Annotated in this window: 54 protein-coding genes (1 of these 54 running past the window's edge); 36 read left to right on the top strand and 18 right to left on the bottom strand. The window is 42.0% G+C overall.

What is annotated here, in order from left to right:
• The 4 genes from ACXAFV_RS20940 to ACXAFV_RS20925 form a co-directional block, all read left to right on the top strand.
• Positions 1-428, top strand: the final stretch of a protein-coding gene (locus ACXAFV_RS20940; RefSeq protein WP_475129321.1) for a metallophosphoesterase family protein. Its footprint begins 793 nt before the window's first position; 428 of the gene's 1,221 nt are visible here — the last part of the coding sequence; the start codon falls outside the window, past its left edge; its stop codon occupies positions 426-428.
• A 13-nt stretch (positions 429-441) separates the two neighbouring features.
• Entirely contained in the window at positions 442-3,411 is a 2,970-nt protein-coding gene (locus ACXAFV_RS20935) for an ATP-binding protein (protein ID WP_475129319.1), read from the top strand.
• Between the two features lie 152 nt (positions 3,412-3,563).
• Positions 3,564-4,508: a 3'-5' exoribonuclease YhaM gene (gene yhaM / locus ACXAFV_RS20930; protein WP_475129317.1), complete on the top strand. Its 945-nt coding sequence runs from the start codon at positions 3,564-3,566 to the stop codon at positions 4,506-4,508.
• 492 nt (positions 4,509-5,000) lie between these two features.
• The gene (locus tag ACXAFV_RS20925) at positions 5,001-5,177 is read left to right on the top strand and encodes a sporulation YhaL family protein (RefSeq protein WP_475129316.1); all 177 of its coding nucleotides are present in this window, start codon (positions 5,001-5,003) and stop codon (positions 5,175-5,177) included.
• 72 nt (positions 5,178-5,249) lie between these two features.
• Here ACXAFV_RS20925 and ACXAFV_RS20920 read toward each other — a convergent pair whose 3' ends face one another.
• A complete protein-coding gene (locus ACXAFV_RS20920; RefSeq protein WP_475129315.1) occupies positions 5,250-6,197 on the bottom strand; it encodes a peptidylprolyl isomerase in 948 nt (315 codons plus the stop codon).
• A 189-nt stretch (positions 6,198-6,386) separates the two neighbouring features.
• Here ACXAFV_RS20920 and ACXAFV_RS20915 point away from each other — a divergent pair, with 189 nt between their 5' ends.
• The 3 genes from ACXAFV_RS20915 (at position 6,387) to ACXAFV_RS20905 (ending at position 6,859) form a co-directional block, all read left to right on the top strand.
• Complete coding sequence (locus ACXAFV_RS20915; protein WP_446247001.1) at positions 6,387-6,473, top strand: YjcZ family sporulation protein; 87 nt, start codon at positions 6,387-6,389, stop codon at positions 6,471-6,473.
• Between the two features lie 86 nt (positions 6,474-6,559).
• Positions 6,560-6,643, top strand: a complete 84-nt coding sequence (locus tag ACXAFV_RS20910) for a YjcZ family sporulation protein (RefSeq protein WP_060670486.1) — start codon at positions 6,560-6,562, stop codon at positions 6,641-6,643.
• 129 nt (positions 6,644-6,772) lie between these two features.
• Positions 6,773-6,859, top strand: coding sequence for a YjcZ family sporulation protein (locus ACXAFV_RS20905; RefSeq protein ID WP_082051156.1), 87 nt, complete (start codon positions 6,773-6,775; stop codon positions 6,857-6,859).
• An 835-nt stretch (positions 6,860-7,694) separates the two neighbouring features.
• On the opposite strand, the gene ACXAFV_RS20900 is transcribed toward ACXAFV_RS20905, so the two are convergent.
• From ACXAFV_RS20900 to ACXAFV_RS20885, 4 genes are all read right to left on the bottom strand, one after another.
• Positions 7,695-7,874 (bottom strand): hypothetical protein, encoded by a 180-nt coding sequence (locus ACXAFV_RS20900; RefSeq protein ID WP_034763303.1) that lies wholly within the window; start codon positions 7,872-7,874, stop codon positions 7,695-7,697.
• 233 nt (positions 7,875-8,107) lie between these two features.
• A complete protein-coding gene (locus ACXAFV_RS20895; protein ID WP_475129313.1) occupies positions 8,108-8,644 on the bottom strand; it encodes a DUF3267 domain-containing protein in 537 nt (178 codons plus the stop codon).
• A gap of 331 nt (positions 8,645-8,975) precedes the next feature.
• Positions 8,976-9,551, bottom strand: a complete 576-nt coding sequence (locus ACXAFV_RS20890) for an HTH-type transcriptional regulator Hpr (RefSeq protein WP_475129312.1) — start codon at positions 9,549-9,551, stop codon at positions 8,976-8,978.
• Between the two features lie 612 nt (positions 9,552-10,163).
• A complete protein-coding gene (locus ACXAFV_RS20885; RefSeq protein WP_475129311.1) occupies positions 10,164-10,532 on the bottom strand; it encodes a YtxH domain-containing protein in 369 nt (122 codons plus the stop codon).
• A 154-nt stretch (positions 10,533-10,686) separates the two neighbouring features.
• Between ACXAFV_RS20885 and yhzF the strand changes: the two genes are divergently transcribed.
• The gene (gene yhzF, locus ACXAFV_RS20880; protein WP_475129310.1) at positions 10,687-10,878 is read left to right on the top strand and encodes a membrane protein YhzF; all 192 of its coding nucleotides are present in this window, start codon (positions 10,687-10,689) and stop codon (positions 10,876-10,878) included.
• Between the two features lie 56 nt (positions 10,879-10,934).
• On the opposite strand, the gene ACXAFV_RS20875 is transcribed toward yhzF, so the two are convergent.
• Together ACXAFV_RS20875 and ACXAFV_RS20870 are read right to left on the bottom strand one after the other, a co-directional pair.
• Positions 10,935-11,471: a tryptophan transporter gene (locus tag ACXAFV_RS20875; protein WP_475129308.1), complete on the bottom strand. Its 537-nt coding sequence runs from the start codon at positions 11,469-11,471 to the stop codon at positions 10,935-10,937.
• Between the two features lie 167 nt (positions 11,472-11,638).
• Complete coding sequence (locus ACXAFV_RS20870; RefSeq protein WP_475129307.1) at positions 11,639-12,061, bottom strand: HIT family protein; 423 nt, start codon at positions 12,059-12,061, stop codon at positions 11,639-11,641.
• A 710-nt stretch (positions 12,062-12,771) separates the two neighbouring features.
• Between ACXAFV_RS20870 and ACXAFV_RS20865 the strand changes: the two genes are divergently transcribed.
• From ACXAFV_RS20865 to ACXAFV_RS20855, 3 genes are read left to right on the top strand one after another with little or no spacing between them, the layout of a single operon-like run.
• Positions 12,772-13,515 carry an ABC transporter ATP-binding protein gene (locus tag ACXAFV_RS20865; RefSeq protein WP_475129305.1) on the top strand — a complete coding sequence of 248 codons (744 nt, stop codon included), beginning with the start codon at positions 12,772-12,774 and terminating at the stop codon, positions 13,513-13,515.
• Positions 13,505-14,737 (top strand): ABC transporter permease, encoded by a 1,233-nt coding sequence (locus tag ACXAFV_RS20860; protein WP_475129304.1) that lies wholly within the window; start codon positions 13,505-13,507, stop codon positions 14,735-14,737. Before ACXAFV_RS20865 ends, ACXAFV_RS20860 begins: the two co-directional genes overlap by 11 nt.
• Positions 14,738-14,794: 57 nt before the next feature.
• A complete protein-coding gene (locus ACXAFV_RS20855; protein ID WP_475129303.1) occupies positions 14,795-15,493 on the top strand; it encodes an EcsC family protein in 699 nt (232 codons plus the stop codon).
• 45 nt (positions 15,494-15,538) lie between these two features.
• On the opposite strand, the gene ACXAFV_RS20850 is transcribed toward ACXAFV_RS20855, so the two are convergent.
• Entirely contained in the window at positions 15,539-16,744 is a 1,206-nt protein-coding gene (locus tag ACXAFV_RS20850) for a M20 metallopeptidase family protein (RefSeq protein WP_475129301.1), read from the bottom strand.
• 103 nt (positions 16,745-16,847) lie between these two features.
• On the opposite strand from ACXAFV_RS20850, the gene ACXAFV_RS20845 reads away from it, so the two are divergent.
• Positions 16,848-17,438: a phosphatase PAP2 family protein gene (locus ACXAFV_RS20845; protein ID WP_475129300.1), complete on the top strand. Its 591-nt coding sequence runs from the start codon at positions 16,848-16,850 to the stop codon at positions 17,436-17,438.
• Between the two features lie 50 nt (positions 17,439-17,488).
• Here the strand turns inward: ACXAFV_RS20845 and ACXAFV_RS20840 are convergent, their stop codons facing one another.
• Positions 17,489-18,883: a hypothetical protein gene (locus ACXAFV_RS20840; RefSeq protein WP_475129299.1), complete on the bottom strand. Its 1,395-nt coding sequence runs from the start codon at positions 18,881-18,883 to the stop codon at positions 17,489-17,491.
• Between the two features lie 131 nt (positions 18,884-19,014).
• Here ACXAFV_RS20840 and liaF point away from each other — a divergent pair, with 131 nt between their 5' ends.
• The 3 genes from liaF to ACXAFV_RS20825 are packed head-to-tail and all read left to right on the top strand — an operon-like array spanning position 19,015 to position 21,663.
• The gene (gene liaF, locus ACXAFV_RS20835) at positions 19,015-19,923 is read left to right on the top strand and encodes a cell wall-active antibiotics response protein LiaF (protein ID WP_475129297.1); all 909 of its coding nucleotides are present in this window, start codon (positions 19,015-19,017) and stop codon (positions 19,921-19,923) included.
• 49 nt (positions 19,924-19,972) lie between these two features.
• Entirely contained in the window at positions 19,973-21,001 is a 1,029-nt protein-coding gene (locus ACXAFV_RS20830) for a sensor histidine kinase (RefSeq protein WP_475129295.1), read from the top strand.
• A 35-nt stretch (positions 21,002-21,036) separates the two neighbouring features.
• Entirely contained in the window at positions 21,037-21,663 is a 627-nt protein-coding gene (locus ACXAFV_RS20825; protein ID WP_475129486.1) for a response regulator transcription factor, read from the top strand.
• 81 nt (positions 21,664-21,744) lie between these two features.
• On the opposite strand, the gene ACXAFV_RS20820 is transcribed toward ACXAFV_RS20825, so the two are convergent.
• On the bottom strand, positions 21,745-22,248 hold the full coding sequence (locus tag ACXAFV_RS20820; RefSeq protein WP_475129485.1) for an antibiotic biosynthesis monooxygenase family protein: 504 nt from the start codon (positions 22,246-22,248) through the stop codon (positions 21,745-21,747).
• Between the two features lie 268 nt (positions 22,249-22,516).
• Between ACXAFV_RS20820 and hemE the strand changes: the two genes are divergently transcribed.
• The 3 genes from hemE to hemY all read left to right on the top strand — a co-directional run bounded on the left by hemE (position 22,517) and on the right by hemY (position 26,124).
• Positions 22,517-23,548 (top strand): uroporphyrinogen decarboxylase, encoded by a 1,032-nt coding sequence (gene hemE, locus ACXAFV_RS20815; protein ID WP_475129294.1) that lies wholly within the window; start codon positions 22,517-22,519, stop codon positions 23,546-23,548.
• A 52-nt stretch (positions 23,549-23,600) separates the two neighbouring features.
• Positions 23,601-24,533 carry a ferrochelatase gene (gene hemH, locus ACXAFV_RS20810; RefSeq protein ID WP_475129293.1) on the top strand — a complete coding sequence of 311 codons (933 nt, stop codon included), beginning with the start codon at positions 23,601-23,603 and terminating at the stop codon, positions 24,531-24,533.
• 187 nt (positions 24,534-24,720) lie between these two features.
• The gene (gene hemY / locus ACXAFV_RS20805; protein ID WP_475129291.1) at positions 24,721-26,124 is read left to right on the top strand and encodes a protoporphyrinogen oxidase; all 1,404 of its coding nucleotides are present in this window, start codon (positions 24,721-24,723) and stop codon (positions 26,122-26,124) included.
• 458 nt (positions 26,125-26,582) lie between these two features.
• Here the strand turns inward: hemY and ACXAFV_RS20800 are convergent, their stop codons facing one another.
• On the bottom strand, positions 26,583-27,989 hold the full coding sequence (locus ACXAFV_RS20800; RefSeq protein ID WP_475129290.1) for a LysM peptidoglycan-binding domain-containing protein: 1,407 nt from the start codon (positions 27,987-27,989) through the stop codon (positions 26,583-26,585).
• Between the two features lie 243 nt (positions 27,990-28,232).
• Here ACXAFV_RS20800 and ACXAFV_RS20795 point away from each other — a divergent pair, with 243 nt between their 5' ends.
• From ACXAFV_RS20795 to ACXAFV_RS20785, 3 genes are all read left to right on the top strand, one after another.
• Entirely contained in the window at positions 28,233-28,808 is a 576-nt protein-coding gene (locus ACXAFV_RS20795) for a TetR/AcrR family transcriptional regulator (RefSeq protein ID WP_475129288.1), read from the top strand.
• A gap of 112 nt (positions 28,809-28,920) precedes the next feature.
• Positions 28,921-31,119 (top strand): YhgE/Pip family protein, encoded by a 2,199-nt coding sequence (locus ACXAFV_RS20790; RefSeq protein WP_475129287.1) that lies wholly within the window; start codon positions 28,921-28,923, stop codon positions 31,117-31,119.
• A 142-nt stretch (positions 31,120-31,261) separates the two neighbouring features.
• On the top strand, positions 31,262-32,014 hold the full coding sequence (locus ACXAFV_RS20785; protein ID WP_475129286.1) for a FixH family protein: 753 nt from the start codon (positions 31,262-31,264) through the stop codon (positions 32,012-32,014).
• Between the two features lie 146 nt (positions 32,015-32,160).
• Here the strand turns inward: ACXAFV_RS20785 and yhfH are convergent, their stop codons facing one another.
• Positions 32,161-32,295 carry a protein YhfH gene (gene yhfH, locus ACXAFV_RS20780; protein ID WP_175988265.1) on the bottom strand — a complete coding sequence of 45 codons (135 nt, stop codon included), beginning with the start codon at positions 32,293-32,295 and terminating at the stop codon, positions 32,161-32,163.
• Positions 32,296-32,491: 196 nt separating this feature from the next.
• On the opposite strand from yhfH, the gene ACXAFV_RS20775 reads away from it, so the two are divergent.
• From ACXAFV_RS20775 to ACXAFV_RS20760, 4 genes are all read left to right on the top strand, one after another.
• The gene (locus ACXAFV_RS20775) at positions 32,492-33,226 is read left to right on the top strand and encodes an MBL fold metallo-hydrolase (RefSeq protein ID WP_475129284.1); all 735 of its coding nucleotides are present in this window, start codon (positions 32,492-32,494) and stop codon (positions 33,224-33,226) included.
• Positions 33,227-33,237: 11 nt separating this feature from the next.
• Entirely contained in the window at positions 33,238-34,224 is a 987-nt protein-coding gene (locus ACXAFV_RS20770; protein ID WP_475129283.1) for a lipoate--protein ligase, read from the top strand.
• Positions 34,225-34,476: 252 nt separating this feature from the next.
• Positions 34,477-36,876, top strand: coding sequence for a M14 family zinc carboxypeptidase (locus ACXAFV_RS20765; RefSeq protein ID WP_475129282.1), 2,400 nt, complete (start codon positions 34,477-34,479; stop codon positions 36,874-36,876).
• 176 nt (positions 36,877-37,052) lie between these two features.
• Positions 37,053-38,609 carry a fatty acid--CoA ligase family protein gene (locus tag ACXAFV_RS20760; protein ID WP_475129281.1) on the top strand — a complete coding sequence of 519 codons (1,557 nt, stop codon included), beginning with the start codon at positions 37,053-37,055 and terminating at the stop codon, positions 38,607-38,609.
• 43 nt (positions 38,610-38,652) lie between these two features.
• Here the strand turns inward: ACXAFV_RS20760 and ACXAFV_RS20755 are convergent, their stop codons facing one another.
• Positions 38,653-38,979 carry a hypothetical protein gene (locus ACXAFV_RS20755; protein ID WP_475129279.1) on the bottom strand — a complete coding sequence of 109 codons (327 nt, stop codon included), beginning with the start codon at positions 38,977-38,979 and terminating at the stop codon, positions 38,653-38,655.
• Positions 38,980-39,178: 199 nt separating this feature from the next.
• Between ACXAFV_RS20755 and ACXAFV_RS20750 the strand changes: the two genes are divergently transcribed.
• The 3 genes from ACXAFV_RS20750 to ACXAFV_RS20740 all read left to right on the top strand — a co-directional run bounded on the left by ACXAFV_RS20750 (position 39,179) and on the right by ACXAFV_RS20740 (position 42,837).
• Positions 39,179-39,955 (top strand): enoyl-CoA hydratase-related protein, encoded by a 777-nt coding sequence (locus ACXAFV_RS20750; RefSeq protein WP_475129278.1) that lies wholly within the window; start codon positions 39,179-39,181, stop codon positions 39,953-39,955.
• A gap of 521 nt (positions 39,956-40,476) precedes the next feature.
• On the top strand, positions 40,477-41,445 hold the full coding sequence (locus ACXAFV_RS20745; RefSeq protein WP_475129277.1) for a nuclease-related domain-containing protein: 969 nt from the start codon (positions 40,477-40,479) through the stop codon (positions 41,443-41,445).
• Between the two features lie 141 nt (positions 41,446-41,586).
• Positions 41,587-42,837, top strand: coding sequence for a YeeE/YedE family protein (locus tag ACXAFV_RS20740; protein ID WP_475129276.1), 1,251 nt, complete (start codon positions 41,587-41,589; stop codon positions 42,835-42,837).
• A gap of 44 nt (positions 42,838-42,881) precedes the next feature.
• Here ACXAFV_RS20740 and ACXAFV_RS20735 read toward each other — a convergent pair whose 3' ends face one another.
• Positions 42,882-43,439 (bottom strand): helix-turn-helix domain-containing protein, encoded by a 558-nt coding sequence (locus ACXAFV_RS20735; RefSeq protein WP_475129274.1) that lies wholly within the window; start codon positions 43,437-43,439, stop codon positions 42,882-42,884.
• A 104-nt stretch (positions 43,440-43,543) separates the two neighbouring features.
• On the opposite strand from ACXAFV_RS20735, the gene ACXAFV_RS20730 reads away from it, so the two are divergent.
• The 3 genes from ACXAFV_RS20730 to ACXAFV_RS20720 all read left to right on the top strand — a co-directional run bounded on the left by ACXAFV_RS20730 (position 43,544) and on the right by ACXAFV_RS20720 (position 46,233).
• Positions 43,544-44,269 carry an AzlC family ABC transporter permease gene (locus ACXAFV_RS20730; RefSeq protein WP_475129273.1) on the top strand — a complete coding sequence of 242 codons (726 nt, stop codon included), beginning with the start codon at positions 43,544-43,546 and terminating at the stop codon, positions 44,267-44,269.
• Positions 44,262-44,573 (top strand): AzlD domain-containing protein, encoded by a 312-nt coding sequence (locus ACXAFV_RS20725; RefSeq protein ID WP_475129272.1) that lies wholly within the window; start codon positions 44,262-44,264, stop codon positions 44,571-44,573. The genes ACXAFV_RS20730 and ACXAFV_RS20725 overlap by 8 nt, the downstream gene beginning before the upstream one ends.
• 391 nt (positions 44,574-44,964) lie before the next feature.
• Complete coding sequence (locus ACXAFV_RS20720; protein WP_475129270.1) at positions 44,965-46,233, top strand: M48 family metallopeptidase; 1,269 nt, start codon at positions 44,965-44,967, stop codon at positions 46,231-46,233.
• Between the two features lie 21 nt (positions 46,234-46,254).
• On the opposite strand, the gene ACXAFV_RS20715 is transcribed toward ACXAFV_RS20720, so the two are convergent.
• Positions 46,255-46,917, bottom strand: a complete 663-nt coding sequence (locus ACXAFV_RS20715) for a DUF421 domain-containing protein (protein WP_475129269.1) — start codon at positions 46,915-46,917, stop codon at positions 46,255-46,257.
• Positions 46,918-47,029: 112 nt separating this feature from the next.
• Positions 47,030-47,269, bottom strand: coding sequence for an IDEAL domain-containing protein (locus ACXAFV_RS20710; RefSeq protein ID WP_475129268.1), 240 nt, complete (start codon positions 47,267-47,269; stop codon positions 47,030-47,032).
• Between the two features lie 197 nt (positions 47,270-47,466).
• Here ACXAFV_RS20710 and ACXAFV_RS20705 point away from each other — a divergent pair, with 197 nt between their 5' ends.
• Positions 47,467-48,000 carry a competence protein ComK gene (locus ACXAFV_RS20705; RefSeq protein ID WP_475129267.1) on the top strand — a complete coding sequence of 178 codons (534 nt, stop codon included), beginning with the start codon at positions 47,467-47,469 and terminating at the stop codon, positions 47,998-48,000.
• A gap of 40 nt (positions 48,001-48,040) precedes the next feature.
• On the opposite strand, the gene ACXAFV_RS20700 is transcribed toward ACXAFV_RS20705, so the two are convergent.
• Positions 48,041-48,445, bottom strand: a complete 405-nt coding sequence (locus ACXAFV_RS20700) for a YhjD family protein (RefSeq protein WP_475129265.1) — start codon at positions 48,443-48,445, stop codon at positions 48,041-48,043.
• A gap of 511 nt (positions 48,446-48,956) precedes the next feature.
• Between ACXAFV_RS20700 and ACXAFV_RS20695 the strand changes: the two genes are divergently transcribed.
• The 4 genes from ACXAFV_RS20695 (at position 48,957) to ACXAFV_RS20680 (ending at position 55,744) form a co-directional block, all read left to right on the top strand.
• The gene (locus tag ACXAFV_RS20695; protein ID WP_475129264.1) at positions 48,957-50,927 is read left to right on the top strand and encodes a S9 family peptidase; all 1,971 of its coding nucleotides are present in this window, start codon (positions 48,957-48,959) and stop codon (positions 50,925-50,927) included.
• A gap of 268 nt (positions 50,928-51,195) precedes the next feature.
• Complete coding sequence (locus ACXAFV_RS20690) at positions 51,196-51,837, top strand: TVP38/TMEM64 family protein (protein ID WP_475129263.1); 642 nt, start codon at positions 51,196-51,198, stop codon at positions 51,835-51,837.
• Complete coding sequence (gene lepB, locus ACXAFV_RS20685; RefSeq protein WP_475129261.1) at positions 51,834-52,394, top strand: signal peptidase I; 561 nt, start codon at positions 51,834-51,836, stop codon at positions 52,392-52,394. The genes ACXAFV_RS20690 and lepB overlap by 4 nt, the downstream gene beginning before the upstream one ends.
• Before the next feature lie 140 nt (positions 52,395-52,534).
• The gene (locus ACXAFV_RS20680) at positions 52,535-55,744 is read left to right on the top strand and encodes a BTAD domain-containing putative transcriptional regulator (RefSeq protein ID WP_475129260.1); all 3,210 of its coding nucleotides are present in this window, start codon (positions 52,535-52,537) and stop codon (positions 55,742-55,744) included.
• Between the two features lie 48 nt (positions 55,745-55,792).
• On the opposite strand, the gene ACXAFV_RS20675 is transcribed toward ACXAFV_RS20680, so the two are convergent.
• Positions 55,793-57,307: an HD-GYP domain-containing protein gene (locus ACXAFV_RS20675; protein ID WP_475129259.1), complete on the bottom strand. Its 1,515-nt coding sequence runs from the start codon at positions 57,305-57,307 to the stop codon at positions 55,793-55,795.
• Positions 57,308-57,671 lie beyond the last annotated feature (364 nt).

Raw genomic sequence — 57,671 nt, 5'->3', positions numbered from 1 at the left:
GGTTTGGCGAAATTTTTCAATTGATCAGAAGAGCGGCTGAGGAATATGAAGTGACAGGTGATTGTCTGCTGCAGGTGAATCTGACAGATTTTAAGGGATTGACCCCCGAGATGGTTCAAGCGATAGAAAACGGTGATCTCCTTCAAGCACTTCAAGCCGATTTACTGACAGGGGAGACGATTAATTGGATTCATTCCATTAAACTGAGCCGGTCTGAAAATGTTGATGTAAATGTAAAAGATCCTTTTATCACTGATGTCATCGATACTATGAGAAACATGAGTCTCGAAGAAGGGGGAAGGGCATTAGCGGAGCTATATGAACACCCCTCGTTCTATCGATATATTAATTCCTTAAAAGAAGAAGAACTTTCACATTTGGTAGAGGAAACGGTAGAGTTAATCCTCCATCCGTCACGGAGGCAGTAAGAAAGAGGTGGACATGATGAGAATCATCCAATTGCATATTTACGGATATGGAAAATTGATAAACAAGGTCTACAGCCTTGATGATCTTCAACTATTCTATGGTGAAAATGAGGCTGGCAAATCCACCATAATGTCTTTTGTACACAGCATATTATTTGGATTTCCCACAAGGCAGCAAACCGAGCTTCGCTATGAACCGAAAAGCTCTTTTGAATATGGGGGTAAAATCCTATGTGAAACAGAGAAAAATGGGAAAGTCAGCATCGAACGAGTAAAAGGCAAGGCAGCAGGTGATGTTTCGGTTCAATTCGAGGATGGAAGAACAGGAGGGGAAGAATCCTTGCTTGAATTGATGGGGAATATGGATAAAATCACGTACCAAAACATCTTTTCGTTTAATTTGGATGGCCTGCAAGACATACATAAATTGAAAAAAAATGAATTGAATCGTTACTTATTCAGCGCAGGCTCTACTGGAACCGATCTTCTTCTGCAAATGGAACAACAGTGGCAAAAGGAAAGGGAACAGTTATTTAAGAAGTCAGGAAGAAAACCGGTCATAAACACCAAGCTGAACGAACTGAAGGCTTTGGAAAAGCAGGTGGGCGAAGCGAAAGAAAAGAATAAACAATATGGCCCCCTGCTTAAAGAAAAGCAATTATTAGAGTCCGCCATCAGTTCCCTGGAAGAAGAAAAAGAATCAATGGCACAAGAAAAAGAAGGACTGTACGTCATCGAAGAACATTGGGATAGTCTTACAGAGTATGTTTCAACTTTGAATAAATTGTCAAAACTCGAAGAAATCTCTATTCCTCCCAAGGGAACAGAGAGACTGAATGGGTTGAAAATGGAATGGAGACAGGCCTCCTCCTATTTGGAAACGCTGGATTCAAAACAAAAAAAACTTGAAGAAAAGCTTGAAGCTGTCCAGCACCCCACTCAATTTTCATCGGAAATTCATCAAGTTGAGTCGTTGATTTCACAACAATCTCTCTATATGAAGTGGATCGATGATCTGAGTGAGATCGGCCGGGAAATGAAGGCTGTAAAAAAACGAGTAAGCGAAACGATGAGAGAACTTGATTTGAGCATTGCAGAAAAGGACATACCATCCATCAATACAAGCTTGTTGATGAGTGAGCGAATCGAACAGGTACTTCAGGAAAAGAACAAACTTCAAAATGAACATGAAAGCCTTAGAAAACAAGTTGAAACCGAGTTATATGCCATGCAAAAAATTGAAAGAAAATGTGATGAGCTTGAAGAACTTCTTATGAAAGAGGAAGATTATCAAGCATTACAAAGAAAGGTGAAGCAGCAATCTTCAAAACAGGCGTCACTCCAGCAGAAAATATGGGTTGAAAACCAACTGGATGAAGGAGAAAAAGAAGTCCAGGGAAGACGTAAATCCTTTTCAAATCAAATTCTTTACAGCGGGATAACAGCTTTATTTCTGACGGGATTCGGTATTTGGGCATTCATGAATAATTACACGATGGGGACTTTCCTGGGCATCCTCATCATCGCCCTCCTTGCAGTCAATGGATGGAAATCAAGACAACATTTAAATGAAAAAATAAACCACCTTCACAGCCTGAGATTAAAAGCTCGTGAATTTTCTGAAGAAATCGACCTTAAAGATGAACCCGCGTCCCTGGATACCTCTGAACGGCTCTTGAGGGAGCAAATGGAGTATCGAAGTGAATGGAAACAGCGTATCCTTCAGCTGGAGGAACAAGAGGAGAAACTAGAAAAGTTGGGAAGACAGCAGGAAGAAACCGAGTCCAAACTAAGTGTGGAGAATCATTCGCTTGAAGGAATCAAAGAGGAGTTATATCTCCCATCCGAATTCCCTTGGAAATGGCTGAGAGACGCCTTTGGAAAAATGAAGGAGCTTGTGGAGTCATACGAAAGATTACAGCAGTTAAGGGAAGATGAAAAATTTCTTCAAGAAAAAATCGATGAATTATCAAACGAGTGTAAAGAGTGGTTTAACCGGCATTCATTCGTGTTTACAACCATGCAGGAAGCATTCATGAAAATGAAGAGCATCTTACAGGAAGTTGAGAAAAAGAAGCTCATCTTCGAACAACTTCAAGCAGACTTAGAACCTCTGCTCCTCGAAAGAGAACAATCCGTCCTTCGCATGAAAAAAATTAAAGATGAGATTCATTCTTTGATTGAAGAGGCAGGATGTAACGACGAAGGGGAATTCCGAGAGCTATCCTTGAGGGCTGAAGAGAGAAAAGAACTTCTTGCTAGGTATGAAGGGATGAAAACGAGAGTCAATCAACATACTCTGGCCTTATACTCAACATTTAAATTCAAAGAAGAGGTAACCAACAGGCTTAAGGGGATTGTATTACAGTCAAGTGAGCTGAATAAAGACATTTCACATCGCCAAAAGAAGCTTGCTTCGGTTGAACATGAAATCAATCTATTAGAGGAAGGAACTGTCTACTCCAAGCTCCTTCAGGAATTTCAGGATAAAAAGGCCGATCTGCAGGAATTCATCATGAAATGGTCCAAATATACCCTTGCACAGGATAGTCTAAATAAAACGATTCATCATTATCAGCAAACAAAAATGCCGAATGTAATAAAATTGGCAGAAGAATATTTTACTATTCTGACCAAGGGAGTCTATCATTCCATCTATGTGGCAGAAAATGAAATGATTGAAGTTGAGCGAAATGACGGCCAGCGATTTCAGGCAGTCGAGCTAAGTCAGGGTACGAAGGAACAGCTGTACATCGCCATAAGATTTGCACTCGTCCGGTCCTTCAAAGACATATATAAGCTCCCTATCTTAATCGATGATGGAGCGGTGAATTTTGACTCAGACAGAACTGGTGCTTTTGTAGAGCTATTGAGAAAAACAGGAAGAGATCATCAAATCATATTGTTCACCTGTCATCCCCATATCAGAAACTACTTTGATGAAAAAGAAACAATCGTATTAGAAAGAGCAGTACCTGTATAGACTCCCGGGATAGAAACCTTCTGTTACGCAGTCGGTTTCGGTCTCGATTACACTATGTTTTCCTACGGGAGAGATACGGGGAATAGGCTGTAAAACAATGAATCTATTGAAATATGTTATACTGAGACTAATTACAATGAGGACGGAGGATAATGATGACTGGTATCATGACATTTAACGTAGGGGAAACGGTTGATCTGTATCTTCTCATCAAACAGATGACTAAAGGGACGACAAATACCGGAAAGCCATTTTTAACTATCATTCTCCAGGATAAAAGCGGGGAGATGGAGGCTAAGCTCTGGGACGCATCCGAACAGGATGAGAAAGCATACCAGCCCGAAACAATCGTGAAAGTGGTAGGAGATGTACATAGCTATCGAGGGAAAAATCAGCTGAAAATTAAACAGATCCGCCCTGCTTCACCGGCAGATGGACAAACGATTGCAGATTTTCTCCAAACGGCACCGCTGTCGATCGATGAGATGACAAGCAAGATCACCCAGTATATATTTGAAATGAGAAACCCGAATATCCAACGCATCACAAGGCACCTTATCAAGAAATATCATAAGCCATTTCTTGAATATCCAGCTGCTACAAAAAATCATCATGAATTCGTATCGGGCCTTGCCTATCATGTTGTCTCGATGCTGGACCTTTCAAAAGCAATTGCAAACTTGTATCCGTCACTGGATACAGATCTTTTATATGCAGGTGTGATACTCCACGATTTGGGGAAAGTCATCGAGTTATCAGGACCAACATCGACGACGTACACCATTGAGGGGAACCTGATCGGCCATATTTCAATCATGGTCAATGAGATAGGGAAGACAGCCGAGGAATTGGGAATCGAAGGGGAAGAGGTCATGATTCTCCAACACTTGGTATTGAGCCATCACGGGAAAGCTGAGTGGGGCAGTCCAAAACCCCCAATGATCCGTGAAGCTGAAATTCTTCACTACATCGATAACGTCGATGCAAAGATGAACATGCTCGACCGTGCACTCGAACGCGTGAAGCCCGGTGAATACACCGAAAGGATCTTCCCTCTCGATAACCGCACGTTTTATAAACCGACATTCCATAAATAATGAGATTTAATGGCTATATCAAGCAGTTCAGTTTGGAGGCGTCAGCACCCAAAACTGGACTGCTTTTATATATTGTTATTATTAACGTCTATTGTTGTTATTCACCGGTACCAGCTTTTGATTGGAGTGCAAGACGAAGACTCCTAACAGAAAAGCGGAAGGGCTTTGTTCAGAGGCGGGTGGCATAAGACGAATCGGCTAGGAAGGCGCTTTTGCCTTCTTGGTCGGTTTGGCTTATGACATGTGCCTCTAAGCCCTGCAACTGGACAGTGAAAATCCCTCAAGACTTTGCAACGAGTAGTCTCGCGGGTCACCCGCGGAAAGCGAAGTCTTGCACGGAAATAAAAAGCGGTATTAAGAGTGCGTCTTCAAATTAGCTAGATCATTGTTCTAATCAAAGGTTAATGTAAATCTCCAAATACAGGTTATGTTTCCTGGAATAATTTCATATAGTGTCAATAAGAGAGGACAAACTATAAGGAGATGAAGTAAATGACTCTACCAATTTGGATGTACTTCGTTGTGGCAGGGATCTTCGCCAGTGCCTTTATGACCATTAAATCAGCTAAAGAAGAAAAACAGATGGAAGATGAATGGATTGAGAAAGAAGGGGCAGTCTATATTTCCCGAATGGAAGAAGAAAAAGAAAAGAGACGTCAATTCTCCTAGATGAATATGATTCGAACGAAAAAAGAAGCCTGAAGATGAACATTCTCTTCAGGCTTCTATCATTGTTTGATTTTATTCTTCTGCAGCTGGTGCTTCTTCGCTCTCAGGAGCAGGTGTTTCTCCATTTTCCGGAGCAGCCGGCGGGTTCAATACTTGATCAAATGCTTTTTTCAAATCTTTATCTTTAATATTCAAGTCAGCCTTTTCAATTTCACGCTTCATTGATTCTTGTATTTTTTGAGGATCCACTTTCGAAAGTTTTAATTCCTTTTCGAGTTCCTTTTTCATTTCATCAAAAGATTTTTTTTCTTTCTTATCAGTGACTTCAATGATGTGGAATCCGTATTCGGTTTTGATCGGTTCGCTGATCTTTCCTTTTTCTAATGTATCAAGAGCTTTAGAGAATTCAGGTACAAAGTTTTGGCGCCCGGCATAATCGACCCACCCAAGGCTTCCGCCGTTTTCGGCAGAACCTGGATCTTTCGAGTATTCTTTAGCAAGATCTTCAAATTTACCGCCGTCAGCCAATTTTTGCTTAATTTCCTTAGCCGTTTTTTCGTCATCGACAAGGATGTGACGGACTTGGATGTCAGGCTTCCACTTTTCATAATACTCTTTGAGTTCCTCTTCAGATACCTCTACATCGGAAATCGCTGCTTTTTCCTGAAGCAGCTGAAGTTTGAGGTAGTCTTTAAATGATTTTTCATCAAGGTTATACTGCTGGAGGAACATCTCGAATTGTGGTCCCAGCTGGTCTTTCGCTTCATTCAGTTTTTCTTCCACTTCTTTATCGCTGACTTCATATTTATCTGAAAGAACCTTTGTATAGACAAGTTCTTGCAGAGCTTGTTCCATTTGAGGTGTGAACTTCTGCTTCATTGACTTATAAAGTTCTTCTTGTGTGACATCCCCTGCTTTTGTAGTTGCTACAACATCACTGTTTTCTGCACCGTCTCCGTTGCAGCCCGCCAATCCTATCATGCCGGTTGCAAGTGTCACTGAAATAATCCATTTTTTCATGCTGAACATCTCCTAAAATATATATTCGCTTAATGGCTTGTCAAAATTCTACAAACCATACTATATCACACTTTTTCCATTAAAAAAAATATTTTCCAAACTTAACATGGGAAAAATGGGCATTTTACACACCCATTTCCCAGGTTCCTTCATATGATAAAAACGAATAGAAAAAAGGAGGTAATAAATATGAGCTGTGGAAACAATTCCGGATTCGCTTTAATCGTAGTGCTGTTCATCTTATTAATCATCGTTGGTGCCGCGTATCTATATTAAAAAAATTAGGAATATGACAAATGCCTAAAACAAAAGGCGACTAACTTGAATAAGATACATTAGCGCTTCAAAGGAGGTGGAAAGTTATGGGTCACGCATACGGCGGAGGTTTCGCGTTAATCGTAGTACTGTTCATCTTGCTAATCATTGTAGGTGCAGCATGGCTATAATTTAGCCTCAGGATAGTGTAGTGCTTCACCGGATAAGGACTGGAGAGGGGGGTGATACCTTTAGAAAGGCAGCCCCTTTTGCCTATTCTTATTCCGGTGGCTTTTTATAAATGAAAGGAGGAGCACATTATGTCTGGTGCTTACGGCGGAGGATTTGCGTTAATCGTAGTATTATTTATTTTGTTGATCATCATCGGTGCAGCGTACGTTTGCTAATTGATGAGATTAGATTTAAAAAAACCAGTCTCGATTGAATCGAGCTGGTTTTTTTTAGCTGCTTGTCGCCTCTGGGCAAAGCCCTTCCGCTTTTCTTTGTCTAGCTCCGGCGGCTAGCCCCTCGAGGTCATAACTGAAAAATCCCCAAAGGCAAAAAGCGCCTTAGGGGATTTCCCAGTTATGCTTGTTGGGGCTGAACGAGCCGCCTCCGCTTTTCTATTGTCCAGCTCCAGGGCTTAGCTTATGCTTGTCGCCTCTGGGCAAAGCCCTTCCGCTTTTCTTTGTCTAGCTCCGGCGGCTAGCCCCTCGAGGTCATAACTGAAAAATCCCCAAAGGCAAAAAGCGCCTTAGGGGATTTCCCAGTTATGCTTGTTGGGGCTGAACGAGCCGCCTCCGCTTTTCTATTGTCCAGCTCCAGGGCTTAGCTTATGCTTGTCGCCTCTGGGCAAAGCCCTTCCGCTTTTCTTTGTCTAGCTCCGGCGGCTAGCCCCTCGAGGTCATAACTGAAAAATCCCCAAAGGCAAAAAGCGCCTTAGGGGATTTCCCAGTTATGCTTGTCGGGGCTGAACGAGCCGCCTCCGCTTTTCTATTGTCCAGCTCCAGGGCTTAGAGGCTCGAGACATAAGCTAAGCCACCCAATATGGCAAAAAACGCCTTTTTGGGTGGCTCATCTTATGCTTGTCGCCTCTGGGCAAAGCCCTTCCGCTTTTCTTTGTCTAGCTCCGGCGGCTAGCCCCTCGAGGTCATAACTGAAAAATCCCCAAAGGCAAAAAGCGCCTTAGGGGATTTCCCAGTTATGCTTGTCGGGGCTGAACGAGCCGCCTCCGCTTTTCTATTAAGTAAATAATATTTCTATGTATGAAGACACCAAAAGAATAGTGATTAGAATGTTGATGGTTCTGAATACCTTCGGCTGGCGTTCTTCAGGTATTTCCTTTTGTAAGCAAAGTGCGTTTGTCATTTTGTTTATGTAAAATAAAATAAACACTGCAAATACTAAAAACATGGAGATCATTCTAACCCCTCCCCGTTATCTCCTATAAGCTATACGATACCAAAATATGAAACAGATTGGTAGAGCGAGTATTGCCGAAATATTGGTAAATCACTATGTTCACCAAGATATTTGTACTCTAATCAAAACTCGTCTCCCTCTTTGAAATACGTAAAGTATGAGAAAAGAGCTAATAAAGCAGAAGGATGATAGTAGGCCATTGCTGTTATGAAGCCAATGGATTTTTATCATCCTTACTGATAAATGAGAATTTCATATCCGTCATCATTCTCTTCGATTAATGCATTCTTTGGTGAGTGCATCAATTGCTTTGCATAAATGAAATCAATGGCACAAATTCCTGAGTGAAACGCTAATAATATAGCGAAGTAATGAGAGTAATGCGGGAACTGTATGCACCCGTAAAGTAAGATGCTGTTAATGATCAGGAACGGTGCAAATAGTGCAATCATATACAGATACTTTGAAATCGGACGATCGACCCTCAGGGAAACGATTGGAAGTATAATGAGCTTCCGGTCCCATTTCCATCTCATCTTTTTCACATAAGGAAGAATCGGTAACAAATGAATGAATTTATGCAAAGGATAGATACTAAGAAGTCCTAAAACAAAACCGAGTAAGTGATTGTCATAGAACGAACTGGAATACATTAAATTCATGGGTACGTATATAAAAGAGAATACCATCATCATAATGATAGATGAAAGTAAAAAGACTCGATAAAAACCAAATTGTCGTTCAAGATTGATTGTTTTCCAACAGTGCATAAAAAAATCGCCTCCGTAGACGATAGTGTTTTAATGAGCGCTTTACATACTTTATTACGATTGAAGGAAAAAATCAATACATAATTTGAGATTTTTCTGAGGTAAAAAAGGACAACTGCCGAAACGAATTTGTGAGATGGTGCACAAAGAATGTGAAAAGCAAAAAAGCGGAAAGGTTTGTTTATGTACTCCGCTTTTTAAAAAATTCGCAGATGGATTGGACTCTGTGATGGAGCTCTGGAAGTGATTGATAGCTGCATGGACCGAAGCGTAAATCATTTCCTGAATCTAACGCATATCATAGATGCACATTTGCAATACGTGAAATGAATCAAGCAAGTTCTTCTTCATTATCAAATAATTCATTGAGTTTTGAATTGTCTTCAGCAAATTCACTATCGATGTTATGGAATGATTTCTCGAAGATTTCCATGAAATCATTACCGTAAATATTTCGGACAACTGACATCATCTCGATCATTTCAGGGAATTTCCCATATAACTCTTTTAACGGGGCCACCCCTTGAAAGATTGAATGAGTCTCCGGTTTATAATTTTTCATGAGTTCAAGCAGGATTTTTTCCCCTTTTTCTGTAAGCTGTATATACGTATTTCTTTTGTCATTATCGCGTTTTGAGAATTCGAGTAACTCCCGCTCTTCAAGTTTCTTTGAAAAGTTGAAAGCTGTCGATACATGCATAACCCCGAACTTTGCCACATCTGAGATTGACGCTCCTTTGAGATGATAAGCAATCCAAAGGATATGATGTTCGTTGATATTTAGATCATAAGGCTTTATCCATTGCTGCCAGTCTTTTTCGATGGCCTTCCACAACGCTTTGCTAAGCTGAGCCATACGTTGACTGAAGATGATTGCCTCTTTCAATGAATAATCTCTTTCTTCCATCCCTTACACCCACTTTGTTAGAAAATCTTTTCTTTATATGCGCATGCCCATTATTCTTACTTAAACAGCTATCGATTAAAAGAAAGCGCTTTTATTTTATTATGCCAATAAAATAAAAATTAATAAAGGATAAATTGACAAAATTTTTCGAAGTATGTGTTTTTATTTATGGTAGAACACCTTATACCGCTATTGATTTCCGTGCAGGACTTCGCTTTCCGCGGGTAGCCCGTGAGCCTCCTCGGCTTCGCCTGCGGGAAGAAAAGCGGAAGCGGCTTGACCAGAGGCGACAAGCATAAGACAGGTCAGCCATAAAGGCGCTTTTTGCCTTTTTGGATGGCATGGCTTATGTCTCGAGCCTCTAGCCGCTGGAGCTGGACAAGTCTCACATAGGCTACTTTTCCCGCAGGAGTCTTCGTCCTGCACTCCAATCAACCGCTGGATTCGGTAAAAGTCATACTCATACCTAAAGGTATTGCCTATCTCCTTCAAGGTTAGAACTTTTTTTCTTTTAATTCAAAAATATTATGTAATGAGAAAGAAGACCCTGCTTGCACTTGTTGCAAATAATGCAGCATTAAAGGTCTTCTTTCATTCATTTCATAATTTCTTTTAGTTTGAGTTGTTATTGGTATTTAATGAGCTTTCTAGTTCTTCGATTTTGGATTGGATTAGTTGGATTTCCTGTTGGAGTTTCTGGTTGTTAGGTTCGGTTGATGCCTGCCATTGCTTGACGGATGCCTGCAGATCTTTAGAAATTTGCTGGACGGTTTCTTTCCCTTCCTGTGAGAGGGTGCTTATTGAGTCCTTCAATTCCCCCAAGTGCACCTTCATCTCTTCAAAAATCTGACTCCAATCCTCTTTCTTGCTTTTGATTTGGCTTCTGAGTTCTCTTCCGGATGAAGGAGTTGAAAGGAGTGAACCAATACCGCCGATCACACCGCCAATGATTAATCCATAAGTAAGAGATTTTATTTTCATTTACATCACCTCGTTATTCTATAATACTTACTTCTACAAATAACATGTATATTCCTTTTCCCCAATGATAGGGATTGGAAACAAGGAAGTTCATATCCCTATTCATTTCTGCATAAAAATATAGATAAGAGGCGTGTAGGGGAGGGGTAAGGAGATGGACGGGATTATCTTCGGCTTTTTTGCGCTGAGCGGCGTGCTGTTCTTGTGTATGGTTTATAACTTTATCAAAATCCAAAGGCCCGGTATGTATCCTCCTAAAAATATGTTGAAGAGAAGAGCGTCGATTATGGGATCAGGCGGCGTAATCACTTTCTTGATAGGGATCTTGTTTTGGTTCGCCGCGTAGAAAAGAAAATTTACAAAAAAGGACTGTATTGCAGATGCAATACAGTCCTTTAACGATTAAGAAAGTTGTTCTGCAGTCATTGAATCTTTCATGCTTGATCGCTTCAGAATGGAGTGAATGATTGGATAAACGACAAACATTGCTCCGGCGTTAACGATTGTTGCAGGCAGTACAACTGCCGCAAACAGTGCGAAGAAAGCCCCTGGAAGTCCGACGATCAAGTAAGCGGAAAGCAGGAATATACTTCCGGATACAAGAGTACCTGCCGCTGTCAGCACGGAAGCTCCTATGACTGAACGTGTGACCTTTTGTGTAGCCAGGAATAATCCATAAAACACAAAGGCTGTAATTGGTTTATCAATTAAGTTGGGTAAAAAACCGCCTGGAAATTGTGTTGTTAATCCAGAAATGACTCCAGTCAGCACTCCAAGAAGTAAAACATTCTTCTTTGCTGGAAACAGGATAATGCCCAGGAACATCATCGTAAGCATCATATCAGGTTTCATGCCTAAAAAGAATCCCGGAATAACCGTATGCAGGACGGCTCCGATCCCTACTAATAATGATAGGGATACAAGTGTTTTTGTATTCATTTCTCATCTCTCCTCAACTATTCTAACTTTTTGCCTTCTCCTGATGTGCACTCATTGCCATCAGCGAAAAGATAGGTACATTATAACACAGGGATAAATCGTGTCAAAGATTAATTTTCCAAAAATAAACACCCAGCATTAATGATGTGCCGGGTGTATTTCAAATCTTATGAAATATGATTAGAAATGGATTCTGCAATGCTTTTTAAATCATCTGTGCTGTAATCATCATTGTGTGTTTTCCAGACTGCTCCGAAGCCGTCACCAGAGCCATAACGCGGAATGAAGTGCATGTGGAAATGGAAGACAGACTGTCCGGCTTCTTCACCGGTGTTGTTCAACAAATTGAATCCGACAGGCTCGAATTCCGCTTTAAGGGCATTGGCGATCTTAGGAGCTACGGAGAAAAGGTGACTTGCTGTTTCAGGTGTGAGTTCATAGATGTTTTCCTTATGTACTTTCGGGATCAGCAGGGTATGTCCCTTGGTAACCTGGCTGATATCCAAAAATGCTAAAACATGTTCATCTTCGTATACTTTCATTGAAGGAATATCTCCATCGATAATCTTGCAGAAAATACAATCGCTCATAACATTTCCACCTTTCAGTAATATAGGAATATGCTGTTTATTTTAGCACGAATGGAAATAGAAAGAAAAGTAAAGAAGAGACAGGAACGGTTTTCCTGCCTCTCTTTGAAGGGGTATTCCTAAAGGTTTATACGCCAAGTTTCCTTTCTTTGATAAACACCTCATTTGCTTTGTAGCGTAATCAGAGATCCCATTCCTTTAGTAGAATGAAAATTTTGCAATGCGACCATCCCCTTATCTTTTAGCTGATTAGCATAAGACAATAGAAACTATAAGTGGTCTGCGACAAACACCTCATTTGGCTATAAGCATGATTTGTGTAATCTTGGAAAATGAATGACTTTGTTCAAAGTGACCATCCCCTTATCTTTTGAAGCTATTACGCTGTACAAGATAATTGATTCAGTCAAAATGTTCTTTAACAAACACCTCATTTATCAAGTTAGTGATGAAATGAATCGGTGAGTGTGTCATTCACTATGAAAGACGACTATCCTTTAAGCCGTAAACAATAGTGAAATCGGTTAACTGGTCTTTAACAACCACCCCGTTTTTCTTATTGCTGGCCCCTTCGAATATTAGAATGTGCAGCATTACTTGAAGTTATGAATACTAATTATTGGAATGAGACTCCATTGCACGATGCCTTTAGTGAGAAATTTTGCTAAAATAGAGTCAAACCATGTAGAAGAGAAAGGACGTTGCTGCCCATGGCATTATTAGAGATAAATCAGCTTGTCGGAGGCTACACAAGGAAACCAGTATTAAAGGATATCAGTTTTTCAATAAATTCGAGGGAAATCGTCGGTTTAATTGGCCTGAATGGGGCAGGAAAAAGTACCACGATCAAACATATCATCGGCTTAATGGAACCGAAGCAGGGCGGGATTTCAATTAACGGTCATACATTGAAGGAAAATGCTGATCAATACCGCAAGCAATTTTCATACATACCTGAAACGCCTATCCTTTATGATGAATTGACTCTTGAAGAGCACTTGAAGCTCACGGCCATGGCATACGGTCTGACAGAAGAAGAATATAAAGGGAGGGTGGGAAAGCTTCTTAAAGCTTTCCGCATGGAAAAGAAACTGGGATGGTTTCCTGCCCATTTTTCCAAAGGGATGAAGCAGAAGGTGATGATCATGTGCGCCTTTCTCATTCAACCAAGTCTTTATATTATTGATGAACCCTTTGTCGGACTGGATCCACTGGGTATTCAATCATTACTGGATTGGATGGAAGAAATGAAGCAAAGTGGGGCAGGTATATTAATGTCCACCCATATTCTTGCCACTGCAGAAAGATATTGTGATTCATTCGTCATCCTTCATGAAGGCAAAATCAGGGCAAAGGGGACATTGAAGGAGCTTCAATCAGAGTTTTCCATGCCTGGAGCGACCCTGGACGATATATATATCCAGCTCACAAAGGAAGAGTCCGATGATGAATAATGCGGAAAATATTTGGAAGAGGCGAATAATAGAATACAACCAGGAACTTCAGAAATACCTGAAATACATGTTTAATGATCATCTTCTGTTTGTACTGATCTTTGCGCTTGGTGGTGCTGCTTTTACTTACAATCAATGGGTAAAGACACTTGATCCTTCTTTTCCGGCAGCATACATAATGGCGGTGATACTGGGTCTGATCCTTGCGTGGAGCCCGGTATATACGTTTCTTAAAGAAGCGGACGCAGTCTTTTTGCTTCCGCTTGAGAATGGACTATCAGGGTATTTCAGGAAAAGTATCTGGATCAGCTTCATGTTCCAATCTTATATCCAGCTCCTTGTGCTGGCGGCTTTGATGCCAATGTATGTAGCCGTGTCAGGTAATGGATTTAAAAGCTTCTTTCCTTTGCTTGCACTTGTTCTGGCAATAAAGGTGTGGAATCTTTACGTCAGGTGGTTCATGCTTCGTTTTCAGGAAAAAGAAGCACACTGGATCGACAGTATCATCCGGTTTTTGTTATCCGGATCCATACTGCTGCTGATCTTATCAGAAGCATCCATTGTGATGATCATGGCAGTGGCCATCATCATGGCAGGTTACTTATTCTACTTTTATCACATTACAAAAAAGAAAAACTTGAAATGGGATTTGCTGATACATCTCGAGCAGCAAAGAATGCTGATGTTTTACCGGATTGCCAATATGTTTACGGATGTACCCAAGCTAAAAGGAAAGGTGCATAGGAGGAAATGGCTAGACTTTATTGTGAAAACGGATTTTTCACAAAATGAATCTTACCGGAATTTATATCTTCGTTCTTTGGTCAGGACGAGTGAATTTTCAGGTCTGTATATAAGGTTGACATTGATCGGCGCGGTATTGATTTATACGAACCAGTCTTTTATTGTCAACATTCTGACGTCGCTTTTATTCCTGTATTTAACTGGATTTCAGCTGGTTCCTCTTTATAAACGGTTTGATTACAAAATATGGGTCCTTATCTATCCCGTTCGGAAAGAATTGAAAACATCATCATTTAAGAAGGTGTTGAATCAGTCCATGATGATTCAATCGGTCATCTTTTCGCTTCCTCTACTAATTAAAGGAATGTGGGTGGAGGGAGTCATCATTCTTCTGGCAGGATTCGTTTTCTCCATTCTATTCAGCCAATACTATTTGCTCCAACGGCTGAAAAAAATGGACAGCAGCTTTTATCTGTGAAACTAAAGACCGTTCCCTTGCGTATAAAGAAATGATGAAAAAAAGGTGGGATCGATCATGAATCAGGAAAGAGAAGAACTGGAATCCTGGAAAAGGAAAATCAATAAGAAATCATCAGTATTTCAAAGGGTTTCAAAGCAGGCCCAGAAGAAGGTGAATCAATTTATCCCCGAAAAAGCCCATCAATTGATCACGGAAAGTATAAAGAGAATGGTGGAAATGACATTGAAGGGAAGTGAATGGCTCAAACTTTCAAACGTGGAAGCACTTCCTTCCTTACAAGAAAGAGAAGAGCGGATGAGAGAAAGGCTTGAATTCCATCGGAAGGCTGCGGTCATCGAAGGGGCAGGTACAGGAGCAGGTGGCATCTTTCTGGGACTGGCGGATTTCCCTTTGCTTCTTTCCATCAAGATGAAGTTCCTGAGCGAGTGTTCCACACTACATGGCTATGATGTCAGAAGGTATGAGGAGAGATTGTTTCTTCTGTATGTGTTTCAGCTGGCATTTTCCAGTGATCAACATAAACAGGAAACATTGAGGATCATCGAGAATTGGAATGAGGAAAAAGAAAAATTAAAAGAACTAGATTGGCGCTCCTTTCAACAGGAGTACCGGGACTATATTGACTTCGTAAAAATGCTTCAGCTTGTCCCGGGAGTCGGGGCAGTTGTAGGGGCATATGCCAATTATCAGCTTTTGGACCAGCTCGGGGAAACAGCTAAATTTGCCTATCGGATCCGGTATTTTAATAAATGAATGCCATCTCAAAAAAAAGATCGGCCGCGGCCGATCTTTTTTTGCTTATTTTTTAACCGTCATCCCTGAATCTGCATGCTTTCTCTGATAATGAAGAGTAGCGGATGCCAATGTCTTGGCAGCGATCAATAACGCCTTTTCATTAATCTCAAATCTGGGGTGATGGTGAGGGTAAAGCGTTTCTGCGTTTTCAGGGGCTGCACCTGTGAAGAAGAAGGTGCCTTTCACTTTTTCCAAGTAGTAGGCAAAATCTTCTCCTCCCATTTGAAGTTCGATCTCTTCCACGTTATGAACTTCATCGATATCAGCTGCACATTGGATGAGAAGCTGTGTTTCATCGGAGTGGTTCACAACCGCCGGATATCCCCTTTCGAAACGGTACTCATAGTCACAGTTGAAGGATAAAGCGACTCCTTTGATGATTTGTTCGATCTCGGTTTCGATGAAATCCCTGACTTCCGGATTGAAGGTGCGGACGGTACCGATCAGTTTTGCTTGGTCCGCAATCACATTGAAGGCATTATCAGCAATAAATGAGCCTACGGTGACGACTGCTGGATCAATAGGGTTCACCCTTCTGCTCACGATCTGCTGAAGATCCGTGATAAGCTGAGCACCGGCTACGATTGCATCTTTTGTTTTATGAGGTTGTGCACCATGGCCCCCCGAACCTTTGATCACGATTTCAAAGCGGTCGGCTGCTGCCATGACCGGTCCTGTTTTGAACAGGATTTTCCCTAACTTCTCTGTAGCCCATAAATGAGTGCCGAAGATCACATTGACTCCATCCAGACAGCCATCCTCGATCATCGGTTTTGCCCCACCTGGAGCATATTCTTCGGCATGCTGATGGATGAGCTTGACTGTTCCTGGAAGCTGATCCCTTAGTTCGTGAAGGCTTTTTCCTAAGACCAGGAGGGTTGCGGTATGTCCGTCATGTCCGCAGGCATGCATCACTCCAGGGACTGTTGATCGATATTCCACCTCTTTCTCATCCTGGATGGGAAGAGCGTCAAAGTCAGCACGCAGGCCGACAGTCTTTCCAGGGAGACGGCCTTCGATCGTTGCGACTACACCATTTCCACCTACGTTTTCCCGGACATTGATTCCCAGTTTGCGGTAATACTCAGCAATATATTTTGCCGTGTTTTCTTCTTGGAAAGAAAGTTCTGGATACTTATGTAGATGTCTTCTGATTTCTACCATTTCTGTCCATCGCTGCTCTAATTTCTGATATAATTCATTCAGCAAGATAAAACCTCCTATAAATGTTAAAGATTTAGAATATTATAACATTAAACAGGAGGAACAAATAGGTTATTAATAAGGAATAATAGTGGAAAGGAGGACTGAAATGAAAAAGACATACTGCATATTCGGCATTATTTCATTCATTTTATTTATGGCTGTTTCCCACTTCGTTTATCACGAACTTTCTATACCATGGGATCCTTATTTATTGGAAAGTATGGATCATTTACACTTCATGAAGGTTTTTTCTGTGGTCGGGACTGAACCTGTCATCGGCGGAGGTTCAATCCTGCTGATTCTTTATCTATGGTGGGCGAAAAAAGATTTCCCCGGTATTTTGACAGTTGTAGTCGCTGTCGCAGGAAGCAATGTCTTGAATAAAGCTATTAAAAATCTGATGGAAAGAGACAGACCGCATTTTCCGCACGGTGAAGATGGCTTCAGCTTTCCAAGCGGACATGCAATGGTAGGCATTGTATTTTTACTGACAGCTGCCTATTTCATCAGCAGGGAATTCTCTTCTGTCAAGGTGAAATGGGGCTTATACATACTTGCACTGGTGATTGCTTTCCTCACTGGACTAAGCAGAGTAGTGGAACAAGTCCATTACCCGTCAGATGTACTGGCCGGATTTCTTATCGGCTATTCCATTTTTACCCTGACAACCTTCCTTTATGAAAAAAGGCCAAATTAGAAAGGTCCGTCCTTAGAGTGCTTTTCATGCACTGAGGGACGGACCTTTATTTAGATGAGGAATATGGCGGCGATGGTTGTGACGGTAAGACCGATGATGACCGGGAGCATGTTCCTTCTGGCAAGTTCGAATGGGTCTACGTTACAGATGGCAGCTACAGGGATGATGGCCCAGGGTACAAGGGTTCCGCCTCCTACCCATATGGCTGCAATCTGCCCCAGGGCTGTGAGGGTCGCAACACCGGTTCCTATGCTTTCTGCAAACAAGTTTGCGACAGAACCTGCAAGTGAAATGCCTGAGAACCCGGATCCGTCAAGACCAGTGATGGCCCCGACAATCGTTAAAGTAACCGCACCGACAGCTTTAGAAAGAGGAACGACGGCAGCAAGGGATGCACCGAGATCATTTACGATTCCTTGTGATGTTTTCGGCAGGAAATCACCTATGATGGTTTGAAACCCTGCGTCACCAAGATAGAAGAAAGCAGCGATCGGGATGACCGGTCCGAATACTTTAAATCCAAATTGAAAGCCTTCGATAAGGAAACTGGTTGAACGTTCCAAGCCTTTTCCTTTGTAGGCAGTAAGGGAAATAATCAGCAATATGAAAATGGAGGTTCCTCCGATAAGGGCTGTCGCATCACCGCCCTGAAGATCGAATGACACCATTGCCGCAATATTCAGGGCGAATAATACCGGTATAAGAAGGGCAATCAGCTTTTTCCAGTTGCCCGATAGCAGGTCATGATCTTCACCTGAAGAACCTTCATCAAAGAATGATGATTGATCAACAGTTAATATCCCCCTTTTCATATCGCGCTTGATGAAAATGAAAGCTACGATTGTAGTGACCAGCCCCATGATAATCACCAGCGGCACACTTGCTGCAATTACATCCCCCACAGGAATTCCAGCAGCATCTGCTGTCAGCTTGGGAGCAGCTTGAATGACGAAATCACCTGAAAGTGCAATCCCGTGTCCGAATAAGTTCATTGCCATTGCGATTCCGAGTGCAGGAAGTCCGACCCTCAGTGCAACAGGTACAAGGACAGCCCCAAGAAGTGCCACTGCTGGGGAAGGCCAGAAAAACCATGATATCAACATCATGACAATCCCGATTGTCCAATATGCAAGAGACGGGGTCCGAATAAACTTTGTAAACGGACGAATCATGACATCATTGATCCCTGTCGTCGTCAGGCCTTTGCTCATGGCAACGATGATCGAAATGACAAGGATTGTCGACAGTAATTCAGTGATGGCAAAGATAAAACTGTTAAACACCGAGCTTATTGATCCACTGATGGAACCTGTCGCTGTGAGAGCGATACTGAAGATTCCAAGTATACATACAATGGTTGTATCTTTTCTGAAGATCATAAATAGGATAATCAATCCAATAAAAACCAAGTAGATCCAATGAAGAGCCGATAAATCGATCCCCAAAAGAATTCCCCCTTCACCTATATCCTTTCTCAAATTGGGTATTCGCCCTAATCTGTACTATAGATTATGAAATTCGGAGGAAGGTGTGAAACGACTTTTATCGGTCTGGAGGCGGAGGGAGAATCAGGCGTATGCTGCTCATCCTGCTGAAAAATTCCATTTATAATGAATCCAGGCACAGGAATTTTGAACCTTTTATAGAAATGAATAGAAGTGAAGGTGGTGTAGCAGTGAGGCACAGAGGAAGGAAGCAATGGTTCTTCTCGTTACTATTATTAATGGCCGGTGTATGGCTGTTATTGTTAAATATCGGTGTCATTTCCTTGGAAATAAAGCGAGTTTTTGTCAATATAATCCCTATTTTGTTGATGTTAATCGGTTTGAAATGGGTGGTAGACAGTTTCGTGGGCAAAAGCTTCGGTAAATTATTTTTCGGTCTGTTCACCCTTGTTTTTGGGTCACTCCTCATTCTCGATAAATGGAATAAAGTGGACTTCGATTATGGGAGCTGGTGGAAGCTGTGGCCGATCTTGATAATATCGATTGCCATTTACAGAGTAGCATTTAACAAATCGATAAAAGTGACTTTTACAAATGATTCCCCCCATGAAAAGAAATCAACTGTGGGATTCCAGGCTGATAGGAAGCATGAGGGAAAGCAAAAAAAGAACAAGGTTAATAAAAATTTCATTATAGGGGAAATCAAGTTTTCAGAACCCAATTGGCCGGTGGAACCTATGAAGCTTCAAAATGTCGTGGGAGACTATTATTTTGATTTCAGTAAAGCGTTTATTCCCGAAGGTGAGACCCCTATAGAAATAAAGGGATGGGTCGGTGATGTAAAAGTGATCATTCCTGAAAATATTCCGGTGGACATTACAATCAATGTCAAAGTCGGGGAAGTGAAATTATTTGATCAAAAATCCGCTGAAATCAGGTCTGATTTCTACTACCAGTCACCTGGATATGTGGAATCAAGCAGAAAAATAAAACTTTTAATAAACGTAAAAGTAGCTTCGATCAGGGTCAGTGAAGTATAAAAGCAAGAATATATGAGGTGGTCACCAACTTTAGGAAGGAGGGAAAGGATTGGATCATTCTTCTACCATCAGGAATTTGATTTTTAAAAGCTTTTTTATGATGGCGATCATGGCGACCCTGATCTCCTTCGTCATTCTTCAAATCTATTTGTTTATCTCAGAGAATGAGGGTGTTTCGCTTGGTCTTTCCATATACCTGATACTTACACTGTTTCTGATCCTTATGGTATTAAGTGTATATTTTGGATTCCGGACAAGCTATACATTCAAAGGGCGTATTGACGATATTTCCACTTTTGTGACTCTGCTGAGAAGCGGGAAGTTTTCTGCAAGGGTCGATTGGCATGAGCATGACGAGCTCGGAATGCTGGCAGATGAATTAAACCAGCTTGCAAGATACATTCAAGAACAGGTGAAGTCTTTACAGCGTTTGGCTGACGAGAAATCAGAACTTGCTGAGCGGGCTCACGGAGCTGCTGTCATGGAGGAGCGCCAGAGACTGGCCAGGGATCTGCATGATTCAGTGAGTCAGCAGTTGTTTGCATTGAATATGCTGTCTTCTGCAGCGCTTAAAAGCATGGGCAATCATCCTGATAAAGCAGAAGGGATCATGGTACAGGTGGCGGAAATAGCTGCTAAGGCTCAGGGAGAAATGAGGGCACTGCTTCTTCATTTAAGACCCATAGACTTAAAAGGCGAGAGTCTTTGTGAAGCATTGACGATTCTCATTCACGAATTAAAGGAGAAGACACAGCTTGAAATTGAAGCAAGCCTTGATGGAATAGAGAATCTTTCAAAAGGGACGGAAACACATTTGTTCAGAATCATCCAAGAAAGTCTTTCAAACATCCTGCGTCATTCAGAAGCAACAAAAGTGAAGATCATGACTGAGAAAAAAGATGGATTCATTACCTTATATATAAGTGATAACGGGATAGGGTTCAATTTAAGAGAAAGCAAGATGACGTCTTATGGACTTCAAACGATGAGGGAACGGGCTGAAGAAATCGGCGGATACTTTCAAATCCGTTCCAAAGATAAAGAAGGGACGTATATCGATTTGAGAATTCCGGTCTGAATAAGGGGGAGAGCATTGTGGAGAAAGTGAAAGTGATGATTGTCGACGATCATGAGATGGTCAGGCTAGGAATCAAAACCTATCTGCTCACTGAAGATCGAATCGAGTTTCTTGGGGAAGCAAAGAGCGGTAATGAAGCTGTGCAGCTTGCCAAGATCTATAAACCGGATGTTATTTTGATGGATCTATTGATGGAAGACGGCAACGGAATTGAAGCAACTGAAAAAATATTATCCTATCATGGCAGCTGTAAAATCATAATTCTTACAAGCTATTATGATGATGAAAAAGTTTTTCCGGCGATAGAAGCGGGTGCCCATAGCTATCTGCTGAAAACAGCAAGTGCCGAAGAAGTCACTTCTGCTATTTATAAAGCGGCAAAAGGAGAATCCGTCATTGCTTCCAAAGTCGCAGATAAAATGATGACAAGATTCAGACCGCAAGAAAGAAAGCCCCATGAAGATTTAACAACGAGGGAATTTGAAGTCTTGAGGTGTCTCGGGGAAGGAATGACCAATCAGGAAATTTCCGGTGTCTTATACATAGGGGTAAAAACGGTGAAAACGCATGTAAGCAATATCTTAAGCAAACTGGGAGTAGCCGACCGGACGCAGGCGGCGATTTATGCAAATAGGAATGGAATCTTATATAAAAATGATTGACAACGCTAAAAGGCTGACAGGAATTCCTGCCAGCCTTTTAAAATAGGCCTTACGTGTTGAAGGATATGATACATCAGGAGTTCAATCTTCAGTAACCTGGTACTCTGTTACATAAGATGCCCCCGAAAAGATATCTTTTTTGGCATCGATTCCTTCTTCTGTTCCCCTTTTTTCATGAGCTTTCTGATATTGCTTGGATTCCTGCCAGCCTAAGAAGCTTTTGCGATCTTCCCAAAGCGTCATGATCACATATGTATCGCTCTCCAACGGGCGAAGCACACGAATGGCGATAAAGCCTGGAACTTCTTCAATCAGTCCTGCACGATTTTTGAACCGGTATTCGAATATGGGGCGCCCTTCGTCGGTAACAGGGATGTTATTGAAAACGGCATACCCTCTCTTTTCTAACGAGCCCGATTGGTCGACAACCTCATATCTTCTGGGGGATTCGAATACGCTCTCCCCATCTGATTCATGAACAAGAAGGGCATCTGATTCCTGCATAAGAATCATATTTTTATCCGGATGCTTCTTTAAAATCTTACTTAAAAATTCATGAGTTCCTGTCGTCATATACATATTCATCATCATTCACCTCGTAAAAGTAGTCTCCCTATTAATCTTCCCTATTCTCATCAATCTGTAACCTGATTTCCATGATTTTTCGGCCCGGCCTGCCAGCATTCCTGTTTAAAATCGGCAAATTTATGACATTTTCTGTTGATAACTATACATTTTAATTATAAAAGTCTATAGTTTATAAGGGTTACAGTTGTACGGTTAAACAATTTTAGAATTTACTTCATTTATTATACAATAGAATCAATGGATTTTCGAAAGGTGGCCGACAGGTATGAAACAGATAAATGACACATTTTTAAAAGCAGCAAAAGGTGAAAAAACAGACTATACACCGGTATGGTATATGAGACAGGCTGGCCGTTCACAGCCTGAATATAGAAAGATAAAGGAAAAATATTCCTTATTCGAAATTACGCATCAGCCTGAGCTTTGTGCGTATGTGACGAGACTTCCGGTAGAACAATATGATGTGGATGCTGCGATTCTATATAAAGATATCATGTCACCGCTTCCAGCAATCGGGGTGGATGTAGAAATCAAGTCGGGAATCGGTCCTGTCATCGACAACCCGATCCGTTCTGCAGCAGATGTTGAGAGACTTGGGCAAATAGATCCTGAAAGTGATGTTCCTTATGTTCTGGATACAATCAAACTTCTTACACAGGAACAACTATCTGTGCCGCTGATCGGATTTGCAGGAGCACCATTTACGATGGCAAGCTACATGATTGAAGGCGGTCCTTCCAAGAACTACAATAAAACTAAAGCATTCATGTACTCTGAGCCAAAAGCATGGTTCGCTCTAATGGACAAGCTTGCCGATATGACAATTACGTACGGAAAAGCCCAAATCAAAGCTGGGGCATCAGCTTTCCAAATCTTTGATTCCTGGGTAGGTGCATTAAATGTACAGGATTACAGAACATTCATCAAACCGATCATGGAAAAGATCTTCACTGCTTTAAAAGAAGAGAATGTTCCTTTAATCATGTTTGGTGTGGGAGCCAGTCATTTGGCAAAAGAGTGGCATGACCTTCCCCTCAATGTAGTAGGACTAGACTGGCGTCTGCCGATTAGAGAAGCGCGTGAGATGGGCATTTCAAAAACGGTTCAAGGGAATCTTGACCCGGCCATCCTGCTTGCCCCTTGGGAAGTAATCGAAGAAAGAGCCAAAGCCATATTGGATCAGGGAATGGAACTGCCTGGCTACATTTTTAACTTGGGACATGGGGTATTCCCATCCGTCAATCCAGACACCCTGAAACGTTTGACGGCTTTTGTACAAGAATACAGTGCGAGATAATGCATCCCTGTAACAATAGATGGATCAGACACTAAACATGAGGTGAAAACAAATGGCAAAAAAGAAGATGGGTCTGTTGGTTATGGCCTACGGAACTCCATATAAAGAAGAAGATATTGAACGCTATTATACTCATATCCGTCATGGAAGAACACCTTCTGAAGAAATGCTTGAAGACCTGCGTGGAAGATATGAGGCGATCGGCGGCATCTCGCCGCTTGCCAAGATTACGATGGATCAGGCAAAGAGCCTTGAGGAACATTTAAATTCCATGCAGGATGAGATCGAATTTAACATGTACCTCGGCTTGAAGCATATTGAACCATTTGTCGAAGATGCAGTGGAACAGATGCATAAAGACGGCATCAAGGAAGCTGTATCCATTGTCCTTGCTCCCCATTTTTCCACATTCAGTGTTAAATCGTATAATGGTAGAGCAAAAGAAACTGCAGAGAAATTGGGCGGTCCTTCCATTACATCAGTTGAGAGCTGGTATGATGAGCCAAAATTCATCCGTTATTGGGTAGAAAAAGTTAAAGAGACGTTCAAGAGTATGAACGATGAAGAACGTCAGAGTGCTGTCCTGATTGTATCTGCGCACAGCCTGCCGGAACGCATCCTTCAGTCTGGAGATCCGTATCCGCTGCAGCTGGAGGAGACGGCGAAAATGATAGCTGAAGGTGCCGGCGTGGACAACTATGCCGTTGGTTGGCAAAGTGAAGGGAATACCCCAGATCCTTGGCTGGGTCCTGACGTACAGGATTTGACGCGAGACCTTCATAAGGAGAAAGGGTACAAAACATTTGTATACACTCCAGTAGGTTTCGTTGCCGATCATTTAGAGGTATTGTATGATAATGACTATGAATGTAAAGTGGTAACCGATGAGATAGGTGCAAGCTACTATCGACCTGAGATGCCGAACGCAAAACCTGAGTTCATTGAAGCAATGGCGGATGTCATTTTAAAACACATGAATAAGTAAGTCATCTCTCGTACCGAAATGACGAGGATGTGAAGGACTGCAGCTGATGAGTTCATTCTCAGGAGCTCAGTCCTTCTATTTATTGATAAGGAAGCGCGCACTACTGCACGTTTTGTTTTCTGAATAATGAGCAAACTCCAGATAAAGATCATTAGAGATTAATAATTAGATAAAGAAGGCGATGTTTATGAGGGGACAACAATTGAAAAAGGTTGTGGTCATTGGCGGAGGAATTACTGGTCTGGCAACCGCTTATTATTTGCAAAAAGAAATCAAGGAAAAAAACCTTCCCATCGAACTGAAATTAGTAGAGGCCTCCCACCGATTAGGCGGCAAAATTCAAACACTAATCAAAGACGGTTATGTCATAGAAAGAGGTCCTGATTCATTTGTCCCGCGTAACACAAGCCCGATTACTCTGGCAAAAGAAATTGGGCTCCAGGATACGCTTGTCAGCAGCACTTGGGGGAAATCATTTGTTATTGCCGGAGGGGAACTTTACCCTATGCCCGGAGGTTCCATCATTGGTATTCCGACCCAAATCGCCCCATTCATCACCACGAATCTATTTTCTATCACTGGAAAAATGAGAGCTGCCGCTGACTTTATCCTTCCGCGCTCCCCGGTGACTGATGATCAATCACTCGGCAGATTTTTCAGAAGACGAATGGGGAATGAAGTAGTCGATAATCTAATCGAGCCATTGCTGACTGGTATCTATGCCGGGGACATCGATCAATTAAGTCTCATGTCTACATTTCCTGAACTGCACCAGATTGAACAAAAGCACCGAAGTCTGATTGCCGGTATCAAAAAAGCTGCCTCCCAGACCGAAAAAGTACAGAAGAACGGAAGGTTCATGACCTTTTCAAGGGGTCTTCAATCACTCGTCGACGGAGTGGAAAACGCGCTTCAACCTCAAACGATTTATAAAGGGATGAAGGTTTCTCAGATTCACAAAGAAGCAAATAAAGGCTACACGGTTGAGTTTACAAACGGGCATGTACTGGAAGCGGACAGTGTAGTGGTCACCACGCCACACCATTCCTTGCAATCCATGTTTCCTTCCTATTCATTCATGGATTATCTAAAGGAAATGCCGGCAACTTCAGTAGCGACTGTCGCAATGGGCTTTGACCAGTCAGCGCTTAGAAAGAATGTGGAGGGCAACGAATTTATTGTGTCGAGAAATAGTGACTATTCAATCACAGCCTGCACTTGGACGCATAAAAAATGGCCGCACAGCGCACCTGATGGAAAGGTCTTGCTGCGTTGTTACCTTGGGAAATCAGGGGATGAAACCATTGTGGATTTATCAGATGATCAAATAGAGCAAATCGTGCTCGAAGACTTGGAGAAAATCGTGGATTTAGAAGGGAAGCCTGAATTTACAGTCGTCACCCGTTACAAGGATTCAATGCCTCAGTACACTGTTGGTCATAAAGAGCGGACGAAAGCACTTTATCAACACATGGCAGAAAGGTTACCCGGGGTCTTCATCGCCGGCAGTTCATTTGAAGGACTGGGCATTCCTGAGTGTATTGAGCAAAGTGAAAAAGTGGTTCGGAAAGTAGTCAATTATATGCAATAAATATGAAGAGAATGGGACAGAAGTATTTTAGACCAAGTAAAACCCAAACTAATTTGCGTTCTAAAAGGCAAATTAGTTCGGGTTTTTATTTGTTCAAATGAACAATTAGATTTATCTCTTTCTAGCGGTTGATTGGAGTGCAAGACGAAGACTCATACGGGAAGAGTAGCTTATGTGAGACCTGTCCAGCGACGGGGCTTAGAGGCACATGTCATAAGTCAAACCGGCCAAGAAGGCAAAGAGCGCCTTCGTGCCCGATTCACCTTATGCCACCCGCCTCTGAGCGAAGCCTCTCCGCTTTTCTACCCGCAGGCTTGCCGAGGAGGCTCACGGGCTACCCGCGGAAAGCGAAGTCTTGCACGGAAATCATTAGCGGTATTAAGAGACTACTCTGAAATTCTTTGTCTTTATAAGGAGGTTTTATAGTTTTGTCCCAGCCTCTTCGTTGTAAACCACATCTACTTCACAACTCTATACCTCGCATGCTGCATCACCCAGTTTTGGGGAAATGCACTTCCGAGTACCCAATAACTCATCCCTCTCAGTTTATATTCATCCAATGTGTTATGCTTGGCTGCTATGCTCCTGGCATCTTCAAACCAAACTTCGTGCTGCTGCCCCGTTTCATCCCAATATTTAAAAAAGGGTGCCTGATATTCTGTGTCATACTGAATCCGTACACCGTATTTACCTGCTAAATCAACTGCAGCAAGCGGCGATACGGTCTTGGCGAATGTTCCATCTACCCACGGGACCTTCCAATCCCGGCCATATAAAGGCACACCCATGAGGATTTTATTCCGGGGAATAACAGTAACGGCGTAATCCAATACTTTTTTTACTTCATTGATGGGAGCAATCGCCCAAGGCTTCCCGCCTGCCCACCCCCACTCGTAGGTCATGATCACGACAAAGTCAACGATTTCCCCGTGAGCTTTATAATCATGGGCTTCATATAACAGTCCTTTTTGATCTTCCTTGATTTTAGGAGCCAGCGCAGTCGATACTGAATATCCTTTCGGTTTAAGTGCCGCTGTAACCTTTCGAAGGAAGCGATTATAATTTTCGCGGTCTTCGGGATAGACGTATTCAAAGTCAAAATTAACACCCTTATATCCTTTAGTTTCCATTGTTTTCATCAGATTTGAAATAAGAGTGGCCTGAAGTGTTTCGTTACGGAGAATAGCAGCAGCTAAATCCGAGTCAAACATTGTACCGGAATAATTCGTCAATACAAGCAGTGGATCAACACTTGTGTCATAAGCGGCGGATATCAACCCCTCGTCATTTAAAGCAGAGAGGGTCCCATCTTCTTTAATGGAATAAGTGAACGGAGTCAGATACGTAAAGTAATTTCCTAATCCCCTTACCTCACCGACCCCTTCGCTGCCGGTTTGCGTAATATATGCATTGATTTCAGTTGATTTCTTCTTATTGGGGATCCGGATTTTTTGGTCGGGATAGATAAGTGAAGGGTTTGGGATTTGATTTGCATCTAAAATGTCCTGCAAACCAACTTTATAGTTGTAGGAAATGGTATAGAGAGTGTCCCCGGATTTGACTGTATGGATGAAGAATGGAAGGACGATCAGCTGTCCGATGTAAAGCTGCGAAGGATTTGATATTTGGTTGAAGTCGATCAGTTCCTGAAGACCGATGTTGAATTTCTGACTGATTTTATTTAAAGTATCGCCCGGCTGTACGATATATTCTTTAAGGGGTTCGGGGATGATGAGACTTTGTCCGATAATAAGAATGTTTACATTTTTCAATTGATTGCCATAGGAAATCTGGGCCATGTCAACGTTGAATTGCCGGGAAATGGACCAAAGCGTATCACCGCTTTTTACAACATAGATATTCATGTGGCACCTCCTAGCCTGAGTGTTCTATATAGCTTATTCTTGAGGGCTTATTTATTATGTAGGCTCTTTTCGCAAACTTTGTGGTTTGCACAGAAATCAACAGCGGTGTTTAAGCGGTCAATTACAAAGAGACAATATGTACATAATAAAAGAGTTGTGTATTTCGAATAGGTGTGATAGATTTATTCATGTATTAATGACTGAAATTCGATTTTGGTCATATAGTCAAAAAGAGGTGAGCGAATGGCAGTTAACCGGAAACAACAAATAGTAGAGGCAGCTTCCAAGTCATTTTCTTTATTCGGTTATAAAGCAACAACCATGGATCAGGTTGCTAAGCTTGCAAATGTTGGTAAAGGCACGATTTATACGTTCTTCAAAAATAAAGAAGAATTATTTGATGAGATTGTCACATCATTAATCAATGAAATGAATAAGGAAGCAGAGGAAGTGATTGACCCTCAAGAGTCCTTTTCGGAGAATGTTCATCGTGCACTGTTTCGCCTGCTTGAGTTCCGTAAAGAGCATAAGCTGACGATTAAGCTGTATCAGGAAGCAAGGGAAATCGGAACACCAGCAGTATCAGAAGTGATTGATCGAATGGAGAAAGCGGTCATCGAGTTTGTGAGTCATCGAATTGAAAAAGCGATTGCCTCAGGAGCGATTAAGCCATGCAATCCAGAAATGACCGCATTTATTATGTTGAAGTTATACGTCTCATTGATCTTCGATTGGGAACGGGCGCATGGGCCACTCGATAAAGACGAAATTTCCAATCTGTTTGAACTGTATCTAATAAAAGGGTTATCTGCAGGATAGTCCTTTATTTTTGATCAAAAATGACCAATCGAATAAAACGGTCAATTATTTTTTTGTGCCGAAATGACTATTTGAGATAATTAGTCAATCATTCTATTTATAGGAGGAAAATATGAAGAATTCATTAACAAGTTCTGAATTTAAAGCGATTTTTCGCAACAAGAAACTGCTTATACCCATTCTCGCTGTACTATTCATCCCTGTCTTATACAGTGGTATGTTTCTTTGGGCGTTTTGGGATCCGTATGAACAGCTGAATGATTTACCCGTGGCGGTTGTAAACAGTGACCTCGGTGCAGAGTTTAATGGGGAGGAACTTCATATCGGATCAGATCTCGTTGAGAAACTGAAGGATAGCGGCCAATTTGACTTTCATTTTGTAGATAAAGAAGAAGGTTACAGGAATCTGGAAAAACAGGACTATTATATGCTTGTAGAAATTCCCGAGGATTTCTCTGAAAATGGTACCACGCTTCTGGATGATCATCCGAAAAAACTCTCCTTGAAGTATGTACCGAATGAAAGCTTTAACTTCTTGTCTGCTCAAATCGGTGATACAGCGATGAAAGAAATCAAAGCCACTCTTTCAAAATCTGTGTCCGAAACCTATGCGGAAACGATGTTTGGCAAAATCCAGGAAATGGGTGACGGCTTCCAGACAGCGAGTGATAAGGCAGGGGAAATCAACAATGGAGCCATAGACTTGTCCAAAGGTGCACAAACATTAAAGGATAATTTAACTGTTCTGGCTGAAAAGAATGTTGAAATGACTGACGGCGTCGCAAGAACGAAGGCAGGTGCTGCTGAACTTTCCAAGGGAGCGAAAGAATTATCAGACGGTGTCGGAGTCATATCGGATAAAACTCAGCAATTGTATAAAGGAACGCAGGAAATTCAATCAGGGATTGATGCTCTTGCAAGCGGGATCGATAAGAGCAAGGCAGGTCTCGAAGAAGTCGATGCAGGACTGAATAGCGCAATCGACAATACAGCAAAATTATATGCTGGTTCTCAAACCCTGACCGAAAAAATAGGGGAGCTCCAGGCAGGAGCGGATCGTGCAGAAGCTGGTGCTCAAGCGATAGGGGCAGGAGCCGATGAACTCGAAAAACAATTGGCTCCATTCATGGCCAGCCTTCCAGAGGAGAAACAGGCTCATTTACAGGCTGCTATTAATCAGATTAAACATGGTGCCACAGGTTTGGAGACAGGCACAGGGTCTCTTAGCAGCGGTGCATCTGAGCTGCAAAAAGGTGCCGGCAGTCTTGCAGGAGGCATCGGACAATTAAATGAAGGTCAGAGAAAGCTTCTAGGGGGAGTCAACCAATTAGTTGATGGGTCGGCTCAGCTTTACCAAGGCTCCAACCAGCTTCAGGCGGGTCAGGGTGAAATGGTGAAGAACGTTGGCCTGTTAACTCAAAAAATGGGGGAAGTCCATCAAGGAACGATTAGCGTTGCATCTGGTGCAAGCGAATTAAGCTCAGGTCTAAATAAAGTGTATGATGGTTCGAACCAATTAACAGATGGCTCTAAAAAGCTTGCAAATGGCTCGAAAGAATTAGCAGAAGGAACGACGAAGCTATCAGAAGGAACCACCGAGTACGAAGAGAAATTAAGAGACGCAGCCAAGGAAGCCGGCAGTGTCCATCCTAATGGAGATACGTATGATATGATGGCGGGACCCGTTGATGTGAAAAATGAAAAAATCAATCATGTGCCGAACTACGGAACTGGTTTTGCTCCGTACTTCTTATCCCTTGGGCTGTTTGTGGGCGCACTATTGATTTCGATTGTATTTCCATTGAAAGAGCCTGCTGATCGTCCGTCCAGCGGAATGAGCTGGTTCTTGGGTAAATTCACGGTTCTTACGACAGTGGGGATCATCCAATCCCTGATTGCGGCAGCAATCTTACTGTTTGGATTAGGTCTTGAAGTGGAGAGTGTACCATTGTTCCTTCTTTCCACTATCATCACAAGCCTTACGTTCCTTGCATTGATTCAAATGCTTGTGACGATCTTGGGCGATCCTGGACGATTTGTTGCGATCATCATCTTGATCCTGCAATTGACGACAAGTGCCGGAACATTCCCATTGGAGTTGATTCCAAGTGCACTACAGCCAATCAGTGCGTTGCTTCCGATGACATACTCAGTATCAGCTTTCAAAGCAGTCGTCTCAAGCGGCGATTTTGGTTTCATGTGGCAGAACCTCATGATCTTGCTGGGGTATTTCCTTGTCTTCATTGTCCTTACTTCAATTTTCTTTATTGGATTATTCAAGAAACAATTTACAAAAACAGCCGAAGCTTAATATGCAAATGGAGATGCTCCGGCATCTCCTTATTACATTCATAAAATAGACAAACCATTGTTGAGTATCAAGGTGTATACTTTGTGGTGGGAAGTTCAAAATGGTTATTAAGCATAATGTTGTTTATCAAAGGAGAGTTATGATGAAGAAGACACTGCTATTCTTATTTATGAGTGTACTGGCATTATTTGCTTCTGCTTGCGGAGACTCAAATGCGGGGGAATCATCCGGGGATGAGAACAATATGGAACCCATTGCGGCAAAGCTGGATGTTCCTGAAAAAGGTGACAAAGGAGAAGCCATTACTCTTTCCACGAAAGTTATGCAAGGTGATGAGAATGTGGAAGATGCAGATGAAGTGAAATATGAGATATGGAAAAATGGTCATAAAGAAGAAAGTGAAATGATCAAGGCAAGGCATGACAAGGACGGCGAGTATATAGCTGAAAAAACATTTGATGAAGACGGTATGTATTCGGTGCAGGTCCATGTGACGGCCCGCGATATGCATACCATGCCGAAGACTGAAATAACGATCGGTGAAGCTCATGAAGATGGACATGGAGATGAAGGCGGCGATGACCACCATGGCCACCATGAAAGTTCTGTTTCTATTCACTTGATGAAGCCTGATTCCATTAAAGCGAATGAAGAAGCTGAATGGAACGTGCATGTGGAAAACGAAGGGAAAGCATTGGGTGGTGCAGAAGTGCGTCTGGAAATCTTTAAAGAAGGACAGGAGAAGCATGAATGGGTGGACCTTGCCGCAGGTGAAGACGGTGAGTATAATGTTTCTTACGCCTTTCCGGAGAAAGGGATGTATAACGTTCAGGTCCATGTGACCAAAGGGGAAGAAATCCACGAACATACAATGCAGACAGTAGAAGTTAAATAATAGTAAAAAGGATGCTCTCAGTTTAATGGAGCATCCTTTTTATTATCCATTTCCGGCGGCCAGCACCCTCAAGAAGTCAAAGAACGTCATCTCAGGCAGGTTTTACACTTAGGTCTACATCCGTCTCTCAATAACCCAATTGATCCTTAGTATTCGTAGTCAGTCGTACATTTCTCGCAGTAAATACCGTAACATTCATGCTGCTCTTCAATTACTTCCCCACATTGTGCACAAGACTTAGGCGGCAAATTTCGAAAGAATTCCATAATATTTTTTACCATGTTCATCACCCTCCGTAATTTTTAATTCACCCGTCATTTGTTTGTGTTATATAACTGGTGTGTTAATTTATTTTATTGTATTATAACAGTATGAATCCCGTCAATGGTTTATTCAAAATTAGGCGGAAAAAATGAAAAAATAGGCAGAATGCAGTATAGTAGGGTTGTATGACAAAATTCGCCGGGGAGGTTCAACATGAAGCTGACCATCATCGGTCATTGGGGTGGATATCCGAAGGCAGGCGAAGCCAGCACAGGGTATTTGCTCGAACACAATGGCTTTACATTATTAGTGGATTGCGGGAGCGGGGTGCTCTCCCATTTACAAAAATATATTGATCCCACTGAATTGGATGCCGTACTAATTTCCCATTATCATCCGGATCATATTGCTGACATCGGTGTACTGCAGCACGCTTTATTAATACAGTATTTCTTAGGGAAATCGAATGGTTCATTGCCGGTTTATGGCCATGCGGAAGATGCCCAGGGTTTCCGATCACTTACATATAAACAATTCATGAAAGCCCATGCGTACAATGAGAAGTCCAAATTGACTATCGGACCATTCTCGGTAACATTTGTGAAGACCAAACATCCTGTGCCATGCTACGGTATGAGAATTGAAGCGGATGGGAAATCCATTTTTTACACAGCTGATTCAGCCTTCAAAGAAACTTTTGTACCGTTTGGAAAGGATACAGATCTGCTGCTTTGTGAGTGTAATTTCTATGGAGATATGGACGCTTCGGGGGCTGGTCACATGACAAGCCTGGATGCTGGGAGACTTGCTCACGAAACAGGGGTTAAGAAGCTGATTCTGACTCACCTTCCTCATTTTGGGGACCTGGAACAATTAGTCTCCGAAGCGAAAACAATCTATAATGGGGACGTTCAGCTCGCCAAACAGGGGATGGAAATCACGATTTAGGAGGATTTACGATGTTATTTATTGATAATAAAGGGATCACAGATCCAAGAATTAACTTGGCAATTGAAGAGTATGCATTAAAGAACCTCGACATCAACGAAAGTTACTTATTGTTCTATATCAATGAACCTTCAATCATCATCGGTAAAAACCAAAATACAATCGAAGAAATCAATACAGAATATGTTGAAAAAGAAGAGCTTCACGTAGTGAGGCGCCTTTCAGGCGGAGGTGCCGTATACCACGATCTCGGTAACTTGAATTTCAGTTTCATCACAAAGGATGATGGAGAAAGCTTTCACAATTTCAAGAAGTTCACTGAACCCGTTGTAAAAGCTTTAAATAAGCTTGGTGTCAACGCTGAACTGAGTGGACGGAATGATTTGCTGGCAGAAGGAAGAAAAATCTCAGGTAATGCCCAGTTCTCTACAAAAGGACGAATGTTCAGCCACGGCACGCTATTGTTTGATTCGGAAATGGAAAACGTTGTGTCCGCATTGAAAGTGAAGAAGGATAAAATTGAATCGAAGGGGATCAAATCCATCCGAAGCCGTGTCGCGAACATCTCTGAGTTCCTTCCTGAAAAAATGACCATTGAAGAGTTCCGTTCCACCCTTCTTGACTACATTTTTGATGGGAGCAATGTAGAAGAATATGTCCTGACAGAAGAAGACTGGAAAAACATACATGAACTTTCCAAAGAACGCTATCAAAACTGGGATTGGAATTATGGAAAATCCCCGAAATTCAATCTTCAGCATTCACACCGTTTCCCTGTTGGACAGATTGATGTCCGTCTGGAAGTGAACAAAGGTTCCATTGAAAACTGTAAGATTTACGGAGACTTTTTTGGCGTCGGCAACGTAGAAGACGTTGAAAATAAGTTGATTGGCACACGATATGAACGCAAAGAAATTGCACAAGCATTGGAAGGTGTAGATATTCAACACTATTTTGGCAATATAACAAAAGAGGAATTTGTTGATTTGGTGTATTAATACAGAAAGATGAAAAGTGCTTCCTATTCGGGGAGCGCTTTTTTAAATTGCAGCCAGTAAAAAGATTCCGCTATTTTATGTGCGATGTATCTTCCTTTTCGCTATCTGAAGTCTTCGGTTTCTATTATAGAATCAGCAGTGGACATAGTGTATGGTAGGATTCTACCATTGTAAATATAGAACTAAATATTTATGTACCGTTATGAATTATTATTCTATTATTATAGTATTACATAATTTGGAGGTACATACATGAAAAACAAGATTATTGCAGGTATTGCTAGTTTTACACTGCTGGCTTCCACCCCATTTAACGTAATGGCCGAATCTCCCCAAACGGTCATTCAAAACACTCAATTAGAGGAAAAAGAGAAGAGCTTATTTAATAGTGAGCACTACGATTTTGTGAAGTACTCACAAATAGAAGGGAAACTGGATGCTCTTGCGAAAGAAAGCAACCGGATTTCTGTTGAAAAGAGTGAAACCAAGTCTGCTCTTGGGCAGGATATGTATGTCGTGACAGTGTCCGATCCTTCAGCAAAAGGAAAATTTGGATTTTATAAAGGTCTTCGCAAAAAGATGATCCAATCACCGGAAAAAGCCCAGGATTTCATCGATAAGCATCCCGATCTAAAAGTACCTGTCATGATAAATGGTTCTATCCATGGTACCGAATTTGTAGGCACTGACGCAGTTCTTCAATTAATTGAACGATTCGCAACCGACAATGACGAGGAGACCAAATCAATTTTAGAAGACCATATTCTCATTTTCAACGTGACAGCTAATCCTGATGGGCGTATCGGTGCAACCCGCTTCAACGGGAATGGAATCGATCTCAATCGTGACTTCATCACCCAGTCCCAGCCTGAAACGGAACATATGGTCGATTTAATCACGGAATGGAATCCGATGGTGTTCCTTGATCTTCATGGATATGTGAAGGGGTTCGGCGGACCTTCAAAACCCGGTTTGATTGAGCCGTGCACTCCTCCCCATAATCCCAACTATGAATATGATCTGTATTCAAAATGGGCCATGAGTCAGGCAGAAGCAATGGAAGCAAGCATTGTAGGAAATAAGGCTGACTATGAAAATACAAATACTGAGACATCAAAAGTAGATTATCAGAATATGGAAGGTACATACATCCCACAGCGTGATGATTCGGCAGGGTGGGACGATTATCCACCGATCTTCACCCCGATGTATGCAATGTATCATGGAGCATACGGCTATACGCTTGAAGCACCGACAAATGATTGGGATGGCGTCAAGTGGACATATGATGCTGTTATAGGAGCGTTGAACTTTGCAAGTGAAAACAAAACGGAAATGGTAAAAGATCAAATTGAAGTGTTTAAACGCGGTGTCCAATTCGATCACCCATTCCATAAGGAAGGGCATTTCCCGTCTGCATATATTTTACCCCTTGACGAACATGATCAAACGGCCACTCAAAAAGCTGTAGAGCACCTTCAAGACAACGTGGAGGAAGCGAAAAAAGAGTTTACATATGATGGTGTGACTTATCCCAAAGGCACTTACATCGTACCGATGGATCAGGCAAAAGCCGGACTTGCCAATACGATGCTTTGGGATGGTGAAGATATCACGGAAGATACACCGAGCATGTATGACATTTCCGCCTGGAATTTGCCGGAATTATGGGGATTCCAAGCAATTGAGGTAAGCAGTGAAGATCAACTGAATGTGAAGTCCAATGAAGTGCGGGTACTTGATTCGAAAGGAGAAGTGATTGGAGACGGACCATTCGCCATTCCAAATTCTTCAGTGGAATCTGTATCACTGGCAAATCAGCTATTAAATGATGGCCACACTTTATCCAGGGGCAGCGATGGTACATTGTATGCCGACAGTTCAGCCAAGCCAGAGATTCAAAGACTTGTAAAGGATTCAGCTGTAACAATCTCCACTGAGGCCATTCCTGAGGGGGCAGAAGAAATTTCCGCCAAGAAAGTGACAGTCCTCAAAGATGGCGGAATCAATAAGGCTCAATCCCATTCCGGTACAAAATTGGCATTGGAGAGACTTGGGTTCCAGGTTGTTGAAAAAACTCCTGTGCAGGTAGCTGAAGAAGGTTTGGGAGATAGTGATGTTTTTATTTATAATGGAAAATCAAGTTTGATTTCTTATGACAACAGTGCGGCCAATCAGGAGTTTGGACTACAGAGTCCTGCTCAATATGAAGCGTTTAAAGCTAACGTGGAAAGCTTTATAGCTGAAGGAGGCAAGTATCTGGCTATCGGGGCTGGCGCTTCCCAAGCATCAACCAAACTTGGCCTGAGTGACGTGGAAGTAAAAACTGGCGGATCAAACAGCAACGGCATCGTTCAGCTGACACACGGAGATTCAACCTATACAGCTGGGTATAATGCTGCGGATCTCGGGTTTGTCTACCAGCCTGCCTGGTACTCAAATACTGAAAACAAGGAAGTATTATCAAGCTATAAAGATAGTGAAGATTTCTTTATGGCAGGTCACTGGAAAGATAGAGGACAAGCGCAGGGGAAACCGGTCATGGTGAAAGACGGAAATGTCATGTTCATTGGATTGGAACCAACCTTCCGCGATCATACAGATTACCTGTTCCGACTGGTGTCAAACGCGATTTTTGCCGGAACAAACTAATCATCATCACAAGATAGACTGTCCTGAAAGAGGGCAGTCTTTTCCTTTATTCTATTAAACTTTTTATGATGCGGGGGACTTGTATTAATAGTATTCTTTATATAAAATATATTTTGAATACTTTTAATAATTAGATGAATGACCATTCATTCATTTTACAAAGGGGAGGGATTTCAATGAATATTTCATCACGATTAGAACAAATTGCTCTACAAAATTCAGATAAGACAGCTTATCATTTCCTTGATCACTCGAGTACATACGGTGAGTTAAATGCTGGTGTGTCTAAATTTGCAAGCGGGTTGGAGCAGCTGGGGTTGAAAAAAGGGGATCATATCGCACTTGTGCTTGGGAATTCACCACATTTCGTCATAGGGCTGTATGGTGCACTGCGCCTTGGATTAAAGGTCATTCCTGTTAATCCGATTTATACACCTGACGAAATCGGCTATATCCTTAAAAACGGGGATGTCAAAGCCATTGTTACGTTAGATCTGCTTCTCCCGTTAATTGAGAAGATGCAGCACCTACTGCCTGATGTGCAGAACTTTATTCTCTGTGAATCTGGTGATGAACGTGCAAAAGGGATTGATCTAGAAAAACTTTCTCAAGTAAACCCAAAATTGAAATCGTTTTCAGGTGTACTGTCCAATGGGGATATGGGCTTTAAAGGACCTGAAATCGATGAAGAAGAAGTCGCCATCATCCTGTACACGTCAGGTACAACAGGAAAGCCAAAAGGAGCCATGCTGACACATAAGAACATTTACTCAAATGCAATGGATGTCGGCAGCTACTTGAAGATGAATGAAGAAGACCGGGTCATCACCGCGCTTCCTATGTTCCACGTCTTCTGTCTGACTGTCGTTTTGAATGCACCATTGATGACCGGAGCGACATTATTGATCGTCCCGCGCTTCAGTCCAAGTGATATTTTTGCCCTTTCGAAAGAATATCAGCCGACTGTGTTTGCGGGTGTTCCGACGATGTACAACTTTCTTTATCAGTATCCTGAAGGCAATCCGGAAGATTTATCTTCGCTGCGCCTATGCATTTCAGGCGGAGCTTCTTTACCGGTGGCCCTGCTTAAAAATTTCGAAAAGAAATTCAATGTCATGATTTCGGAAGGGTACGGATTATCTGAAGCATCACCTGTCACATGCTTCAATCCACTCGATCGCCCTAGAAAACCGGGTTCGATCGGTACCTCCATCATGAACATCGAGAATAAAGTAGTCGATGAGCTCGGGGATGAAGTTCCTGTCGGGCAGGTGGGCGAACTGATCGTCAGAGGTCCAAACGTCATGAAAGGCTATTATAAAATGGAAGAAGAAACAGCTGCTGCCATTCGTGATGGCTGGCTATATACCGGGGATCTGGCCCGGATGGATGAAGAAGGCTACTTTTATATTGTAGACCGCAAAAAAGAATTGATCATCGTCGGCGGCTACAACGTCTATCCGCGTGAAGTGGAAGAGGTTCTCTATAATCACCCTCAAATTGTGGAAGCTGCAGTCATCGGTATTCCTGACCCTGAAATGGGGGAAGCAGTAAGCTGCTATGTGGTCAAAAATGACCCATCACTTTCGGAGGATGCAGTGATGGAGTATTGTAAAGAACATTTGGCTAAGTATAAGCTTCCTTCTCAAATTGAATTCCTTGAAGAACTGCCTAAAAATACAACAGGAAAGATATTGAGAAGAGCATTGAAGGAGCAGGTATTGCAGTCTTGATAAAAAGCTGTTCAGTGTAAACTGAGCAGCTTTTTTATTCCTGTTATTTCATTGATTTACTTTGCTGGAGAAGCTTTGATTCACCTTTCTCCCATCTTTCTACCTGTTCAATGGCTTCTTCCGTGGTAAAGCCCTGCCCTACTAAGACTCCTGATAAAATAAATTCCTGAAATAGATGAGTCAGGTTAATTCCTTCTTCTACTTCTGTAAGAGCACGGTCTACTAGAGGCTGGATGTACTCAACCCACTGATCTGGAAGACTTTTAGCCTCTCTAAAAGTATGAATATTCCAATCTGTCCCTCTATGGGAATATTGCAGATTGTGCTGGGGATGACAGCCAGGATGGTTATGGTAAAAACCATAGTACATACTAAATGCAGCTCCTTATTAGATAAGTACCATTGTCAGTTTATGGAATAGGCTTATATCTGTTGTGCCTATTTTAAAAGCTTTGCCACTGGTATGATTGCATATTTTGCTCGCACATCGAACATTCATGAAAGGGTTTTCTCTTTTTTTGTCGAATGATACATATTGAGAAACTATACAAACAAAGGGGAGAACAATCTTGGAATCTATCTTATTAGAACAAAAGGGGCATACAGCCATTGTAACGATTAACCGTCCAGAGGCGATGAATGCCTTTAATTATGATACGTTAAATGAATTACAGCAGGTAGTTGACTCACTGCGCCTCAATCCTGATGTACGTGTTGTGATTTTTACAGGAAGCGGCGAGAAAGCATTCAGCGTGGGTGCTGATTTGAAGGAGCGTAAAACGTTAACCGAAGCACAGGTGCTTCGAAACGTATATAAAATTGGGGAAGTCTTTCAATCCGTTGCGACGCTTCCGCAGCCGACGGTTGCAGCGATGAACGGCTACGCATTCGGCGGGGGGATGGAGCTTGCCCTAGCTTGTGATTTCAGACTGGCAGCAGCCGGCACATCAATGGGACTTACTGAAACCAGCCTTGCCATCATCCCTGGAGCGGGAGGGACACAGCGTCTGCCAAGATTGATCGGGGAATCGAAGGCGCTTGAACTCATCCTTACCGCAAAGCGGTTGACTTCAGAGGAAGCTCATCAGATTGGGTTGGTAACAAAGGTGGTAAGCAAGGATCACTTCCTCGAAGAAGTGGGTGCATTTGTCGAACCAATGCTTTCTAATGGTCCCGTCGCTCTTCAACAGGCAAAATATGCAGTGAAAAACGGTATGAACGTCGATCTACAAACCGGCCTGCAAATTGAAAGAAAAGCGTACGAAATCACAATCCCAACTGAGGATCGCGTGGAAGCGCTACTTGCGTTCAGTGAGAAGAGGAAGCCGGAGTTTAAGGGGAAATAGATTGATTTAGGAGAGCTCGCCTGTTTTTTAGGCGGGTTTTTTTATATAAGCGATGGGTTCGCGTTTACTGATTTAGGGGGTGGTATGAATGGTACGGTCGAGATGGGTTAGGGCTAGGGGCTTGGTAAGAGCCAGAAGGTTCATCCGTTCATGTTCAGTGGAAAGTCAATGGAAGATTTGTCTGTTTTGGCTGGATTGCAGTGGATGGGGGAGTTGTCTTTTGATTGAGGATTTTAGTGGTACGAGTTTTTTTTGAAAAGGGTTTTGACAAATTAGGGTTTTGTTTTTTTGTGTGGGGTGAGATAAAGAAAATTCGACTAGTTGCGCAATTATCAAGAATGTGGCGCAATTATTTTTAAAGTGGCTCAATAAATGGTAAAGCGGCGCAATTATCAATAAACCTGCGCAATTATCAGGAAAGTGGCGCAAATGATATTAATATATTTATATTCCAATTGGAAAGCAGGATTTTCCATATTTAAAGAGAAGTATTTATAGATAAATGATGAAGGAGTGATCAATTGTTTGCAAAAGACAGAGTAAAGCCAGTAAAGATTGACCAAAACGAAGCACTATTAAGGGGATTGGATGACAACCATCCAAAGATTCCACTCATTGATCAAGATCTCAAGAAAAGAAAGGCAGGTTTTAATGGAGAAAAAACGGTGGATTACCAATTAAGTTTCTTAACTGATAAGAAATACATGATATTCAATGATTTAAAACTTCCATTAACCCCTCACCACTTTCAAATCGACTCGTTACTATTTACGCCTTACTATACGTTAATCCTTGAAATAAAAAACATATCAGGTACCCTCACAATTGATTCCGAATTTAATCAACTGACTAAGAATTTCAATGGAATAGAAACAGGTTTTCTAGACCCTATAATGCAAGCACAACGCCAGAAGCTCTTCCTGCAAAGGTTTTTTTATGATCATAATCTGATTATCCCTCCGATTGAATACCTCGTGGTGATAAGTAATCCCAATACAATTCTTAAAATGGCCGATCGCCAGACCCTCCAGCCCCCTTACGATAAAATCATTCACGCCCAAAATTTAATTAGGGAAATTAGTAAATTTAACAGTATATATACTGAGGAGAAAGCCAGTAAGAAGGAGCTCAAAAAGATTAAGAAAGTACTTCTTAATAAGCATGACACCAGTTTTACAAGCATATTGAATACGTATGGAATCAAAGAGGATGAGATACAAAGAGGTGTATACTGTGAGATTTGTTCTAAAAAAATGGAGCGTGTCTACGGAACCTGGTACTGTAGTAGCTGCAAGTTTTCCTCAAAAAGAGCACATGAACAAAAAATTAATGATTATTTCTTATTGATAAAACCTTTTATTACAAACAAAGAACTGAGGGAATTTCTTGGTATAGAATCCCGAAAAACTGCAGAAAAAATATTAAACTCCCTCAACCTAAAAACCACAGGCACCACCAAAGGAACCGTCTACCACAAACAATTCCACTAACCTAAATTCACAACCCGATACCAATATCTAAATCTACCACCCAAACCCAAGCCCAATCCACTTTTTTGACATCTCCCTCCAAATCTATTACTATATTAAAATAAATTCCAACTAAATCAATCAGATTAAGGAGGGTTTTGCATGGGGAGCTATGTTCAACCTATAGATGAAACAAAAGGTCCCAAAAAAGGCAGTACGGAACTGAATCCGGCGCAAACTTCTTTAGTGGCCGGAGGATCAGTGGTGGCGGCTGTTCTCGGTATCTATTTGTTATTTACCCAGGAAATTGCTCAAACGGTATTGCTTGTTCTTGGTTTGCTTTTAGGATATACATTATTTCATGCAAGATTCGGCTTCACTTCGGCATTCCGAAGAGTGATGTCAGTGGGGAACGGACAGGCGCTCAGATCTCATATGCTGATGCTTGCTGTGGCCGTTACGCTGTTTGCGCCGATTCTCGCTACAGGTTACACATTCTTTGGCGGTGAAGCTGCCGGATATGTATCACCGGTCGGTGTGAGTCTGATTGTCGGTGCATTCATGTTCGGGATTGGTATGCAGCTTGGCGGGGGGTGTGCGTCAGGTACTCTCTATGCCATCGGCGGAGGGCGTTCCGTGATGTTCATTACCCTTCTATTTTTCATTGTTGGAGCAACTGTAGGGGCAGCGCATCTTCCGTTCTGGACAGAGGAACTGCCTTCATTTGAACCTATTTCACTTGCGACTTCGACACCACTGGGTTATTTCGGTGCATGGGCAGTCTCCATCCTGCTGTTTGGTTTCATTGCCTGGATCACTCTAAGGATAGAGAAGAAGAAAAATCCGCCGAGAATGGCGGCACTTCCAACGACGCAAGGATGGAAAAGAATCCTTCGCGGATCTTGGCCGCTTATTGCAGCAGCCATTGTTCTTGCGGTATTGAATGCACTGACACTTATGACGAGAGGAAATCCTTGGGGAATCACTTCAGCTTTTGCGCTTTGGGGTTCTAAAGCGGCAGCGATGTTCGGAGTGGATGTAGCGAGCTGGGGATATTGGTCTGGAGCGAATGCTGAAGCTCTTCAGGCATCCATTTTTGCTGACTCTACAACTGTTCTGAACTTTGGTGTCATTCTTGGAGCGTTCCTTGCGTCAGCAGCAGGAGGACTATTCCGATTTAATAAGATCACTGGTAAAAATGCAGCTGCTTCAGTCATAGGCGGTCTGCTGATGGGATATGGTGCCCGTTTGGCATTCGGCTGTAACATCGGTGCTTACTTTGGAGGGATAGCTTCATTCAGCCTGCATGGCTACATTTGGGGCATTCTTGCATTAGCAGGAACATTTATCGCCTTATATCTCAGACCGATATTCGGCCTTTCCGTACCAAAACCGAAGGATACGTTCTGTTAACTTCAGATAAAAACTCCTGCCTGGATAACCGGGCAGGAGTTTTTTCATTCATTTCCATAGTAAATCATCATTTGGCATACAGCCTGCTCTTCTTCAAAGTTTATATATTGATGACCTGAATCTGCTGCAAATCGAATTGAACTTCCTTCGTTCAATTCATAGGTTTCATCAGCAATCTTTAAGGATATCTTACCGGCTATCACACTGATATATTCCTCCACCCCCGGAGGATGGCCTTCATTCATATAAGAACACCCCGGCTTCATCTCCACCCGGTAGCTTTCCCATTTTTTAAAAGGGTCGAAAGGGAATATCGGGTAGACAATATACTTCCCTTCATCTTCGAGTACAGGCTGCACATCCTTATAGTGAGTAATCGATATCTGGTGCTGCGGCTTTTCGATAAGCGAGGAAAACGAGACCTTCAGTCCATTTGCGATCTTCCATAGAATGGCTACGGTTGGATTGGAATCACCGCGTTCTATTTGACCAATCATTGCTTTGCTAACCCCGGTGGATTCAGCCATTTGTTCAAGGCTAAGTCCGCGTTCCCTGCGGATCTTTCTGATGTTCTCGCCAATTTGTATCGGGAAATTTTCCATTTTAAAAACCTCTCTTGTATACTATAACGTCTGTATGTATAATATAATAAATTATCAAATTATTAAAATAGTTTATTACCTTCTATTATAAAGGATGTGAAGAGATGGAGGCACTGCTTTCAACAAAAAAAGTCAGTGATTTTCGTCATGGACTCCAGGGCGGGTTAAGTATTGCCATTGGATATATGCCAGTTGCCCTTACCTTTGGATTATTGGCAAGAACCACTGGACTGACTGTCACGGAAACCGTATTAATGAGTATGCTTGTATTTGCAGGGGCGGCTCAATACATATCTCTTAGCTTGATTGCAGTTGGTACGGGGATTCTGGAAATCATTCTCACAACGTTTATCGTGAATATCCGGCACTTTTTGATGTCTGCTTCACTGAGTGAAAAGCTTGAAGAGGATGTACTTTATAAAAAATTGACCTATGCTTTTGGGATAACTGATGAGACATTTACCGTCATCAGTGTGAAAGAGGGGAAAGTGAAGACCGGATTTGCCTTTGGAGTCATCCTGATTTCGTATGGCAGCTGGGTGATTAACTCCGGAATCGGGTATTTTATTGGAGAGATTCTTCCCCAATTCCTGCAGGCAAGCATGACGATTGCTCTTTACGCCATGTTCGTCGGGCTTCTTGTCCCGTCCATGAAAAAAAGCATCAAGGTAACCTTCCTTGCGGTGACGGCAGGTGCTTTAAACAGCGTCCTTCTATTTACTACAAACTTATCGAACGGCTGGTCCATTGTACTCGCTACGCTTGTGTCTGCCATCCTTGTAGAAGCAGTTGTCATGATTAAACGGAAAGGGGAATCAGCGGATGAATAGTATGATTATATGGATGATTATCGGGATGGCGGTCGTCACTTATATCCCGAGGATGCTTCCTTTTCTCGTTTTTAAAGGAAAAGAACTTCCTCCGTTTTTGCAAGGTGTCCTGAAAAATGTCCCATTCGCTGTATTAGGGGCACTGATTTTCCCAAGTATATTATTGATTCAGGAGGGAAATCTTTTATTTGGGGTGGTGGGGACAGCTGCAGCATTCCTCATTGCCTTTCTGGGAGCGAATGTGATTGTGGTCGTCATCGGTGCCATTTCCATTTTATCTCTCTATTCGGTATTCTTAATGTAAAGGATGAAGTCACGTGTCCCCGTGGCTTTTTTATTTGGCTCTGAAGAGGTCTGGCCTGATCAAGCCGCCTCCGCTTTTCTAGTGTCCAGCTGCAGGGCTTAGAGGCACATGACATAAGCCAAACCGGCCAAGAAGGCAAAGAACGCCTTCCAGTCCGGTTCGTCTTATGCCACCCGCCTCTGAACGAAGCCCTTTCGCTTTTCTAATGTCCAGCTCCGGCGGCTAGAGGCTCGAGGTCATAAGCTAAATGGTCCAAGAAGGCAAAGAACGCCTTTCCAGTCCGTTTCGTCTTATGCCACCCGCCTCTAAACGAGCCGCCTCCGCATTTCTAGTTCTAATTAAAAGGACAAGGTATTACATATAGTAAGAGAGAAGGAAGGGAGGAAGTAATTTGGTAAGAAAGTGGGCTTTCCGGGCAGTATTGGGTTATTTACTGCTGGGATTATTTTTATATGTGTATTTGTTTTTTCTGGCTGATTCGTCATTACCCGACGGCTTTGAGGGGAGCAGTGCAGATCCCGCTACATTCATGAATTCAAGAGAGATCATGCTGAGTGAGGAATTCTCGAAAATCAAGAATCTGTTGTTTTTCCTTTCGACGCCTTATGAGTGGTTATTTTATTTTCTGATCCTTATTTTAGGGATTTCGAGAGGGTTTGAAAAGTGGGCCAGGGGTACGGCGAAAAACCGCTTCATCCAAACGGCTGTTTACCTCTTCTGGTTATCCCTTGCTTCATTCATTGCCATTTTCCCATTGCAGTTCATCTCTTATAAAATTTCAACCACGTATAATATTTCCACGCAGACTTTTTCTATGTGGATGAAGGATGAATTGACGGATTTCTGGGTGAACTACTTGATCATGTTCATCATTGTTTCTGTCCTGTATGGTCTTATGAAGCGGTTTAAGAATAGATGGTGGCTGGCAGCCTGGGCTTTATCTGTGCCGTTTACGATTTTCATGATGTTTATCCAGCCTGTGGTGATCGATCCCCTGTATAATGATTTCTATCCTTTGAAGGATAAAGCACTTGAACAAAAGATCCTGACTCTTGCTGAAAAAGCCCAAATTCCGGCTGATCATGTGTTCGAGGTCAATATGTCGGAAAAAACCAATTCCCTTAATGCGTATGTAAATGGAGTGGGCTCAAATTCCCGTATCGTTCTATGGGATACCACTCTTGAAAAATTGACAGATAAAGAAATCCTCTTTGTCATGGCCCATGAGATGGCCCATTATGTAGAAAAACATATCTATATCGGAATTGCGATTTATTTAGTGCTTTCGTTCTTCGGATTGTTTCTGGCATCCAAGCTGATGAGGGGGATCATTGCAAACTATAAGGATGAGGTCAAGGTGTCGAATGTATCAAGTCTCAGTTCATTGCCTTTATTCCTCCTGATTACTTCCATGCTGATGTTTACGGTCAGTCCATTTTCTAATTGGATTTCCCGTTATCAGGAAACACGTGCTGACCGGTATGCGATTGAAATGACCGAAGATAAGCAGGCAGCCATCACTTCCTTTCAAAAGCTGTCTAAGGTTGGTCTTTCTCAAGTGAATCCGCCTCTATTGGTGAAGATTTTCAGGTACGGGCATCCAACGATGATGGAGCGCTTAAGCATGCTTGAGCAATATGAAAAAGAGAAAAAGGAATAGAGAAAAAGCCTGGTCATCTGACTAGGCTTTTTCTCTTTTACTGATGATAAGGTTTTTCTTTTTTTCAGTCATATAGGCAAAGATGACTTCTTTTGGATGGATTCCTTCACTCGATAATTGAGCAAGCAGCCAGTCCCGATTTTTGCCGAGGAGATGCAAGTTTCGTTTTTGAATCTTTCCATCGACAATGACAGAAATCGGCAGCCCTTCATCATCGATCTTTAAATCTAAATGCTGAACCGTCACCGGAGTATTTTCCACTTTAGGGATGACGCTTACTTCCCCGATCGGTTCTAGCATGGCATAATCCACATCAGAGATTTTAGGATAGCCGTTCGCTCTCAGGATGGATGTCAGCTGGATAAGGGAAATCTTTGATTTTTCCAGATTATCTTCCAGAATTTCGCCATTTTTAATTAATAGAGTCGGCTCCCCCAGGAAGAATTTGTTTCCCCATTGACTTAAAGTAAGGTAGGAGAACAATACATGAAGTCCCACCAATACGACCAGCGCTGTGATTGTAGGCCAGAACTCTGTACTGATGAGTGGTTCTGAAGCGATTGTTCCTACTATGATGATGGCCACAAGATCATAAGGTGTCATTTGAACAATCGTTGATTTCCCCATAAGGCGCATCGCCGCAATCGTAATTAAATAAAGGACAAGTACCTTGATGATTATCATATTGTTCGCTCCAAATAAATCAATTTGCGATTAGCTTTTACCAATTGGAGAGAAGTCATTCTTTTGGGGACAAAAAGGAAGACTGGCCTGTTTCTATGAGGCCAGCCTTTGGTTATAATCCATAACGGATATTGATTTCCTTTAATTCTTCCGTAAGTTTCAAAAATAACGATTCATTTTTATCGTCCAGGGCTGCATCAATGTCTTTTAACAGTTTGGTCTTTTGAGTTGTCAGAATGCTTTCGTATAGAAGCATATCGATGTAAATCTCCATCACGCTTCTTTCAGCATTTCGTTTCCGGGTCATCGCAGAAGCTTTCATCATTTCGGTATAGGACTTTTTATTTTCCAATACGATCACCTCTGAATTCTTTTTATTAGTATATGGAAGGAGGGATAAAAATTCAACCAAAAAATTAAATATTCTGATAATTTTTTAGGGGAGAATTAGTGTTGTGTAAATAATTTCAGAATTTTTTAATAATAATGGAGACACCTGGTGGTATTTATGGTATTATTTTGGAGAAATATGTAAAAGGAGGAGAAAAAATGAAGGGAAAATCGCGAATTTTGGAAGAATATGAAGTAAATCCTCATACATTGATGTTAAAGCCCATTGAATATGGTGCCAAGACATTTACAGAAATCATTGAAATGGAGGATGTCATTCTTTCTCCGTTTAAACCGATGGACATCCTGAAGAAAAGCTGTGAATTTTTCGGTTCTTCGTATCAAGGAAGAAAGGATGGGACGAAAGAGCTGATTGGCATTTCATATAAGGCCCCAATCATGTTAAACCCCCATATGTCGATGTTTTTATTTCCGACTGCTTCTCCTGTGAAAAGTGAGTGTATGTGGATCTCCCACTCCCATGTAACCAGTTATGCTGCCGCCGAGAACGGTCAAACCTCAGTAACCTTTCAGAATCGGGAATCCCATCTGGTTCCCATTTCATACAGTTCATTTGAAAATCAGATGCTTCGTACATCCAGCCTTCGAATCGCCTATTCCCAGCGGGTTTCAGAGATGGAAAGCAAGTACACCATGAAATCATTCTACCTTAAAGATAAAACAAACGCGTGAGGAGCCTCCAATCACGCTTTTTTTATTCTGATGAAACACATCAGGCCTGGCGGGGATGGTCCGGTTTTTCCGCTGCGGATTTGGTTTCAAGAAACCGGCGGAATAGATAATGGCGCATTAATTCTTCCACCCTGTTTCTGAGCCGGGGGTTAAAATAATTGTGATGTTCCTCGTATCCCTTATACAAAAACATATACATCGTGAAGGCATCGTCCGATTGAAGCCTTTCCACCTTCATTTTATTCGTCCTCATATACTTTTTCACGTATGCAAGCTCTCCCTGGATGACTTTCATGGTTTCCTCTATCAGCTCTAAATAAGGACGCTTGAGTTTAAATGGGCTTTTGTCTACAATTTGTAAGTCTCGATTTAATATTGTCAGTACCATTGGCAGATAAATCGCCTGTTCCAAAATGTTACGGTCATTCTCTGGGATTCGTGTCATATGAAAAGACCCCTTTTTTTTCAGTTATCGAACTTATGTTCGTATTTTTATTTTAAGGTGAAATGCCTCAACTTTCAATAGCGAAAAATGGAGAATTGGGGATTTGTTGTTAGTATGAAGGAGAGGGTTCTCTCTTATCCATTATGTTCTGTAAAGCTTATTGATGAATCTAGCTGTTGATTGGAGTGCAAGAGACTCCTGCGGGAAAAGCGAGACAGGTGAGACCTGTCCAGCTCTGCCGGCTAGCCCCTCGAGGTCATAAGCTAAATAGGCATAAAAGGCAAAAAGCGCCTTTTCAGGCCTATTCATCTTATGCTTGTCGGGGCTGAGCAAGTCCCCTCCGCTTTTCTTCCCGCAGGAGCGCAGCGACGAGGAGGCTCTCCGGCCGCCCGCGGAAAGCGAAGTCTTGCACGGAAATCAACAGCGGTGTTTAAAAGAGTTATCCAATAAAGGAATTCATTTTCCCCTGTCGAAATCATACATAGGACAAATGAAAGGGAGTTATACAATTATGGAAGCCAGTGGAATCAAAATAAAAGATCTTTACCAAATTAAAGCTCTTTCTGATCCGCGAATCTCACCGGATGGTGATGAAGCGGTTTTTGTACAGACGGTTATGGATGAGAAGAAGGATGATTACATTTCTCATTTATTCTGTCTTGATTTAAAAACAGGCGATAGGATCCAATGGACATTCGGGGAGGAAAAAGTCTCTTCACCAAGGTGGTCGCCGGACGGCAGTCAGATTGCATTTTTATCGAATCGAACCGGAAGCACACAGCTTTATGTGATGAACCGGAATGGCGGGGAAGCAGAACAGCTGACAGAAACCCAGAGAGGGATATCAAATCCTGTCTGGTCACCTTGCGGAAAGAAAATAGTGTGTGTGATCCATATGAAAAAAGGTGAAGCACTTCAAGGGAAGGACGAGAAGGAAGAAGAGAAAATCAAACCGTTTATTGTTTCCTCGATGAAATATAAGTCGGATGACAGTGGGCTTCATGATGATCGTTATGCTCAATTAGTGATGATCGATCTTGAGCTCAAAGAGATGAAGAGACTTACGGATGATGAACATGATTACACGCTTCATTCCTGGAACGGAAACTACATAGCCTATTCTGCAGATTTAGAAGAGAATAAGGATTTTTCTTTTATATCCTGCCTGTACTTACTGGATATCGAAAAAATGGAATCCAGGAGAGTGACAGAAGAGCAAGGGTATTATGGGGGAGCAAGCTTTTCGCATGACGGAAAGCACCTTGCCTATATAGGGCATAACCGGGAATTTGAAAATGCCACTCAGAACAAAGTTTATTTATACAATATGGAATCAAACTTCTCATTGCCGCTTACTGATGCGATGGATATCCCGGTGGGGGACTATCTCAACAGTGATAGTATACAAGGGGCATCACAGACGGGGGTCGTATGGGCGAAGGATAACGAAAGCCTTTATTTCATCGCTTCCGATCGTGGAAATACAATCCTTTATTATGCACACATAGATGGAGCGGTTTATCCGGCTCTCTTTGAAGAAGAGCAGCATATTTATGGATTTGACTTTCACTCGGAAGGACAACAGGCGGTGATCGCCATGAGTAAGCCCGAAACACCAGGGGAACTATATACCCTCCATGTCCCGACAGGAAATATAAAGAAAATGACGGATGTGAACAGCGAGTGGTTGAGCAGCCGGCAGCTTTCTTCTCCTGAGATGATCATGTTGGGTGGAGGAGATGAAATGCCCGTTCAAGGGTGGATCATGAAGCCCGTAAACTTCGAGAAAGGGAAGAAATATCCTCTGATTGTAGAAATTCATGGAGGACCTCATACAATGTATGGCAATACTTTCTTTCATGAACTGCAGCTGCTGGCGGGTAAAGGGTATGGCGTCTTATATGTAAACCCGCGGGGAAGCCATGGGTATGGACAGGAGTTTGTCGATGCAGTACGCGGTGATTATGGGGGCGGAGACTACAAGGATATCATGGCAGCAGTTGATTATGTCCTGGAGGAGTATGACTGGATTGATGAATCCCGGCTTGGGGTGACCGGGGGGAGTTATGGCGGGTTCATGACCAACTGGATCATCGCCCAGTGTGATCGATTTAAAGCGGCTGTCACCCAAAGATCAATCAGTAACTGGATCAGTTTCTATGGCGTTAGTGATATCGGATATTACTTCTCTGAATGGCAGATGAAATGTGAGCTGCATGATATAGAGACGCTATGGAAGCATTCTCCTTTGGCGTATGTGAAGAACATCAACACGCCTCTCTTGATCCTTCACAGCGAAAAGGATTTCCGTTGTCCGATCGAACAGGCTGAACAATTGTATATCGCATTAAAACGGGACGGAAAGCAGGCTGGATTTGTACGGTTCCCGGAATCGAATCATAATCTATCCCGCAGCGGAATCCCCTCATTGCGGGAAGCAAGACTGCAGGAGATCATCGATTGGTTTGAAGAATACCTATAACGCACCCGCCATTTCGAATTCGATATGGCGGTTTTATTTTCTATGCAAGGATTTAGCCGGAGTGGACGTATGAGATCGCCGCCCTGGTTACGGTTATTTCGTTTTTTTATCAATATCATCCGGCTGCCTGTTTAAATTTCCTTTCTTTAGGAAAAGGTTTAAATACAAGAGTATGGAATTCTGAAAGTGGTATGATATGATAAAGTGAGCAAGCTAATGTGAATGCGAATGAGAATTGTTCATCGTCGTATAAGGGGAAACATATACTATGGATATTAATGCAATAAAAGAGTGGTTTACCCTCGAAAATATAATGGAAATGATTCAGCAATATAAAGCCCTGGGCCCTTTTGCAGGAATACTGCTGCCTATGCTGGAGGCCTTCCTTCCCTTCCTGCCATTAGTTGTGTTTGTGATGGCGAATGCCAATGCTTTTGGGTTATGGTTTGGGTTTCTTTTTTCCTGGATAGGGGCAGCCGCGGGGGCATTACTGGTATTTTTACTGGTAAAAAGATATGGAGATACAAGGGTGTTCCGTTTTTTACGGAATAATCGTCAAGTGAATAGGCTGACCAGGTGGGTAGACAAGCACGGGTTTGGCCCATTGTTTTTGCTTTTATGCTTTCCATTTACGCCGTCAGCGCTTGTGAACGTCGTTGCAGGCTTATCGAGCATCAGTATAGCTCAATACATGCTTGCTGTTCTAACTGGAAAAATGGTGATGATTTTTACCATAAGTTTCATTGGATATGATATTATATCATTAGTGCAAAAGCCTATACGTACAGTTATAGTAGGTGTAATTATCTTTGTTTTGTGGTTGATTGGAAAACAAATCGAAATACGTTTAAATAAAAAGCTGGAAATCGATCAAAGGATTGAACGGAAAAAGCAGGAGGAATCGAATTGAGAGAAGAGGTAAAAAGAGAAGGTCTTGAATGGATTAAAGCTCTGGGTATTGGGTTGATTATTTTTATTGTCATTCGAACTTTTCTTTTTTCAAATTATGTAGTAGAGGGCGAATCGATGATGCCTACATTGGAAGATGGAAATAAGCTTGTCGTAAATAAAATCGGATACCAATTAGGTGACTTGAACCGGTTTGACGTAGTGGTCTTCCATGCAAACGAAAACGAGGACTACGTGAAAAGGATCATTGGACTTCCTGGTGATAAAGTAGAGTATAAAGACGATAAACTTTACGTCAATGGAGAATATTATCCGGAGCCATACTTGGATAAATTCAAGCAGGAATACATCGGCAATAAGCTGACGGGTGACTTTACGATTGAAGAAATCACCGGGGAACAGACTGTACCCGAAGGAAAAGTATTTGTTCTCGGCGACAACCGCCGGGGGAGCATGGACAGCAGATATTTCGGGTTTATTGACCAGAATCAAGTTGTCGGTAAAGTGGATCTCAGATACTGGCCTTTAAGTGAATGGGATATGCAATTCAAAAACTGATGCAGAGGAAGAATTTTGTTCAGAATAGGGAACGAAATTCTTTTTTTTTGTCTTTTTTTATTAAGTACTGCCCGGACGCCATAGACTACTATAAATATGGTAAAATAGTAAGAAAATTCGTTCATTTTGAGGGTGATAGTGTGGCAGCAGAAATTCCTATTATTGAAACGAAATTTGTTCCGCCTGTTGTCAAAGAGACATATATACGACGACCTGCGTTAATGAAAAAAATGAGAACGATTACAAATTATAAACTACTCATTGTTCATTCAGGTGCTGGTTATGGGAAAAGTACAGCGATCAGTCAATTTTTACAAGGTGAAAGCCTTGAATATTGCTGGTATTCCATAACTGCCAATGACGACGGTTTAGTTCCTTTTGTCACGAACATTTTATACAGCATAAAGAAGCAGGTTCCTCAATTTGGATGCGAATTGAAGGAAGCACTGGCTTCCATCGGTCAGTATATCAAAGAAGAGGATCTATACAAATTAAGTGCTGTTTTTATTAATGAATGCATGAAAATTCCACACTCTTTGACCATCATACTTGATGACTACCATCTGATTGATCATTCTTTTCTTATTAATCAATGGATGGAAAAGGTGCTGGAACACCTGCCAAACCATATACACTTCTTCCTCTCCACCCGTACCAAACCTTCATGGACTTCTTTCATCCAGCTGAAAATTTCCCGGCAGCTGCTTGAAGTAACAGAATCTGATTTGTGCCTGACTGACGAAGAGGTGGAAATGCTCCTAACTGACTTTTATGACAAGGAGATTCCTGATACAGAAATCCAAGCCATATGTAAATTGACTGAAGGGTGGGTGATCGCAGTAAGCATGATTCACTCACAGCTTCAGGAGAATCCGGATATTTTAATGATGGATAGGCAGTATTCATCATTAACAGAACTTTTTCAATATTTGGCCCATGAGGTCTTTTCAAAGCAATCTCCCATTGTTCAGCAATTCTTGAAGCAAATCTCCATTCTTCATGAAATCAATGGTGAAACATGTGAAGCCATTTTTGATGTGCCTGGATCTCATCAAATGCTAAAACAGCTTTCAGAGAAAAATGCCCTTTTGCAGGAGATGAAAGGAGCCTCTTATTATCGTCTTCATGCTTTGTTCCAAACGTTCCTGGAACGGAAATTGTCTGAGGAAGATGCACAGCTGTACAACGAGCTGCAGCTGAAGTGTGCTTTTTATTTTGAGAGAAAAGGGCAGTGGGAGAAAGCAGTGCTGCATTATTTTAAAATGGGAAATATGGATGCTGTAGGTTCCATATTGTCGAGGGAAGCAGAGGGAATGATTAAAAGGGGACACTTGGAGACACTTGGTGATTATCTTCGCCAGCTTCCTCAGGATATTAAGGATCGCTATTATTCCCTGTGGGTTTATCAAGGGGAATTCTTCCGCTATCGATCATTTTATGAAAAAGCGGAAAAAGCGTACGCAAAAGGAATTCAACAGGCGATTGAAAAACAGGATGCGTTAATCCTCAGCAGAGCGTATGAAGGAATAGGAAGGATTTATCTTGATACGATCCAGCCGGGTAAAGCACAGCGTTATTTATTGAAAGCGATTGAGTCGTTAGAAGATGACCATGATCGTTTCACGAAGGAAAAAAATCAGCTTTACTATTTGATTTCTGAAAATCTGGTCAATTCGGGCAAAGCGGTTCAGGCGAAAATTTGGTATGAAAAAGGGAAAGAAAATGGGGTCATGATGGAAGAAGGGAATCTTGGAGCAAGGATGCTCCTACGAACAGGGAAGCTTCAAGAAGCGAAGGTTCTTCTCCTCGATAAAGAAAATCATGAACAGCTTCCTCAGTCTCACAGGGAGAAGGAGTTACTACTCTCTTTGATTGAGTCCTTCATGGGAAATGGCAGTGCAGCAAAAGTACTTGCGCAACAGGGGATCAGCCAAGGCATTAAAACGAAATCACCCTTTGTGGAAGCGTGCGGATGGATACGGATGGGGCATGCCGTCCAATTAATCAATGACTATGATGGCGATCTCGCAAAAAATTGTTATGAAACCTCGCTGGAATTAATGAGTCAAATCAATGTTTCAAGGGGAAAAGCAGAGCCATTCATGGGGTTATCGATTATGTACAGCAGAATGGGCGATTATCAAAAGGCAAAAGAATTTGCAGAGGAAGCACTGCATGAAACAGAGAAGGTTGAAGATGCGTGGCTTTCTTCTTTAATCCTTCTGAGTGCTGGGATAAATGATTATTATCGCGGGGAGGAAGACGAAGCATATAAACAGATCACAAGGGCAGGCAGACAATTTGATGCCTGCGGGGACGGCTATGGAAAAATGCTGACAAATCTCTGGAAAAGCGCAATAGCTTATAAAAGGGAGAAGCATGATGAATTTCATGAATATATGACAGCTTGTCTGAATGAAGTACAGATAGGGAATTATGAGTTTGTATTCTTTAAACAGACAACGTTCGGACCGAAAGACCTGCAGAGCATCATCCCTTTATTAGTGAAAGCTCATCAGGAAGGAATCCATTCTTCTTATTGCCTTGAACTTTTAAGGGAAATGGGCTATGAATCACTTTCTTCCCACCCGGGTTATACCCTGAAAATCCATACATTGGGAAGTTTTGAAATATGGCTGGGAGACGAGAGAGTAACCGAAAAACAATGGCAAAGAGAGAAAGCCAAGGAGTTATTTCAATACTTCCTCATCCAAAGGAATCACATTAAGCGAAAAGAAGAAATCATTGAAGAACTGTGGCCGGAGGGGAGCGGTACAGACCGGGATTTTAAGGTGGCGCTGAACACATTAAATAATGTTCTGGAACCTAACCGTCCTCCGAGAGGGAAGGCTTTCTTTATCAGCAGGATTCAGGATAGTTACAAGCTGAATGGTCAGGCCGGCATCGAGTATGACAGTGACCAATTTACAAACTGGATATCGCAGGGCTTAAAGGAGCCGGATGCAGATAAATCAATCCAGTACCTGGAAAGGGGTATGCTTTACTATAAAGGGAACTTCCTTCCTGATCGAAAAGGAACTTGGTGGACAGAAAAAGAAAGAGAAAGACTGAAGCACCTCTTCTTGAGAGGAATGGAGAAAAGGGCTCAGCTGGCGGTGCGAAAAGAAACCTATGAGGATGCCATCGACTGCTGTCTGGTCATCATCGAACATGATCCTCTCTGGGAGGAAGCGTATCGCATTCTTATGTATTGTTACTATCAAAAAAATAACCGCCCCCAGGCAGTGAAATGGTTTCAGAGGTGCAAAAAATTACTGGACAGTGAACTGGGTGTAGCTCCTATGGATGCTACCCAAAGAATGTATGAGATGGTGATCGGAGTGAATTAGGAAAAACAGGTCCAATGTGTCGGACCTGTTTTTTTATTGTGAAGAAAACTAAATGGCTTTTTCTTTTCGCCTATCTGTTTCGGTGTGTCTCATGGCTCTGAAAAACGCATCTACAAATACGGGATCCCATTGTGCGCCTTTCCCTTCTTCAAGGATATCAAATGCTTTACTATGTGGCATGCCCTTTCGATAAGGCCGGTCCGAGGTCATGGCATCAAAGGCATCGGCTACAGCCATCAACCGGCCAAATACAGGTATTTCTTCCCCTTTTAATTGATCAGGGTATCCTTTGCCGTCGAATCGTTCATGATGATGCTTTATTCCTGGAAGGATGGGAAGAAGTTCTGAAGTCAATCGAACACTCTCCACAATCTCTGACCCGATCACTGGATGTCTCTTAATATGCTCGAACTCCTCATCAGTGAGTTTTCCTTCTTTTAAAAGAATATGATCCCGAATCCCTATTTTGCCAATGTCATGTAAGAGTGCAGATTTTCTTAAGAGGTCAATTTCATGTAAAGACCAGCTGCATTCTTCAGCGATCAATACAGAATACCCGGCTACACGTTTAGAATGGCCGGCTGTGTATGGATCCCTGGCATCTAGGGTTCCTGCGATGACAGCAAAGAATTGATCTAAAAGCTGCTGGTTTTTTTGATCGCGAAGATCAATTGCCTCCACCATGTGGTTAAAGCCGGAGAATAAATAAGAAAACTCATCGGTGTATGTATTTAACAATGGTGTAATTTTACCTCTTTCGACTTCTTCAAAACGATTCATAAGATCCTTAACTGGTTCATCAATACTCTTGAACAGGAGGAGCGCACCGTAAAATGCAAGCAGAGTAATGATTAAAATCAAGAAACCAGCCCATTTCCAATAATCTGTCAGTATATCAGATTGAGAAATGGATAACTTGATTTGCGAAGCAAGTGTGAAAAGTAATATAGGAAATAAAGCAAGAAAGAGTGAACCTGCCAGCAGTTTCTTTTTTAAGCTTATAAAAACATGCGAATTTCTTGATGGATCCTTTCCTGTCAGCGAAATACTTTTCTGAATGATATCTTTCTGTAGAGGGTGACAAGCTCTAAAGGTCAAGTAAAACTCTATCAGACTATGAAGTGCAGCGACTAAAAAGGCTCCACACCACGCATAAATGATGTACGTATTTGGAATAGAAAGCCAATTGAAACGGATAAAGATGAGTGTCAGCAAAGATGCGGGAATCGCTAATCCTAAAAAATGAGGGATCATGATTCTTTTGACCGTTAATAAAGGAAACATTTCTGCTTGCCTATACGCTTTTATTAATTCTTCCGAGTCATACCCTTCCTTCCTGTAAACTTTTTTGATAGGACCGATATGCTTCCGGTAAACATAAAGTTCACATGAGAACATGATGAAGATTGATAGCAAAATTACCACTGCCATGGCGGTTATTTCAAAGTCTCTCATTGGTATGGTTTGAAAGATGAATACAGACCCTACGCCGAAAACGGCTATTAAACTGCCAAGCAAGTAACTGAAAATCATTTTTCGTTGAAATTGTGTAAATACATCCAAGGATAAATCCTCCAATTTTACAAATATGTAGGTTAATTATATAGGAAAAAATACTTGTGGAAAATGATAGAAACGATATAACGGAAAAATAATATACTTATACATTTATATCCTTTTCTACGGAAGCATGGGCAAGCCGCCTCCGCTTTTCGGTTGTCCAGCTCCGGCGGCTAGAGGCTCGAGACATAAGCCATGCCATCCAAAAAGGCAAAAAGCGCCTTTATGGCTGCCCTGTCTTATGCTTGTCGCCTCTGAGCAAGCCGCCTCCGCTTTTCTACTTGTCCAGCTCCGGGGCTTAGAGGCACATGTCATAAGCCAAACCGGCCAAGAAGGCAAAGAACGCCTTCATGGCCGGTTCGTCTTG

The sequence above is a fragment of the Rossellomorea sp. ABR4_012 genome, from assembly GCF_056159545.1.
The sequence above is the reverse complement of the archived record's forward strand: the minus strand, read 5'-3'. Positions and strand labels throughout refer to the sequence as shown.

Bases quoted from the DNA above. Each gene is read 5' to 3' on its own strand.
- ACXAFV_RS20700 (WP_475129265.1), bottom strand. From the start codon at position 48,445: ATGACACGAATCCCAGAGAATGACCGTAACATTTTGGAACAGGCGATT.
- ACXAFV_RS20855 (WP_475129303.1), top strand. From the start codon at position 14,795: ATGAATCAGGAAAGAGAAGAACTGGAATCCTGGAAAAGGAAAATCAAT.
- ACXAFV_RS20775 (WP_475129284.1), top strand. From the start codon at position 32,492: ATGAAGCTGACCATCATCGGTCATTGGGGTGGATATCCGAAGGCAGGC.
- yhaM (WP_475129317.1), top strand. From the start codon at position 3,564: ATGATGACTGGTATCATGACATTTAACGTAGGGGAAACGGTTGATCTG.
- ACXAFV_RS20690 (WP_475129263.1), top strand. From the start codon at position 51,196: ATGGATATTAATGCAATAAAAGAGTGGTTTACCCTCGAAAATATAATG.
- ACXAFV_RS20895 (WP_475129313.1), bottom strand. From the start codon at position 8,644: ATGCACTGTTGGAAAACAATCAATCTTGAACGACAATTTGGTTTTTAT.
- ACXAFV_RS20870 (WP_475129307.1), bottom strand. From the start codon at position 12,061: ATGAGCGATTGTATTTTCTGCAAGATTATCGATGGAGATATTCCTTCA.
- ACXAFV_RS20915 (WP_446247001.1), top strand. From the start codon at position 6,387: ATGAGCTGTGGAAACAATTCCGGATTCGCTTTAATCGTAGTGCTGTTC.
- ACXAFV_RS20900 (WP_034763303.1), bottom strand. From the start codon at position 7,874: ATGATCTCCATGTTTTTAGTATTTGCAGTGTTTATTTTATTTTACATA.
- ACXAFV_RS20885 (WP_475129311.1), bottom strand. From the start codon at position 10,532: ATGAAAATAAAATCTCTTACTTATGGATTAATCATTGGCGGTGTGATC.
- ACXAFV_RS20765 (WP_475129282.1), top strand. From the start codon at position 34,477: ATGAAAAACAAGATTATTGCAGGTATTGCTAGTTTTACACTGCTGGCT.
- ACXAFV_RS20730 (WP_475129273.1), top strand. From the start codon at position 43,544: ATGGAGGCACTGCTTTCAACAAAAAAAGTCAGTGATTTTCGTCATGGA.
- ACXAFV_RS20705 (WP_475129267.1), top strand. From the start codon at position 47,467: ATGAAGGGAAAATCGCGAATTTTGGAAGAATATGAAGTAAATCCTCAT.
- yhzF (WP_475129310.1), top strand. From the start codon at position 10,687: ATGGACGGGATTATCTTCGGCTTTTTTGCGCTGAGCGGCGTGCTGTTC.
- ACXAFV_RS20860 (WP_475129304.1), top strand. From the start codon at position 13,505: ATGATGAATAATGCGGAAAATATTTGGAAGAGGCGAATAATAGAATAC.
- ACXAFV_RS20890 (WP_475129312.1), bottom strand. From the start codon at position 9,551: ATGGAAGAAAGAGATTATTCATTGAAAGAGGCAATCATCTTCAGTCAA.
- ACXAFV_RS20935 (WP_475129319.1), top strand. From the start codon at position 442: ATGATGAGAATCATCCAATTGCATATTTACGGATATGGAAAATTGATA.
- ACXAFV_RS20755 (WP_475129279.1), bottom strand. From the start codon at position 38,979: ATGTACTATGGTTTTTACCATAACCATCCTGGCTGTCATCCCCAGCAC.
- ACXAFV_RS20695 (WP_475129264.1), top strand. From the start codon at position 48,957: ATGGAAGCCAGTGGAATCAAAATAAAAGATCTTTACCAAATTAAAGCT.
- liaF (WP_475129297.1), top strand. From the start codon at position 19,015: ATGCTGCTCATCCTGCTGAAAAATTCCATTTATAATGAATCCAGGCAC.
- yhfH (WP_175988265.1), bottom strand. From the start codon at position 32,295: ATGGTAAAAAATATTATGGAATTCTTTCGAAATTTGCCGCCTAAGTCT.
- ACXAFV_RS20715 (WP_475129269.1), bottom strand. From the start codon at position 46,917: ATGATAATCATCAAGGTACTTGTCCTTTATTTAATTACGATTGCGGCG.
- hemE (WP_475129294.1), top strand. From the start codon at position 22,517: ATGAAACAGATAAATGACACATTTTTAAAAGCAGCAAAAGGTGAAAAA.
- ACXAFV_RS20735 (WP_475129274.1), bottom strand. From the start codon at position 43,439: ATGGAAAATTTCCCGATACAAATTGGCGAGAACATCAGAAAGATCCGC.
- ACXAFV_RS20820 (WP_475129485.1), bottom strand. From the start codon at position 22,248: ATGAATATGTATATGACGACAGGAACTCATGAATTTTTAAGTAAGATT.
- ACXAFV_RS20760 (WP_475129281.1), top strand. From the start codon at position 37,053: ATGAATATTTCATCACGATTAGAACAAATTGCTCTACAAAATTCAGAT.
- ACXAFV_RS20770 (WP_475129283.1), top strand. From the start codon at position 33,238: ATGTTATTTATTGATAATAAAGGGATCACAGATCCAAGAATTAACTTG.
- ACXAFV_RS20800 (WP_475129290.1), bottom strand. From the start codon at position 27,989: ATGAATATCTATGTTGTAAAAAGCGGTGATACGCTTTGGTCCATTTCC.
- ACXAFV_RS20740 (WP_475129276.1), top strand. From the start codon at position 41,587: ATGGGGAGCTATGTTCAACCTATAGATGAAACAAAAGGTCCCAAAAAA.
- ACXAFV_RS20795 (WP_475129288.1), top strand. From the start codon at position 28,233: ATGGCAGTTAACCGGAAACAACAAATAGTAGAGGCAGCTTCCAAGTCA.
- ACXAFV_RS20905 (WP_082051156.1), top strand. From the start codon at position 6,773: ATGTCTGGTGCTTACGGCGGAGGATTTGCGTTAATCGTAGTATTATTT.
- ACXAFV_RS20920 (WP_475129315.1), bottom strand. From the start codon at position 6,197: ATGAAAAAATGGATTATTTCAGTGACACTTGCAACCGGCATGATAGGA.
- ACXAFV_RS20910 (WP_060670486.1), top strand. From the start codon at position 6,560: ATGGGTCACGCATACGGCGGAGGTTTCGCGTTAATCGTAGTACTGTTC.
- ACXAFV_RS20925 (WP_475129316.1), top strand. From the start codon at position 5,001: ATGACTCTACCAATTTGGATGTACTTCGTTGTGGCAGGGATCTTCGCC.
- ACXAFV_RS20875 (WP_475129308.1), bottom strand. From the start codon at position 11,471: ATGAATACAAAAACACTTGTATCCCTATCATTATTAGTAGGGATCGGA.
- ACXAFV_RS20790 (WP_475129287.1), top strand. From the start codon at position 28,921: ATGAAGAATTCATTAACAAGTTCTGAATTTAAAGCGATTTTTCGCAAC.
- ACXAFV_RS20785 (WP_475129286.1), top strand. From the start codon at position 31,262: ATGAAGAAGACACTGCTATTCTTATTTATGAGTGTACTGGCATTATTT.
- ACXAFV_RS20845 (WP_475129300.1), top strand. From the start codon at position 16,848: ATGAAAAAGACATACTGCATATTCGGCATTATTTCATTCATTTTATTT.
- hemH (WP_475129293.1), top strand. From the start codon at position 23,601: ATGGCAAAAAAGAAGATGGGTCTGTTGGTTATGGCCTACGGAACTCCA.
- ACXAFV_RS20825 (WP_475129486.1), top strand. From the start codon at position 21,037: ATGATTGTCGACGATCATGAGATGGTCAGGCTAGGAATCAAAACCTAT.
- hemY (WP_475129291.1), top strand. From the start codon at position 24,721: ATGAGGGGACAACAATTGAAAAAGGTTGTGGTCATTGGCGGAGGAATT.
- ACXAFV_RS20865 (WP_475129305.1), top strand. From the start codon at position 12,772: ATGGCATTATTAGAGATAAATCAGCTTGTCGGAGGCTACACAAGGAAA.
- ACXAFV_RS20725 (WP_475129272.1), top strand. From the start codon at position 44,262: ATGAATAGTATGATTATATGGATGATTATCGGGATGGCGGTCGTCACT.